At 42.2% G+C, this 57,671-nt stretch carries 58 protein-coding genes (2 of these 58 cut by a window edge); 42 read left to right on the top strand and 16 right to left on the bottom strand.

Annotation, left to right across the window (positions count from 1 at the left end):
• Positions 1–1,094: the 5' portion of an MFS transporter gene (locus tag VME0621_RS19520; protein WP_006070751.1), read on the bottom strand. The gene continues 115 nt to the left of window position 1, outside the view; the window shows 1,094 of its 1,209 coding nt (coding positions 1–1,094); it begins with the start codon at positions 1,092–1,094; its stop codon lies beyond the left edge, outside the window.
• Positions 1,095–1,267: 173 nt separating this feature from the next.
• Positions 1,268–1,798, bottom strand: coding sequence for a cytochrome b (locus VME0621_RS19515; protein WP_006070750.1), 531 nt, complete (start codon positions 1,796–1,798; stop codon positions 1,268–1,270).
• 252 nt (positions 1,799–2,050) lie between these two features.
• Between VME0621_RS19515 and VME0621_RS19510 the strand changes: the two genes are divergently transcribed.
• Together VME0621_RS19510 and VME0621_RS19505 are read left to right on the top strand one after the other, a co-directional pair.
• A complete protein-coding gene (locus VME0621_RS19510) occupies positions 2,051–3,073 on the top strand; it encodes a zinc-binding alcohol dehydrogenase family protein (RefSeq protein ID WP_062459492.1) in 1,023 nt (340 codons plus the stop codon).
• Between the two features lie 97 nt (positions 3,074–3,170).
• A complete protein-coding gene (locus tag VME0621_RS19505; protein ID WP_062459495.1) occupies positions 3,171–4,094 on the top strand; it encodes a LysR family transcriptional regulator in 924 nt (307 codons plus the stop codon).
• Positions 4,095–4,138: 44 nt separating this feature from the next.
• Here VME0621_RS19505 and nfsB read toward each other — a convergent pair whose 3' ends face one another.
• On the bottom strand, positions 4,139–4,792 hold the full coding sequence (gene nfsB / locus VME0621_RS19500) for an oxygen-insensitive NAD(P)H nitroreductase (RefSeq protein WP_062459498.1): 654 nt from the start codon (positions 4,790–4,792) through the stop codon (positions 4,139–4,141).
• Positions 4,793–4,987: 195 nt separating this feature from the next.
• Here nfsB and VME0621_RS19495 point away from each other — a divergent pair, with 195 nt between their 5' ends.
• The 6 genes from VME0621_RS19495 (at position 4,988) to VME0621_RS19475 (ending at position 10,397) form a co-directional block, all read left to right on the top strand.
• Positions 4,988–5,359: a DUF333 domain-containing protein gene (locus tag VME0621_RS19495; RefSeq protein ID WP_038230315.1), complete on the top strand. Its 372-nt coding sequence runs from the start codon at positions 4,988–4,990 to the stop codon at positions 5,357–5,359.
• 33 nt (positions 5,360–5,392) lie between these two features.
• Positions 5,393–6,571, top strand: coding sequence for an alpha/beta fold hydrolase (locus tag VME0621_RS19490; RefSeq protein WP_062459501.1), 1,179 nt, complete (start codon positions 5,393–5,395; stop codon positions 6,569–6,571).
• A 249-nt stretch (positions 6,572–6,820) separates the two neighbouring features.
• Complete coding sequence (gene tnaC, locus VME0621_RS27075; RefSeq protein WP_081411542.1) at positions 6,821–6,895, top strand: tryptophanase leader peptide; 75 nt, start codon at positions 6,821–6,823, stop codon at positions 6,893–6,895.
• Positions 6,896–7,135: 240 nt separating this feature from the next.
• Positions 7,136–8,596 (top strand): tryptophanase, encoded by a 1,461-nt coding sequence (tnaA, locus tag VME0621_RS19485; RefSeq protein WP_006070744.1) that lies wholly within the window; start codon positions 7,136–7,138, stop codon positions 8,594–8,596.
• A 118-nt stretch (positions 8,597–8,714) separates the two neighbouring features.
• Positions 8,715–9,929, top strand: coding sequence for an aromatic amino acid transporter (locus VME0621_RS19480; protein ID WP_006070743.1), 1,215 nt, complete (start codon positions 8,715–8,717; stop codon positions 9,927–9,929).
• 81 nt (positions 9,930–10,010) lie between these two features.
• The gene (locus VME0621_RS19475) at positions 10,011–10,397 is read left to right on the top strand and encodes a RidA family protein (RefSeq protein WP_031494818.1); all 387 of its coding nucleotides are present in this window, start codon (positions 10,011–10,013) and stop codon (positions 10,395–10,397) included.
• A gap of 118 nt (positions 10,398–10,515) precedes the next feature.
• Here VME0621_RS19475 and VME0621_RS19470 read toward each other — a convergent pair whose 3' ends face one another.
• Entirely contained in the window at positions 10,516–10,737 is a 222-nt protein-coding gene (locus tag VME0621_RS19470; protein WP_006070741.1) for a hypothetical protein, read from the bottom strand.
• A 241-nt stretch (positions 10,738–10,978) separates the two neighbouring features.
• On the opposite strand from VME0621_RS19470, the gene VME0621_RS19465 reads away from it, so the two are divergent.
• The gene (locus VME0621_RS19465) at positions 10,979–11,752 is read left to right on the top strand and encodes a siderophore-interacting protein (protein ID WP_172427887.1); all 774 of its coding nucleotides are present in this window, start codon (positions 10,979–10,981) and stop codon (positions 11,750–11,752) included.
• A gap of 328 nt (positions 11,753–12,080) precedes the next feature.
• A complete protein-coding gene (locus VME0621_RS19460; RefSeq protein WP_062459506.1) occupies positions 12,081–13,538 on the top strand; it encodes a glyceraldehyde-3-phosphate dehydrogenase in 1,458 nt (485 codons plus the stop codon).
• A 167-nt stretch (positions 13,539–13,705) separates the two neighbouring features.
• On the opposite strand, the gene VME0621_RS19455 is transcribed toward VME0621_RS19460, so the two are convergent.
• Positions 13,706–14,596 carry a LysR family transcriptional regulator gene (locus VME0621_RS19455; RefSeq protein WP_006070738.1) on the bottom strand — a complete coding sequence of 297 codons (891 nt, stop codon included), beginning with the start codon at positions 14,594–14,596 and terminating at the stop codon, positions 13,706–13,708.
• A 471-nt stretch (positions 14,597–15,067) separates the two neighbouring features.
• On the opposite strand from VME0621_RS19455, the gene VME0621_RS19450 reads away from it, so the two are divergent.
• From VME0621_RS19450 to VME0621_RS19380, 15 genes are all read left to right on the top strand, one after another.
• Positions 15,068–15,283, top strand: a complete 216-nt coding sequence (locus VME0621_RS19450) for a Flp family type IVb pilin (RefSeq protein ID WP_062459509.1) — start codon at positions 15,068–15,070, stop codon at positions 15,281–15,283.
• Between the two features lie 171 nt (positions 15,284–15,454).
• A complete protein-coding gene (locus VME0621_RS19445; RefSeq protein WP_062459512.1) occupies positions 15,455–15,880 on the top strand; it encodes an A24 family peptidase in 426 nt (141 codons plus the stop codon).
• Positions 15,881–15,901: 21 nt separating this feature from the next.
• Entirely contained in the window at positions 15,902–16,726 is an 825-nt protein-coding gene (cpaB, locus tag VME0621_RS19440) for a Flp pilus assembly protein CpaB (protein WP_062459515.1), read from the top strand.
• On the top strand, positions 16,726–18,096 hold the full coding sequence (locus tag VME0621_RS19435) for a type II and III secretion system protein family protein (protein WP_062459518.1): 1,371 nt from the start codon (positions 16,726–16,728) through the stop codon (positions 18,094–18,096). The genes cpaB (VME0621_RS19440) and VME0621_RS19435 overlap by 1 nt, the downstream gene beginning before the upstream one ends.
• The gene (locus VME0621_RS19430; protein ID WP_062459521.1) at positions 18,093–18,569 is read left to right on the top strand and encodes a hypothetical protein; all 477 of its coding nucleotides are present in this window, start codon (positions 18,093–18,095) and stop codon (positions 18,567–18,569) included. Before VME0621_RS19435 ends, VME0621_RS19430 begins: the two co-directional genes overlap by 4 nt.
• Position 18,570: 1 nt before the next feature.
• Positions 18,571–19,812: a CpaE/TadZ family protein gene (locus VME0621_RS19425; RefSeq protein WP_062459524.1), complete on the top strand. Its 1,242-nt coding sequence runs from the start codon at positions 18,571–18,573 to the stop codon at positions 19,810–19,812.
• Entirely contained in the window at positions 19,809–21,080 is a 1,272-nt protein-coding gene (locus VME0621_RS19420) for a TadA family conjugal transfer-associated ATPase (RefSeq protein WP_006070730.1), read from the top strand. The genes VME0621_RS19425 and VME0621_RS19420 overlap by 4 nt, the downstream gene beginning before the upstream one ends.
• A gap of 1 nt (position 21,081) precedes the next feature.
• Positions 21,082–21,984: a type II secretion system F family protein gene (locus VME0621_RS19415; protein WP_062459526.1), complete on the top strand. Its 903-nt coding sequence runs from the start codon at positions 21,082–21,084 to the stop codon at positions 21,982–21,984.
• Positions 21,981–22,829, top strand: coding sequence for a type II secretion system F family protein (locus tag VME0621_RS19410; RefSeq protein WP_062459528.1), 849 nt, complete (start codon positions 21,981–21,983; stop codon positions 22,827–22,829). Before VME0621_RS19415 ends, VME0621_RS19410 begins: the two co-directional genes overlap by 4 nt.
• Before the next feature lie 3 nt (positions 22,830–22,832).
• On the top strand, positions 22,833–23,555 hold the full coding sequence (locus tag VME0621_RS19405) for a tetratricopeptide repeat protein (protein WP_062459531.1): 723 nt from the start codon (positions 22,833–22,835) through the stop codon (positions 23,553–23,555).
• Positions 23,556–23,557: 2 nt separating this feature from the next.
• Positions 23,558–24,040: a TadE/TadG family type IV pilus assembly protein gene (locus VME0621_RS19400; RefSeq protein ID WP_062459534.1), complete on the top strand. Its 483-nt coding sequence runs from the start codon at positions 23,558–23,560 to the stop codon at positions 24,038–24,040.
• Entirely contained in the window at positions 24,027–24,587 is a 561-nt protein-coding gene (gene tadF / locus VME0621_RS19395) for a tight adherence pilus pseudopilin TadF (RefSeq protein ID WP_062459537.1), read from the top strand. The genes VME0621_RS19400 and tadF (VME0621_RS19395) overlap by 14 nt, the downstream gene beginning before the upstream one ends.
• Positions 24,588–24,591: 4 nt before the next feature.
• Positions 24,592–26,199, top strand: coding sequence for a pilus assembly protein (locus VME0621_RS19390; protein ID WP_062459540.1), 1,608 nt, complete (start codon positions 24,592–24,594; stop codon positions 26,197–26,199).
• Between the two features lie 8 nt (positions 26,200–26,207).
• Complete coding sequence (locus VME0621_RS19385; protein ID WP_062459543.1) at positions 26,208–26,861, top strand: OmpA family protein; 654 nt, start codon at positions 26,208–26,210, stop codon at positions 26,859–26,861.
• 105 nt (positions 26,862–26,966) lie between these two features.
• A complete protein-coding gene (locus VME0621_RS19380) occupies positions 26,967–28,361 on the top strand; it encodes a hypothetical protein (protein WP_082795519.1) in 1,395 nt (464 codons plus the stop codon).
• A 2-nt stretch (positions 28,362–28,363) separates the two neighbouring features.
• Here the strand turns inward: VME0621_RS19380 and VME0621_RS19375 are convergent, their stop codons facing one another.
• Together VME0621_RS19375 and VME0621_RS19370 are read right to left on the bottom strand one after the other, a co-directional pair.
• Entirely contained in the window at positions 28,364–29,083 is a 720-nt protein-coding gene (locus VME0621_RS19375; RefSeq protein WP_167542835.1) for a transglycosylase SLT domain-containing protein, read from the bottom strand.
• Positions 29,084–29,243: 160 nt separating this feature from the next.
• Positions 29,244–30,095, bottom strand: a complete 852-nt coding sequence (locus tag VME0621_RS19370; RefSeq protein WP_062459551.1) for a LysR family transcriptional regulator — start codon at positions 30,093–30,095, stop codon at positions 29,244–29,246.
• Between the two features lie 326 nt (positions 30,096–30,421).
• Between VME0621_RS19370 and VME0621_RS19365 the strand changes: the two genes are divergently transcribed.
• The 14 genes from VME0621_RS19365 to VME0621_RS19300 are packed head-to-tail and all read left to right on the top strand — an operon-like array spanning position 30,422 to position 42,040.
• Positions 30,422–30,646, top strand: a complete 225-nt coding sequence (locus VME0621_RS19365; RefSeq protein ID WP_062459554.1) for a Flp family type IVb pilin — start codon at positions 30,422–30,424, stop codon at positions 30,644–30,646.
• Between the two features lie 22 nt (positions 30,647–30,668).
• Positions 30,669–31,112, top strand: a complete 444-nt coding sequence (locus VME0621_RS19360; protein ID WP_062459557.1) for an A24 family peptidase — start codon at positions 30,669–30,671, stop codon at positions 31,110–31,112.
• 9 nt (positions 31,113–31,121) lie between these two features.
• Positions 31,122–31,964 carry a Flp pilus assembly protein CpaB gene (gene cpaB / locus VME0621_RS19355; protein WP_062459560.1) on the top strand — a complete coding sequence of 281 codons (843 nt, stop codon included), beginning with the start codon at positions 31,122–31,124 and terminating at the stop codon, positions 31,962–31,964.
• Positions 31,964–33,325: a type II and III secretion system protein family protein gene (locus VME0621_RS19350; RefSeq protein ID WP_062459563.1), complete on the top strand. Its 1,362-nt coding sequence runs from the start codon at positions 31,964–31,966 to the stop codon at positions 33,323–33,325. Before cpaB (VME0621_RS19355) ends, VME0621_RS19350 begins: the two co-directional genes overlap by 1 nt.
• Positions 33,322–33,807: a hypothetical protein gene (locus VME0621_RS19345; RefSeq protein ID WP_082795520.1), complete on the top strand. Its 486-nt coding sequence runs from the start codon at positions 33,322–33,324 to the stop codon at positions 33,805–33,807. Before VME0621_RS19350 ends, VME0621_RS19345 begins: the two co-directional genes overlap by 4 nt.
• Positions 33,807–35,042, top strand: coding sequence for a CpaE/TadZ family protein (locus tag VME0621_RS19340; protein ID WP_062459566.1), 1,236 nt, complete (start codon positions 33,807–33,809; stop codon positions 35,040–35,042). Before VME0621_RS19345 ends, VME0621_RS19340 begins: the two co-directional genes overlap by 1 nt.
• Positions 35,039–36,313: a TadA family conjugal transfer-associated ATPase gene (locus tag VME0621_RS19335; protein WP_062459569.1), complete on the top strand. Its 1,275-nt coding sequence runs from the start codon at positions 35,039–35,041 to the stop codon at positions 36,311–36,313. Before VME0621_RS19340 ends, VME0621_RS19335 begins: the two co-directional genes overlap by 4 nt.
• Positions 36,313–37,218: a type II secretion system F family protein gene (locus tag VME0621_RS19330; RefSeq protein ID WP_062459572.1), complete on the top strand. Its 906-nt coding sequence runs from the start codon at positions 36,313–36,315 to the stop codon at positions 37,216–37,218. The genes VME0621_RS19335 and VME0621_RS19330 overlap by 1 nt, the downstream gene beginning before the upstream one ends.
• Complete coding sequence (locus VME0621_RS19325) at positions 37,215–38,066, top strand: type II secretion system F family protein (RefSeq protein WP_062459575.1); 852 nt, start codon at positions 37,215–37,217, stop codon at positions 38,064–38,066. Before VME0621_RS19330 ends, VME0621_RS19325 begins: the two co-directional genes overlap by 4 nt.
• Before the next feature lies 1 nt (position 38,067).
• Positions 38,068–38,781, top strand: coding sequence for a tetratricopeptide repeat protein (locus VME0621_RS19320; protein WP_062459578.1), 714 nt, complete (start codon positions 38,068–38,070; stop codon positions 38,779–38,781).
• Between the two features lie 5 nt (positions 38,782–38,786).
• Positions 38,787–39,272, top strand: a complete 486-nt coding sequence (locus tag VME0621_RS19315; protein ID WP_062459581.1) for a TadE family protein — start codon at positions 38,787–38,789, stop codon at positions 39,270–39,272.
• Positions 39,272–39,796 carry a tight adherence pilus pseudopilin TadF gene (gene tadF, locus VME0621_RS19310; protein WP_062459584.1) on the top strand — a complete coding sequence of 175 codons (525 nt, stop codon included), beginning with the start codon at positions 39,272–39,274 and terminating at the stop codon, positions 39,794–39,796. Before VME0621_RS19315 ends, tadF (VME0621_RS19310) begins: the two co-directional genes overlap by 1 nt.
• Position 39,797: 1 nt before the next feature.
• Positions 39,798–41,369, top strand: coding sequence for a TadE/TadG family type IV pilus assembly protein (locus tag VME0621_RS19305; protein ID WP_062459586.1), 1,572 nt, complete (start codon positions 39,798–39,800; stop codon positions 41,367–41,369).
• Between the two features lie 5 nt (positions 41,370–41,374).
• Positions 41,375–42,040 carry an OmpA family protein gene (locus tag VME0621_RS19300; protein ID WP_062459588.1) on the top strand — a complete coding sequence of 222 codons (666 nt, stop codon included), beginning with the start codon at positions 41,375–41,377 and terminating at the stop codon, positions 42,038–42,040.
• Positions 42,041–42,074: 34 nt separating this feature from the next.
• Here the strand turns inward: VME0621_RS19300 and cobA are convergent, their stop codons facing one another.
• The 4 genes from cobA to nirB all read right to left on the bottom strand — a co-directional run bounded on the left by cobA (position 42,075) and on the right by nirB (position 46,796).
• The gene (gene cobA, locus VME0621_RS19295; protein WP_006070705.1) at positions 42,075–42,827 is read right to left on the bottom strand and encodes a uroporphyrinogen-III C-methyltransferase; all 753 of its coding nucleotides are present in this window, start codon (positions 42,825–42,827) and stop codon (positions 42,075–42,077) included.
• Positions 42,828–42,953: 126 nt separating this feature from the next.
• On the bottom strand, positions 42,954–43,814 hold the full coding sequence (locus tag VME0621_RS19290) for a formate/nitrite transporter family protein (protein ID WP_006070704.1): 861 nt from the start codon (positions 43,812–43,814) through the stop codon (positions 42,954–42,956).
• Positions 43,815–43,911: 97 nt separating this feature from the next.
• On the bottom strand, positions 43,912–44,235 hold the full coding sequence (nirD, locus tag VME0621_RS19285; protein WP_062459591.1) for a nitrite reductase small subunit NirD: 324 nt from the start codon (positions 44,233–44,235) through the stop codon (positions 43,912–43,914).
• Positions 44,236–44,237: 2 nt separating this feature from the next.
• Positions 44,238–46,796 (bottom strand): nitrite reductase large subunit NirB, encoded by a 2,559-nt coding sequence (nirB, locus tag VME0621_RS19280; protein WP_006070702.1) that lies wholly within the window; start codon positions 46,794–46,796, stop codon positions 44,238–44,240.
• A gap of 426 nt (positions 46,797–47,222) precedes the next feature.
• Here nirB and VME0621_RS26715 point away from each other — a divergent pair, with 426 nt between their 5' ends.
• A complete protein-coding gene (locus tag VME0621_RS26715) occupies positions 47,223–47,399 on the top strand; it encodes a hypothetical protein (RefSeq protein ID WP_156750284.1) in 177 nt (58 codons plus the stop codon).
• Entirely contained in the window at positions 47,386–49,596 is a 2,211-nt protein-coding gene (locus VME0621_RS19275) for a hypothetical protein (RefSeq protein ID WP_062459594.1), read from the top strand. The genes VME0621_RS26715 and VME0621_RS19275 overlap by 14 nt, the downstream gene beginning before the upstream one ends.
• Positions 49,597–49,625: 29 nt before the next feature.
• On the opposite strand, the gene VME0621_RS19270 is transcribed toward VME0621_RS19275, so the two are convergent.
• Positions 49,626–50,246: a LysE family translocator gene (locus VME0621_RS19270; RefSeq protein WP_062459596.1), complete on the bottom strand. Its 621-nt coding sequence runs from the start codon at positions 50,244–50,246 to the stop codon at positions 49,626–49,628.
• A 282-nt stretch (positions 50,247–50,528) separates the two neighbouring features.
• Between VME0621_RS19270 and VME0621_RS19265 the strand changes: the two genes are divergently transcribed.
• Positions 50,529–51,611 (top strand): TRAP transporter substrate-binding protein, encoded by a 1,083-nt coding sequence (locus VME0621_RS19265; protein WP_062459599.1) that lies wholly within the window; start codon positions 50,529–50,531, stop codon positions 51,609–51,611.
• A 51-nt stretch (positions 51,612–51,662) separates the two neighbouring features.
• On the opposite strand, the gene VME0621_RS19260 is transcribed toward VME0621_RS19265, so the two are convergent.
• From VME0621_RS19260 to VME0621_RS19245, 4 genes are all read right to left on the bottom strand, one after another.
• On the bottom strand, positions 51,663–52,211 hold the full coding sequence (locus VME0621_RS19260; RefSeq protein ID WP_062459601.1) for a DUF3124 domain-containing protein: 549 nt from the start codon (positions 52,209–52,211) through the stop codon (positions 51,663–51,665).
• 179 nt (positions 52,212–52,390) lie between these two features.
• Positions 52,391–54,475: a transporter substrate-binding domain-containing diguanylate cyclase gene (locus tag VME0621_RS19255; protein ID WP_156750283.1), complete on the bottom strand. Its 2,085-nt coding sequence runs from the start codon at positions 54,473–54,475 to the stop codon at positions 52,391–52,393.
• Between the two features lie 267 nt (positions 54,476–54,742).
• Positions 54,743–55,951: a multidrug efflux MFS transporter EmrD gene (gene emrD, locus VME0621_RS19250; RefSeq protein WP_062459607.1), complete on the bottom strand. Its 1,209-nt coding sequence runs from the start codon at positions 55,949–55,951 to the stop codon at positions 54,743–54,745.
• Positions 55,952–56,143: 192 nt separating this feature from the next.
• Positions 56,144–57,671: the 3' portion of a mechanosensitive ion channel domain-containing protein gene (locus VME0621_RS19245; RefSeq protein WP_062459610.1), read on the bottom strand. Its footprint extends 146 nt past the window's final position; only the last 1,528 of its 1,674 coding nucleotides appear in the window; its start codon lies beyond the right edge, outside the window — the gene reads right to left on this strand; the stop codon is at positions 56,144–56,146.

Below are 57,671 nucleotides of genomic sequence, written 5' to 3'. Positions count from 1 at the left end.
AATTTATCAATGGATAAGCCAGCAAGCATTGCGCCGACACCAAAACCGCCTGCCATACATAACATCAAAAGACCCTGAGTTAACGCTGGAGAATTGGGACTCAAACGACCTGCGATGGATGGAATGATCATGTCATTCCAAGACATTGCTTGCATGAGTAACACTAACAGTGCAATAGGCACGAAAGCCTGAACATCATTTCCAGCGGTTAACCAAAATAGAGTGCCGACTATTAAATAAATCACTTGAGCGGCATACCAAACTTTAAATGGCCCGCTTCTTTGCATCCATCTTCCGGCCGATTCGAGCATAAAAATGCTGATAATGGCAGAGATAGCCATACCAAGTGCGGAGTTGCCGATATTGACTTGATAAACTTCTTTGATTAGCAAAGGACCAAGTTCCATCAGGTTAGAAGAGAGAAACATTGAGAAGAAGACTGCCAACAAAAAGAGAAACCAAGGTGCTGCACCTTGTTGTGAAGTGGTTTCATTACCTAATTTCTTCTCAGCACCCTCAAAGTAGGATTTATCCGTTTCAATGGATGGAGGAGGGCAAACAGAAACCAAACAAAGCACGATGATGACCAAAGACATAAGTATAAGCAGCTGATCGTCACTTGGCACATTGTAGAAGTCAGCAATAGAAATAAGTAAACCAGTCACAACAACACCAAAGAACTGACATTGATATAAGCTGGCTAGACCCCGGCCTTCATCATTTTGGTTTTTGCTAGACGCGATTACAAAGGTCGGATTCAGTACTAACAATGCGACACTACCAATGCCTATCAGAATACCTACTGTCCAGTAGATCGCTGCGGTTGTCTCAGCGAAGTAAAGAATTAACAGAGCAATAAAATGAATAAACAAGGCCATTCGTTGTAGTAGACGATGACAACAATAACGATCGGCCATCCCACCAATCAACGGTGCTAATAAACCGGCACCTCCAATGAGTGCCATGACTTGGCCTAGTAGTGCGCCACTAGATGTTCTTTCAATGATGATTGGGTTGAGAAGAATCGCAATACCAACCCATTGGACGATACCAAGAGAAGCTTGTGCGAAATGCCACAGTCGAATGCCATTCATGAGTGAGAACCTCTATTAATAATTTACTCATGAATTTTCAAGGAATTGGAAAGAGAAACAAGTAACATACTCCCCGTTACCTTCTCACAATCGAATAATTACGCCCCGTCTTCTAATGACATCAAATGATGAAAGACCAAAAAGTGGTGCTTTCATCATTTGAAATTATGTTTTTAGCTTCTGCCTAACATACGTGAGAGTGTGCCATCTTTATCAACGAGTTGGTGTTTTAGGGCTGCCAGAACGTGCAATACAAGTATAGCGATTACAATGTTCACCGATGAGAAGTGAATGGTAGAGCTAATTTGTTGTAGCCATTCGATTTTCTCTCCTGCTGAGATAAGACTTATGCCAAAAAACTCGACCGAACGTCCTCCTCCGATACTCATAGTGATTCCAGATAGCGGCATCATTATTGTAGCTAAAAGCAAAAACCAGTGAACAAAGTGGGCAGATTTCTCTTGCCACGCAGGTAGCTGTTTGATGGAACCGATCATGCCTTCTTTCAGGCGCCAAACTAGCCTGATTGAAGCTGCAAACATCACAAGTACTCCGAGTGATTTATGAAGATTCCTTAGCTCATTTTTGTCTGGGCCATTGGCCATATCGCCGAGATAAAGTCCTATGGCAAGCGTCGCTATAAAGAAAACAGCAGTTAGCCAATGAAACACCATGGTAGGTTTACTAAGTTTGTTGTTGAGCATATTAGTCCATATTTTTGTTGTGGGCTTATGGCGATAATTATTCCTTATGCTCTTTTTTTGTTCTAGATGCATATGTGTAAAGTTAAGTAAAGATAAGAATACTTATCATCTGGAGTTTTGAGCTTGTTAGATACATCGGTTTTTATTTGAAAGTGTTTCAAGTCTTTGGTGGTTTTTAGCTTCCTTCTCTCAACCTATAGTTAAGTCATTGAGCAAGAACACTTGCAGCTAGACACTATAGAGGAACACGTTATGACAACAATGATGAAAGCAATCGGTTTTAGTGAATCAAAAACTATCGATGATGAAAACAGCTTGTATGAGTTTGAAATGGCTATGCCTGAAATCGGCGAATTTGACCTACTTGTAAAAGTTGCGGCCATTTCCGTTAACCCTGCAGATGCAAAAATACGTGTTCGTTCAGCAGTGAATAAAACATTAGAAAGTCCACGTGTTCTGGGTTTTGATGCTGTGGGAGAAGTGGTATCAGTGGGCAGTAAGGTTACCAGCTTCACTGAGGGCGATCGAGTGTACTATGCTGGTGATGTCACTCGCCCAGGCACCAATGCACAATATCATGCTGTTGATTCTAGAATTGTCGCGAGAGCTCCAAAAGGACTCACTGACGCAGAAGCGGCTGTAGTCCCGTTGACTGCATTAACGGGATGGGAGGCTCTGTTTGATCGTCTTCGTGTAGACCCGTCAGAGCGTAAAACGCTATTAATTATCGGTGGTGCTGGTGGTGTCGGCTCTATTACTACTCAAATTGCAAAACAGCTCACTAACCTAACGGTTATTGCGACAGCATCACGCCCAGAGACCGAAGCTTGGGTAAAAGAGATGGGCGCAGACTATGTGGCCAATCATAGAAACTTGGTCGAATCTGTTCATGACTTGGGGTTTGAGACGGTAGATTATATTTTCAATGTCGCTGACACGGTTGGTCATTGGGATGCGATGGCAGAACTTATTGCACCTCAAGGTATGATCGGTTCAATCGTTGAGTTTGATAGCGGTATTGATCTTAGTAAGCTTCAAGGTAAGTCAGTCGGTTTTGTTTGGGAGCTTATGTTCACACGCTCAATATACAAAACACAGGATATGTACAAACAAGGTGATATCTTAAAACAAGTCGCTAATCTTATTGACTCTGGACGAATTCAATCAACCTTGACCAAAGAGATCAATGGCTTCAATGCAGAGTCATTAAAGCAAGGGCACCGATTGATGGAAAGTGGCGCTATGATCGGTAAGCTTGCCATCAACTTTGATTAAACAATCAGCATGTTAGTTAAAAATACCTCTTCTTTTATGAGTCGAGGTATTTTTTGTATATGATGGAAAAGATTGTAGTGAATATGGTGAAAGTAACATGAAAGCACTGAACGAACTGACTTTGTTTGCCGAAACGGCCAAACAAGGTAGTTTTTCTAAAGTAGCGAATCAAATGGATATGACGCCTGCAGCCGTTAGTGCATCAATAAAGCGTTTAGAAGAGCAAGTTGGCTTCCCGCTGTTTGTTCGAACAACACGAAGATTGAGCTTAACTGGAGAGGGAGAACTATTCCTAGCCAAAGTTAATTGTGCTCTTGCAACTTTGAATGAAGGTGTCGAGGAGATCGCAAATGCTCGTGGCGCGCTAACAGGTAACATTTATGTGTCTGCACCGTCTGACTTTGGGCGAAACTTACTGCTTGATTGGATTAATGAGTTCACTGACTTACATGAAAACGTCACGGTTCGTCTTGAGTTATCTGATCAGTTGGTAGATATGTATAGCAAACCAATTGATGTTGCTATTCGATATGGCGAGCTTCCAGATTCAAATATGGTGGCAATACCGTTATGTCCACAGAATGTTCGAGTACTTTGTGCTAGCCCTGACTACATTCGTCATCACTCACCAGTGTTACACCCAAACGATTTGAATCAACATAACTGCATAAGCTTTATGGTCGCGGGTTCGGTACATAATCATTGGCCGTTATCCTACGATTCTCAACAAGTCGTTGTAGAAACCAAAGGAGCAATATCAGCTAATGATGGTGATGTCGTGAGGCGTTTAGGGTTAAAAGGCAGAGGAATCGTCAATAAGTCGTTAATCGACGCTAGTCAGGACATTATTGAGGGGAAGCTGAGAAAAGTTCTGCCTGACTGGCAAGGTGAGTCGGTGCCGCTGTATATGGTGTGTGCTGATAAAAGGCAGTTAAGACCAATTATTCGAGAGTTCCAAAAGTTCTTGAAAGAGAAGTGTCAAAGTCAGTTTGATAAGGTCAGTCACATTTTAAATAACTAGCCCTAATCGTATAAGGCTAGTTATTGTTTACCTCGTTTAAATAGCTAACATTCACTGAACAAGTAGTCTGAGCTGTGTCTCGACTTTGGCAGTTTTGCATTGAAATCCTGCTCACTATGTTTTCCGAGCGGTACGATAACTGAGCTACGGTATCCTTGCGCGGCTAAGTTGAACTCTTTATCAAGAACAGCACTGTCAAACCCTTCGATAGGCACGGCATCAATGCCTAGAGTCGAAGCGCCAAGTAGGAGCGTGCCTACATTCAGGTACACTTGCTTCTCCATCCAATGCTGAGCATCTTTCAAGTTGGAGCGGTGCATATCAACGAAGTAGTGTCGTCCATTCCGTTGTCCTTGTTTTGCATCTGGAGTAGCAAACCGGCCGTCCTTTTCTTCATTTTCTAGCAACAACTGTAAGTAGTTGTCATCAATTTCTGTTTTTGTACAGAATACGATGACATGAGAGGCGTTAAGCACTTTGGGAGCATTGAAACTGTAGCGGTCTTGTGTGGCAGTAGCAACACGCTGTTTGGCCTCGTCAGTACTGGCAATGATAAAGTGCCATGGTTGAGAGTTCACGCTGGATGGACTGAATCGAAGGAGTGTTTTAATCGCATCTATCTGCTGGAAAGATAGCTTAAAAGATGGGTCGAATGCTTTGGTTGAATAGCGGTTTTTAGCGTTGTCAGCAATGTTCATAAACGTGTCTCTACTTAACGGGTGTTACCCCGAGGATAGCGAAACCAGCCGCAAGTAAAAACACCGTGGAGTTTGATGCAGTTTCAAATATTCTTTGAAGATACTAGAACTTAGATTACCCATACAATGTGCGGAAAAGGTTGAAGTTTGATTAGATTCATCTAACTTTATCTAAGGTAAGTAAGAGGAAATAATATGAAAAAGAATAGCTTAAAATGCCTTGCTGGTCTTATTGCGGTATCTACGCTGGTATTAGCCGGATGTTCAAGCAGTGACCAGGTTAACAAAGAGCAACCTATCGGGATGGCCAATCCAGCCGCGGTCTATTGCGAAGAGCATGGTACTTATGACCTTCAAACTGGTCAATGTACGTTAAAGTCGGGTGAGGCTGTTGATGCTTGGGATTATTATCGAGAAAATCATAAGGAAATGCCAAACGAGGCGGCGAGATATTGTGAATCGACAGGTGGCGTCTATATGCAAGATTCGAGCAAATGTGCGCTCCCAGACGGTAAAGTTATGGATGCAGAAAGCTACTTCAGAGATCATCAATCTACGAGCAGCTAAGTTCGTATTGCTGCCAACAACAAGGACGGTATAGTGCAAAAGAGTAAAGTAACAGGTTTTTTCGTTTTCATTATTGCACTCGTCACGGTTGGTTGTAGTAATCAGATTATCCAACAAGAGCCCGAAATGTATACCAGTTCGGGCTCTATTGCTCCTTATACACAATCTAGTTTTGAACAATATGTCGATGAGACTAGAGCTTGGCTTGATGAGACTAGAGTATTTCATGGAGCCGGTTACCAAGTCGAAATGGATGTTGTTAGCCCTTACAGGTTGCTACCTGATAATCCTAATGGGGAAGGTATATTACTGGTCCATGGACTGGGAGACTCGCCTTACTCCTTTGTCGACATTGCACCTTACTTAGCAAAACATGGTTATTTAGTTCATGTCATGCTGTTACCGGGTCACGGTTCTCGACCGGCTGATCTAATGAATCCAACCAATGAAGACTGGCGTTTGGCGGTGGAACATCAAGTCAACTTGCTGCGTGATGATGTCGACAAAATATGGTTAGGCGGTTTTTCAACAGGCACCAATTTGGTGACTGAATACGCTTTAGCTCATCCTAAAGCAATTCAAGGGCTTGTGCTATTTTCGCCAGCGTTTGCGCCAAAAGACCCACTCGTTTCAATGGCGAGTTTTGCGCGTCATTTTGTCGATTGGGTAAGTCTCGAGAAAGAGCAGAACTTTACTCGCTATGATTCATTGGCAATGAATGGGGCAGCACTGTACTATCAAACTGCGGTTGATGTTCAAGACGCGCTAAAAGAAAAAACTTTTGAATTGCCAGCCCTACTGTTAGTGACGGAAACAGATGAGTTAATAAACTCTAAAGTTATATACGATCTCTTTAAAACCCGCTTTCGTAACGAAAATAGTTCACTTATTTGGTTTGGTGAACAGAACTACTCAGATTCGCGCTTCGTGCAATTTAGTATGAAACTGCCAGATTCTAACATACAGAGTGGTTCACACATTTCTGTCTTGTATCGTGATGATAATATCTTGTATGGACGTAGAGGGTGGATGAGACAATGCGGTGGTTCTCAAGAAGGAGAGGTCTATATGGTCGATTGCGCTAAGATGCCAACCTTGTCTTATTCAGCTTGGGGATTGTTTGATGAAGATACCATCAGTGCTAGATTGAGTTGGAATCCTTACTTTGAACCTATGATGGTGCGAGTTATCGAATTTATGGCTCAAAGATAGTGATATTTATAGATCTATTTTTATTAATGTCTCGAAGTGCTTTTATTAACTAGTACGCTGTGTTGATCGTCGTCAAAAATAATCTTTATTAAACAGCTGTATATCCTTCATAATCAACTTTTTTGTTAGCGACTTCTCAAATTATATTCTATAGTGATGACATGTACGGTTAATTATAGATAATTAACTTAGTTACTTTGGAATATACCTCACTCAGCAAGGTATTGAACATCTCAAGTAGGTAAACAAATGGAAAAGTTCAACATCACAAGTATCTGGATTACTCTAGATTACAAAATCGCTTTCTTCTTCCCTTCGAGATAACCCTGTCTCTCGCACTGTCCAGTGCGCATAGCCTATGTACAGCTATCCCTAATGAATCAATATGCAAGAACGTGCATTATTGTCGTAATGGTTTAAGTATGTTCATAGATTAAATATAGAAACAAAACTAAATCGTATCTGGATATATATTCTGGATAGGGTTCTCTTTAATTATATTTCTTATCTTTTTGATCGCTAATTAAATATTAGATAAGAAATGAATATATTAGGTAAATTAAAATGGAAAACTTCAAACATCTACCAGAACCGTTCCGTATTCGCGTTGTTGAGCCAGTAAAACGTACTACGCGTGAGTACCGTGAAGAAGCAATTATTAAAGCGGGTATGAACCCATTCCTACTAGATAGTGAAGATGTATTTATTGATCTACTAACAGACAGTGGTACAGGTTCAATTACTCAAGATATGCAAGCAGCAATGCTACGCGGTGATGAAGCATACAGTGGTAGCCGCAGCTATTACGCTTTAGCTAACGCAGTAAAAGACATCTTTGGTTATGAACTGACCATTCCGACTCACCAAGGTCGTGGTGCTGAACAGATCTACATCCCTGTACTAATTAAAAAGCGTGAAAAAGAGAAAGGTTTGGACCGTTCAAAGATGGTAGCACTGTCTAACTACTTCTTTGATACTACACAAGGTCACACTCAAGTGAACTGCTGCGTAGCTAAGAACGTTTATACAAAAGACGCGTTTGATACAGCAGTAAATGCAGACTTTAAAGGTAACTTTGACTTAGAGAAGTTAGAAGAAGCTATCATTGAAGCTGGCCCAGCTAACGTGCCTTACATCGTAAGTACAATCACGTGTAACTCTGCGGGTGGTCAGCCAGTCTCTATCGCGAACTTAAAAGCGGTATATGAAATCGCACAAAAATACGATATTCCGGTCATTATGGACTCTGCTCGCTATGCTGAAAACGCATACTTTGTCCAGCAACGTGAACCTGGATATAAAGATTGGACTATTGAAGAGATCACTCGTGAGTCTTACAAGTATGCTGATGGCCTAGCAATGTCTGCGAAGAAAGACGCAATGGTTCAAATGGGCGGCTTATTGTGCTTCAAAGATGAATCTTTCATGGATGTATATACTGACTGTCGTACTCTATGTGTGGTTCAAGAAGGTTTCCCTACATACGGTGGCCTAGAAGGTGGCGCAATGGAGCGTCTAGCAGTAGGTCTGTACGACGGTATGCGTCAAGACTGGTTAGAGTACCGCATTAACCAAATCCAATACCTAGTCGATGGCCTAGAAGCTATAGGCGTCGTCTGTCAGCAAGCGGGTGGTCACGCAGCGTTCGTTGATGCAGGTAAATTGCTACCTCATATTCCAGCAGACCAATTCCCTGCACACGCTCTTGCTTGTGAGCTTTATAAAGTAGCTGGCATTCGTGCAGTGGAAATCGGTTCACTACTTCTAGGTCGCGATCCTGCAACTGGCAAACAGCATCCATGTCCAGCTGAATTGCTTCGCTTAACAATTCCACGTGCTACTTATACTCAAACGCATATGGATTACGTTATTGAAGCATTTGAGAAAGTGAAAGAGAACGCGCATAAAGTGAAAGGATTGGATTTCACTTATGAGCCCGAAGTTTTACGTCACTTTACTGCTCGATTAAAAGAAGTTGAACCCGTAGTTAATCCAGCAGAAGCGAAAGTGCTCGAAGAAGCATAACCACTTCAGAGCGCAGTCATTTGGCTGCGCTCTTTTTCTCTAGCAATACAAAAAATAAAAGCAGAGAAGTAGGGGAGTCTCCCTAATCTAATAACGTGAATTTGATGAGAACAGAATGATGAAAAAGAATCCGTCTCTGATAGGTGGTGCCTGTATTATAGCGAGTGTCTGTGTAGGCGCTGGTATGTTGGGCCTACCAAGTGCAGGTGCTGGCGCCTGGACTATTTGGTCGATGTTGGCCATCGCAATAACTATGGTGGTCATGACAATTTCTGGTTGGATGCTATTGGAAGCATTCAAACACTACGAATTAAAAGTGTCTTTTGACACAGTTACAAAGGACTTATTAGGCGATAAGATTAATCTTATTAACAACATTACAGTGTATTTCGTGGGTGGTATTTTACTCTACGCCTACATTACTTCTTCAGGACTTATATTACAGGATGTACTCGGTCTTAATGCTAAAATCGCATCCGTTCTTTTTGTCTTGATTTTTTCTGCGTTTGTTTGGCATTCAACCCGTGCGGTAGACCGAATTTCGGTTGTGCTAATTGCTTTCATGATTCTAAGCTTTGTGTTTGGTGTATCGGGCTTGGCTGTGAAAGTAAATATGGCGGTACTTTTCGATACCATTAGTGAAGAGAATGCTTATGCGCCATACGCCATGGCAATGTTGCCTGTAGCACTGACCTCATTTGGATACCATCACTCAGTGTCTTCAATGCGCGCTTATTACGGTGAAGAGACAAAAGCCAAATACGCCATTCTAGGCGGTACTGTTATCGCACTTAGTCTTTATTTCCTATGGCTATTTAGTATTTTCGGCAATCTTCCTAGAGCAAACTTCGGCCCAGTTATCGAGCAGGGTGGTAATGTAGATGCATTGCTAAAAGCTCTTGGCTCAGTAATTGAGTCAGATAAAGTCGCGAACGCAATCAATACTTTCTCAATGGCAGCAATTTTGTCTTCATTTATTGGTGTTGGTCTGGGTGTTTTTGATTTCCTTGCAGATTTCTTTAAGTTCGAAGATACAAAACAAGGTCGCACCAAAACATGGCTCGTTACCTTCCTACCGCCACTTGTTATGTCTCTGCTATTCCCATTTGGTTTCGTGATCGCTATTGGCTACGCGGGTGCTGCGGCAACGGTATGGGCATGTATCATCCCGGCATTATTGGCGAAGAAAACACGCGAAGTGCATGCAGGCGCTGATGGATTTAAAGCACCTGGCGGTCAGGTGATGATTACTCTAGTGATTACTTTTGGTGTCCTGACTGCGGTGTTCCACATCCTTTCTATGATGGGTCTGTTGCCGACATTTGTTGGCTAAACCTTAAACAACTATTCGCAGCTAGCTTGTGCTTGCAAAAGACGAGCTAGCTTAACCAGATAAAAACAAGAGGAGACAACTATGACTGCAATAGCTACAAATAACGCACCAGCTGCTATTGGCCCTTATGTTCAAGGCGTTACATTTGGTGATATGGTTATTACTTCAGGGCAGTTGCCAATTGACCCCGAAACTAAGGCAATGGTTGAAGATGTGGCGGAGCAGGCAACTCAGTCGTTAACCAATGCATTGGCTATCGTCAAGGAAGCTGGCTTGGAAGCAAGTAATATTGTAAAAACGACAGTGTTTGTCAAAGACCTCAACGATTTTGCTTTAGTCAATGCTGCTTATGAAGCGTTCTTTAATGCTCACAATGCTCCTTTCCCCGCAAGGTCTTGTGTAGAAGTCGCGCGTCTTCCTATGGATGCAAAAGTAGAGATCGAGGTAATAGCGGTTAGAAAAGGCTAGTGATATAAGAAATAAGTTCTGGGGGCGCCGCTAGATTATGGCGCCTCATAGTGAGCTTTTCTGCTCAGTCCCAAGTTTTCAGATTAAATTAATCATGTGGTTGAGTGAAGCGAATATGTTATTTGCTCTGCCAAGTTTTACTGATCCATCCCCCTATGCTCTCATCAAAGTAATTTCCACTGAATTCTTGTTTATATTCAACGACATTATCCGCTTGTGGCCTTTCATCTAATAGATGGTTTATGTAGACCGCCATAGGATCATCGAACTGGTCGCGGCGTTTTTTCTCAGCTACTTCCTTGATGATTTGCATGCGATATGCCTTGCTCATTTTCTTCATGTTTTACCTCCTTTGCCGTGAGCGGTTTATCAAACATAGGAGTAAATTTGAAGCTGGTCAAATAATGAGCGGTGTTTTATAGCATTCCATATGAAATGATGTTAGCCGCGAGATTTGAGAGGTGTTTGAGTCGATGAAACTCGTTCGTTAAAGAATGTGAAGTGTAAAGCAATGAAAATAGAGCGTAACAATTGGAATTGTTATGATAGACTTAAATGAAAACAATAATCATTAAGAGAAAATCATGAAAAAGCCACGTCCTAAGACTCTCAAAGTCACTAAAGTGCATCCACTTTCTCCTAACATGCTACGTATTTCTTTTTATTCAGAAGAACTGAAGGCCTTTCCATCGGATAGTGTCGGTGGCTATATTAAGTTCTTGTTTAATGAACATGGCGGTACAGATATCACCGGGCTTTCGGAAGATAATCGCCCCAAATTGCGTACCTATACCATAAGAAGCCTTAATGTCGACTCAGGTGAAATGGATGTCGATTTCGTTACTCATATTACTGAAGACAAGTTGTGCGGATTTGGTGCACGCTGGGCGAGTTCTGCGAAAGAGGGCGATATGATATCCATCATGGGGCCAGGAACTCTTCAAGATGTTGATACTAGTAAAGACTGGTTTTTCTTCAATGCAGACATGACTTCTTTACCAGCGTTAGCGGTTAAGCTAAAAATGCTCCCAAGCGATGCAAAAGGATATGCTGTGATTCAAATAGAAGACAGCGCTGATGAACAAATATTGGACATCCCAGAGGGCATCAGACTGATTTGGACCACTGACTCTTTGTCTAAAACATCAGAGGACTTAGATTGGTTAACAGGCTCACCTTTCGTTTGGTGTGCTTGTGAATTTGATGAAATGAGAGCACTTCGCCGTTATTTCCGCAACGAAAAAGAGATTCCACGTCAAGACATCTATATCAGTAGCTATTGGAAGCGAGGGGTGGCAGAAGATGGTCACAAAGTGATTAAAAAGCAAGATCACGAAGAGTTTGAGTCCAACTAGCCACTATATTCCCTAGTAATGCATTAATGAGAGGGATGGTGTTGAGTTAACCATTCCTTTTCTTGATTGAATGCGAAAAATAAGCTCGACCTTAGTCAGGTTCTTTTACGACTAAGGTTGGCATCATACCTTGTATTAATTCTACTTAAGTCACACTTTTCCTTATATATTCTGTCAATTATTTTTCCTAGCAGATTAAGTCTCTGTTTGTTACACTTCTGCGCATAAAAAATAACAACACAATTACATCCCCAAAACAGCTCCTTATCTCTTGTACCCTACATTCAAGAGTAACGAGCCTTTAACTTATAGAGGTCCCCCAGTTACTATGAGTAATAGCAACATCTCGCAAACTGAAATTCACCAGAATCAGTGGCAACTAAACCAAACACTCGCTGAGTCCATGCTACCTATCTTAGGTCGACTGTATAGAGAGAAGGGCGTTGAAATACTGTTGTTCGGCAAAACTCTCGTCAACGCAACGACTATCGACATTATTAAAACTCATCGCGTATCACGCCACTATTCCCCTCAAGCCATCAACATTGTTCAAACTGCTCCTCTCATCGAAAAACTATCTCAATTAAATCTGTCTCCATGCTGCATCGATATCGGCCAACTAGCTCAACAGTATTGGGCGAATAACGATAATGAACAAAACATCGATGATTTCTTAATGACAGCATTAGTTGAGAGCATTGAGAGCAATGCTGCTCTTGAGTCTCGTGATGTCGTCTTATATGGCTTTGGTCGTATTGGTCGTCTACTAACTCGTATCTTGGTCGAGAAGAGTGGCCCAGGTTACCCACTGACTCTTAGAGCGATTGTAGTTCGTGGTGGGCGTGACGGTGACTTACAAAAACGTGCGAGCCTTTTGCGTCGTGACTCTGTGCACGGCCAGTTCAATGGCAGCATAGTAGTTGATGAAGAGAATAAAGCGCTGATTGTCAACGGTAATTATATTCAAATTATCTATGCCAACAGCCCTGCTGACGTGGACTATACCGAATACGGAATCAACAATGCACTGGTTGTCGATAATACTGGCGTGTGGCGTGATGCTGAAGGTTTAGGTCAGCACGTAGCGTGCAATGGCGCAAACAAAGTGTTACTGACTGCTCCGGGTAAGGGTGACATTAAAAATATCGTATTTGGTGTGAACCATGAGTCGATTCTCGAGGGGGATACTATTGTATCGGCAGCGAGCTGTACGACCAACGCGATTACTCCGACTTTAAAAGCGGTCAATGATAAGTATGGCATTATTTCGGGCCACATTGAGACGGTTCACTCATACACGAATGATCAAAACCTTATTGATAACTATCATAAAGGTGACCGTCGCGGACGTTCTGCTTCTTTGAATATGGTTTTAACATCAACGGGTGCAGCAAAAGCTGTTGCCAAAGCGCTTCCGGAGTTGGCAGGCAAACTAAGTGGTAACGCTATTCGTGTCCCAACACCTAATGTCTCGATGGCGGTGGCGAACTTAAATCTTGAAAAAGAAACCTCAAAAGATGAGCTTAATGCGTACTTGCGTGAAATCTCTCTTACCTCATCTCTATCGGCACAAATAGACTATACCGATTCAACAGAGATTGTTTCGACTGATTTAGTTGGTGCTCGTCATCCAGGTATCGTAGACGGCCAAGCGACAATCGCACAAGATAATCGCTGCGTATTGTACATCTGGTACGACAATGAATTTGGCTACAGTTGCCAAGTTGTACATTGCATGGAACAGATGATGGGCGTGAAATACAAAACCTACCCAGCTGTTGTGTAAATCCGACATTCACTGCTAGATATTGCCGTCATCGCTAGGTGACGGCTTTTTTATGCCTAAAGTTTTATCTTTGCCTGACTCTATGGCTTGAGGGAACAAAGCGTAATTATCTCACTCTGGGAACGCAACGCTGCTGACTTGAGTGTGGTGTATACTGAGCGCAGGAGCTATTGTGCTAAATCTGCAATGAATGATTGTTTTCTACTTACACTAGTTTGCAGTTTTCCTTTGATCCATTGATTAAACAAACTGAAGTCAGAATGTACCGGCCAGAAAAGGGAGGCAACGACTTTTTTGCCAAAGAAATCGGGGTGGTCGGTAATTACTTTTAGTTTGCTGTCTTTCATGTTTTTGTCGATAAGGAACTCAGGCAAAAACGCAATGCCACGTTGAGCTTTGCACAGATCGATAATAGTTCCTAAGTCATCAAGCCTCCATAAGTTGTATGAGGCTATGTTTGAGAGATTGAGTAACTCCTCAATGCCATCCATTAACAGCACTCGTTGGGAGGGATGACTTTTAACGGATTTTAAGTCTTCATGAGCGACCCACCAACAGTTAACGTGAAATAGTTCGTCTATGTTAAAGTCATTATCAGTCTTGTGATAAGGATTCCCTAACGCAAGATCTATTTTCCCCTCGTTAATGTAGTTACCCAAAACGAAACTTGGTTTAGTAACAACGACCAAATCGACGTTGGGAAATGCTTCAGAGAAGTCCAACAGAGTTTTCTTCACTTCTTTATTGAACACCAAAGGGTCAATACCCACACGGTAGACAATTTGCTCTGATATATTCATTTGCTTCGCGGTTGTAATCAACTCACGATACTTCGACACAACCGGTGTCGATAAATGGAACAAGCGTTTCCCTTTTTCAGTCAACCAGACTTTAGAGTGTTGTCTGTTAAATAAATTGAAGCCTAAGTCTGACTCTAGATTCTGAACAGCAGTGCTAACAGTAGATTGGGATTTACCAAGCTTACGAGCAGCGGAGCTAAATGAACCTTCGTCAACTACAGCTACGAACGAAACAATATTTTCGAATTGTAGTTTCATGATTCAACCAACCTTTATAAAGCAAGCAGATTATAATTATGTAAATTGTATATTTGCAACACAATAGCGTGATGATACTAGTATTTCAACTCGTTTTATAAAGCATTAGTAATTAATAATATTAACGTATGGGTGGATATATTCCTATATTGCATAAATTATCATCGCATCTATCTCTTTTTGTGCTAAGAATAATTATATCCAACAATAAAGTAATGGCTCTATTAATGATCTATATCTCACAGTACGAAATATGTTATCTGTACTTAAGTATGTAATAAAAGTATAACAATTCTTCTTAAGTGTATGTTATATAAGTGTTTGTATGTTTTTTGTGTTGTTGTTTGATTTCTCATTTTGAACATTGTTTGTTAAGCCTATCGACTGCATCGATAGGGGGTATTTTTCGTTGAATGTAACTATTAATTAGAATGAGCAAGCTTTTGTAAATCGACCTTAAAGGAAGTTAAAATGATTACCAAACTATATGTAAAAACAGGCTTGTTTTTATCACAATTTAAAAATGATCAACGCGGTGTAACTGCAATTGAGTATGGATTGATTGGTGTAGCTATGGCTGTAGCGTTGAGCGTCGCGCTAAGCACTTCGGGCTCTGACGGATTTATCAATGAGCTAAAACTGGCTTTTACTAAGATTGGTGACACGATCGAAACGTCTACAAAGTAATCATCAATACTTGCATTATCCTTAAGTGGATTATTGTAGACAATATCTCTAGATATCTACGCCAGACCTATGAGCTTCATTGGTCTGGCGCAAGTTATTAAGTATATCTAGTGTGTATCGGTTGATGTAAAACTTACTAAATCAAACAAAAATAATAGTTCGAGTAATATAATGTATTTATTGGTATTGGCAATAATGTGTTTAGTTGTCACTATTACTGACTTTCGTTACAGAACAATACACAACTCCATATTGTTTATATTACTCTTAGTACAGTTGTTTTTGTCGCCGATAGATATTCATATAACGACCTTTTTGTTGGTTTTAACTATGGGGCTGTTAATTTATGCACTTATATGGATTGGCGCCGGTGATATTAAATACGCTGCTATTTTGTCACTGACGATTCCGCTTAATCTTCTACCTTGGGCATATGTTATTACGGGCTTTGTTGGGGGGATTATTGCTGTAATCTACTGGTTAAGCCAAAAATTATTAAGCAACTCATGTCATAACCAAGAAGGTATCCCTTATGGGATAGCAATTAGTGTCGGATTTTATTTAGTCATTTTTACACAAAGTGCGCTGCATATTTAAATCTCGAAGAGTGGGAAAATTATGAGATCTCGACTGGTATTACTTGTCGCTGTTGTAGCGTTGGTAGTAGGGGCGTTAGGCGTTGTCGACTTATTCAAAAGTAAACCTCAACCGACTACTGTCACTGAAGTGACGGAAAACAAAGATGAAGAGCATGTTGCTGTTTGGATGACCACAGAAGCATTCGAAAAGGGTCATGCAATCACTGCTCAAGGGGCGGTAAAAAAGCAGTTACCTCTAAGTGAGGCGCTAAGCCTTGGCGTTCGAGAAGACGCGAAAATTAGTTTTTCACCATCTGTGCTATTAAACCGAAGTCTCACACCGGGGGAGATCGTTCTACCTGAATATCAAGTTTCCCCAGGTCAATCGGGGTATATCGACTTGCTGGTCACTGAGGGAATGACGTTATATCCACTCGAAGTGAGTGATAAAAACCTTATCAATGATTACATTCGCCCCGGTTCGTTCATTGATGTTCTAACCGTGAGTTCGCCTAACGATAATTTAGCTGGAAATGTTGATAAGCCAAAACGCTTCAGAGGAGTGAAAGCCTCAATGTTTCTCAAACATGTCAAAGTACTTAACGTGGGTGATGACAAAGGCGATAACAGCTCCGTTACCGCTCGGTCTCCCACCAAGGAAGATGGGCTTACTACCGTGGTGATCGAAGTAAAGCCTGATGACTTAGCAAAGCTTGCGTTAGCGCAACGAACCATGCATATCGAAATCTATCGAAGCCAAACCTATAAGCAGCCGGAATACGCGGAAGTACGTAACATTATTGACAATTATACAGGGATTGAAGAGTTACGTGGTAACGAGATAAATCCTAGAGAGGCCTTGTAATGATCATGCAACATCGACTCAAGCAAGCACTGTGGGTTTACATTACATCCTTGCTCATAGGCTTACTTTGGGTGAAACACGCTTACGCAGCGGATCGCTCAATTACTCTTAACGATGGCCAGCATATTCAATTGAAAATGCCTATTGGTAAGGTTTTTATAAGTAATCCTGCCATCGCAGACTACAAAATTATCAATGACAACACGCTTGTGGTGTTTGCCAATAGTGTCGGGCAATCAAGGCTTATTGTATATGGGACAAACAATGATGTTCTGCTTTCAGACCGCATTATTGTTGATCTAGATTTAACCGAGGTACGCCGCCAGCTTAAGTTCCATTTTCCCGACGCGAAGGTCAAGGTTCAGTCGGTAGGTGAGCAGGTTGCTGTTAGTGGTGTAGTGGACTCGGAGCAAACTCGAGACGATATCTACCGTTTGGTGGCGACGCTTCTGGGACGTAAAAAAACTGAGAAGTGGGATAAAACACAGAAAATGAAATTCAAATCTGACTCGTTGGAGCTTGAAGAGCCAGAAAGCATGGTTTTTGCCCGCAATATGACTTGGGACGGGATTCTTGAACGTATTGAGGTCGCTACTACCCAACAGGTTAACGTCAAAATATCCGTTGCTCAGGTAACTGAATCGTTTGGGAAAACGGTCGGTGTAGACTGGAGCTCAGTGGGATCAAGTGTGGGAGAGTTTGTCTTTGACCAATTTGATGCCGCAAATCTTAGTACGCTTATCACTGCATTAGGTAATGACAGCATTGCTGAAGTGCTCGCTGAACCGAATCTAACCGTGTTATCTGGAGAATCGGCGAGTTTCCTCGTCGGTGGAGAAGTTCCCGTAATAGTGTCAACAAGCAACAATGTGAACATTACGTTTAAAGAGTTTGGTATCAAGCTCGACCTAACCGCAAAGGTGCTCAGCCAAGACAAAATTCGTATGCAGCTTTCTCCGGAAGTTAGTGAAGTGGAAAGTTATGTTGAAGCGGCTGGCGTCAAGGTACCTCAGTTAGCGTCCAGACGAGCTATGACAACGGTTGAGTTAGCGGATGGTGACAGCTTCATTTTAGGTGGGCTGATGAGTAGTAGTGACCTAGAAAAAATGCAGAAAATCCCATTTATCGGTGATGTGCCCGTACTCGGTGCTGCGTTTCGAAAAGCAACCACTCAACGAAAACGAACCGAACTCATCATTGTTGCTACCGTGAACTTGGTAGAGCCTATGAAGCCAAAAGATATCCAACTGCCATACATTAAGAAAACGTCGACCTTGGCGCGTTGGCTAAATGTTGACTCAGATGGAAAGCATGTAGCGTCTTCAGATGCCACTATTCGTCTGTTATCGCAAGGAGGATTCATTCAATGAAGAAGCTAATCATAATTGTTTTCCTTGTTTCAACTTTATTAGGCTGTGCTTCCGAACGCTACTTTGGTGGGAATGGTGCAGAGGCTATTACCTATCAAGAACATCATAGTTTCGACTTTGCAATTAAGAATTATGATGAAACGGCTAAACAAATCAGCGCATTGGTAAAGGACATTGAGTCGACCGATAAAGAGGCGACTTACGTTGTCGATTATAGAAACACTCGCAGCAAAAAGATGTTAGAGAAGATCTTTGACCAGTATCCGTCTCACAAAGTGGCACCGCAACGAGTGGAGTTCAAACACGTTCACACCATGCGTAATGATCTCAATATTCAAGTCACGTTAACTCGACTGAAAACGCAACAATGCGCACCCGCGCAGATACAACACCAGATTGGACAGCCTGACTGTTTTGTTGAGTCAATGCGTTTGAAGCAAGTGTCCTACAAGTCTCGATTGGTAGGAGAATAAGATGTTTGACCTTACTAAAGCACTAACCACAAAGGCAAAGCCGGTTCCGAAAACACCAACAGGGGTTGCGGGTTGTACATTGTTTTATCAATCGCAGGAGTGTTTGAATCTTGTACAGGAAGTGTTCCGATTTGAAGGCTGGAATGATCCAGCATGTGTGAAAACCACGGCTGGACTGACGAAGCTAACTGAACAGCAAAGTAGTCACATCGTTATTCTTGAGCTTAATGAATCGAACAATGTCGTAGAAGATGCTAAAGCGTTTGCTAGCAAGTTGCCTACTCATAAAGGTGTGATAGTTATTGGTAAAGAAGATGCTATCTCTACTTTACGTTCACTTAAAGACATGGGCTTTTACTATGTTTTTTGGCCAGTGAACAAGCAAGAATTTGCTGATTTCTTAACTCACGTGAGCAAGAACCTCAAGACCTTTTCTGGGGTTAGCCAAAAGCGAAAAGCTAAGCGCGTGGCTGTAGTCGGCTCCAAAGGTGGTGTAGGTGCATCATTTTTGGCGACAGAACTGAGTTCTCTACTTTCTACTCATGGGACCGACACCATCCTTGTGGATCACCAATACTCCGGTACCAATATAGATGTTTTGCTCGCTCTCAAGGATTTTAAGCCTCGAGCGATTGACGAGTTCACTGCACCTTTGCATGAGATGGATGAAGAGGGGGCGCTAAGTTATCTGTTTAGCGCTAGAAAAAACCTTCGCTTGTTGGCCATTGATGGTGATATGAATCAAAACGATATTCTCACCTACAACCAGACGCTTTGTGAGTTACTAGCACGAAATACCAACTTTATTATTGAAGACTTCTCCGGAAGCGTCGATTTTAAAGTGGAACCTCAGTTGCTCGTTGAAAACTTCGACGTCGTCGTATTGGTACTAGACGCCTCGGTATCATCGGTCCGTAGTGCAAAGCGACTGTTTGAGAAAGTCGCTAACTTACAACTCACGCTATCTTCGCGTACGCGCGTTATTACGGTGGTGAACTATCATCGACCTGAAAATGCATATGTGCTGCAAAGGCCAGATCTTAAGAAGTATTTAGGTGCGGATATCGACTTGGAAGTGGCCTACTGTAAGTCATTGTCTCATATCATTATTGACGGCAAACGTGGACACAAACACGACCGCCACATCAGTCGTTCTATAGAGCAACTGGTGAAACTAATTAATGGTCAGCCAGTGGATACTAAAGGCATGGGTTCTTGGTTAAAGAAGGTGCGCGCTAAATGAGTTCTAACAAAGACTTATATCTCGCATTTCGTGGTCAGATTTTTGAAGCCTTGGACGCAGAAGCGGTTCAGAAAATGAGTCGTCGAGACCTAGAGTCTCAAATACAAAGTGCGGTGGATCTTCTTGCTAATAGCTATCAAAGACCTATCACATCTATGATGAAGTCAGGCTTAGTAAAGAGCCTAATGGATGAGTTGTTTGGTCTAGGTCCTTTGCAGCCTTTGGTAGAGGATCAGTCGATTACCGACATTATGGTGAACGGTCCTAACAACATCTTTTTTGAAAGACACGGTAAAGTGCAAAAGTCTGAGGTGACGTTTGTTAACGAAGAGCAGGTGTTGGCGATTGCAAAACGTATTGCATCGCGTGTCGGGCGTCGCGTTGATGAACTTTCTCCTACGGTTGATGCCAGGCTAGAAGATGGCAGTCGTGTAAATATTGTTATTCCTCCGATAGCACTAGATGGCACGTCTATTTCAATACGTAAATTCCGCGAGCAGAACATTGGTTTTGAGGATTTGATTGGTTTTGGCTCTATGTCTTTAGACATGGCGCGTGTGCTGATGATTGCTTCTCGTTGTCGAATCAACGTGTTGATTTCTGGTGGTACGGGCTCAGGTAAAACCACCTTACTCAATGCCTTGTCTCAGTACATTGCTGAAGATGAACGCATCATCACCATAGAAGACGCCGCTGAACTGCGCCTTCAACAGCCTAACTTAGTTCGATTGGAAACAAGAACTTCGAGTATTGAGCAAACCGGAGCCGTCACGCAACGCGACTTGGTGATCAACGCACTTCGTATGAGACCAGATCGTATTATTCTCGGTGAGTGTCGTGGCTCGGAAGCGTTTGAAATGCTACAAGCGATGAACACGGGACACGACGGTTCGATGTCAACGTTGCACGCCAACACACCACGCGATGCTATTGCTCGTGTTGAATCCATGGTTATGATGGCGAACTTAAATCAGCCTTTGGATGCTATTAGGAGAACCATAGTCAGTGCGGTTCAAATGGTGGTACAGGTTAACCGTTTACGTGACGGTTCTCGTAAAGTTACCAGCATTTCAGAGATTGTCGGGCTTGAAGGCGACAGCGTGGTGATGGAAGAAATTTACCGCTTTCGCTATGACGATGCGCATTACGGCGAGGCAGTGAAGGGTGATTTCGTCACTAACGGTATTATGCAGCGTTCGGAACTGGTGAAAAAAGCACAGTTTTTCGGGCTATATGATGACTTAATGGCATCGTTTAAGGGGCTATAACATGCTTTGGTTGTCGTTAGTCCTTTTTGCCTTAGTCGTTATTCTTTTGAGAGACTCTAAAGTCAAAAAAGTCGATCAGTTTTTCAATATAGAAGAAGCTGAAGCGGAGAACTTAAATGCTATTAACGTTAAATCTTTGGTGAGAAAGCAGAATTGGCAGAAATTTAAGGAGTCGATTTCACCGACGCTTACCATCTTGGGACCACGTTCTTCGCTGTATATAGCTCTTTATATTACAGGCAGCATTATCGCGTCGTGGTATATCGTTATTGAATTATTATCCATGACCAATTCTTGGTTGGTGCTCAGTCTTTCTCTCATTTTCACTGTTTTCGGTTATCGCTTTTTGGTGGGAAGACGGCGACGTGATTTTGAAAATACCTTTCCTGATGCTCTGAATATTCTGATGAGCGCAGTAACGGCGGGTGATAGCTTGATGCAAGCAATTAGTTATGTCGGTGAAGCAATGAACAATCCGATAGGCCGTGAATTTAAGTTAATGGGCGATCGGTTGAAGTTGGGCGAATCACCGGAAGTCGTCTTGCAGCGTTCTTGTAAAAATTACCCTTATCCAGAGTTTTTATTTTTCACAGTGACCATTAGGGCAAACATTGCTCGTGGAGGACAACTCAAAGGAGTATTAGCTCGCCTTATAAGAGTATTGGTTGATTCTAGGACGCTAGAGAAAAAGAAAATGGCCATGACTTCAGAAGCGAGGATTTCTGCGAAAATCGTCGCGGCTATTCCGCTTATCTTTACCGTTATTCTAAACTACGTAAACCCAGCGAATGTCGACTTTGTGTTAAATGATCCTCAAGGTCAGTACGTCCTGTTTTACGTCCTTGGTAGCGAACTCATCGGCTTGTCTATTGTTTGGCTACTGGTAAGGGGAGTGCGCGCATGATGTTATTGATGGCGCTTATCGTCCTATTTGTTTCCCTGTTATTTCTGATTTTTGAGTCTTTGCGAGCGGAGCAGAGGCGCAAGAAGGTAGAGGACTATATTGGCGGGCAGACTTTAAATTCTTCTTCTCGTGTTAATCGCTTTTTTGTTCGGTTTGGTAAAGAGCACCGACATGAGCTTGAGCAGAAGCTTATCGAAGCAGGTTATTACAACACTGAGTGGGCAAGATTTTACTTCCCAGCCAAGTTAGCGGTACTCGCCGTGTTGTCGGTTTTAGTTTTAGTGACAGATATGACGGCCAGCAACAAGTTATTAGCTGTGGTGATGTCTCTTGTCGCGGTAATTGTCGTTCCTGACATGCTTTTGCAGATGCGACGGAAGATGCTCATTGGAAAAACATCCGCTCAGCTCCCTTATTTACTGGACATGATGTCAGTGTGTGTTCAAACCGGTATGACCATCGAAGCAGCATTGATCTATTTAGGTAAAGAGCTTGCAGAATTTGATTCTGATCTCTGCTATCAGGTTAAGCGCACTTCGGATTCCGCCAAAATACATGGTTTAGAAAAAGCACTGAATGACCTCAGTGATCGCATACCTACGCCTGCAGTGCGAAGTTTTGTACTGACTATTATTCAAAATCTGCAATACGGCACTTCCGTGGCGCAGGTACTGAGTGATTTGGCAGAAGATATGCGAAAAGTACAAATTCTAACTGTGGAAGAGAAAGTGGGTAAATTGTCCGCAAAAATGAGTATCCCATTGATTTTGTTCATTATGTTTCCCATCGTGATTCTTATTCTCGCACCGGGAATTATGCAAATGTCCATAAATATAGGAGGGTAACGGGTGATCAGAAAACCGTTCTATATCGTCTTAGTTTTACTGATTTCATTAGTCGGATGTCAGTCAGCTCCATCTCCAGAGAGTGACCAACAAGACGAAATTGCCAGTATGGAGAAGGTGAAAAACTATGATGGTTTGATTAGTTACTACAAGTCTGAGTTAGAAAAAGGATCGAAAGATCCTCAAATCAAAGAAAAGTTGGCTTGGGCCTACTTTCATAAAGGTGACCTAGAATCTGCCGATTTTTACGTCCAGCACTTACAGAAAGAAGGTGTCAAAAATCCAAGTTTGTACCAGTTAGAGGGGCAGGTTTTTGACGCTAAAAACGACACTGATAATGCAATTGGTGCCTATTTAGACTCTATTAAATCGGGTAATCAATCTGGTCAAGTTCATGTCTTGTTGGGCGTATCGTATACCAAGGCTGGGAGCTACAAACAAGCCTACAAGCAGTTGAATGAAGCAAGGTTACGTGGTTATGACGACGTTGTCATTAAGAACAATCTAGCGATGATTCATATGGCAACTGGTGATTACCAAAAGGCGGTAGAAATGCTCACTCCAATTCTCAAAGAAAACCCGAGTAATAAGATCGTAAAAGCAAACTTAGCCATTGCACTTATGAAAGTGCAGCAGGTGGATGCTGCGAGAAAACTGTTAAAAGGTGAGTTTTCTGCCCAAGAATTGCGTGATATTAGCGCCGAACTCACTCAGTACCGGAGTTAACAATGAATCGCCTGTACAAGCAAAAAGGAGTTACAACGGTTGAATTTGCTTTGGGAGCCATCGTACTCATCTTCGCTACATTTGCTATTTTCGAATCGAGTTACCAGATCTACGTCGTCAATATGACCGAGTATTCGCTGAGAGAAACGATTAGGAACACCAAAATCTATGAAGGAAAGAGCATCAATCAGCAATACGAAGCGAAGTTTAAGGCACTTATCGAAGACGATAAAAACTTATGGCACTTCTTAATCGATAGCTCGAGATTTTCTATAGATGGCAAGTACTTCAAAACCTATGACGATTTCATTGCTAACCGAGGGCATTCGAGCCAAGGGTTGAATTTCAACTATGATTTGGCAGAAATCACAGTCACTTATCATTACTCTCCAATGCTCAAGTTTTGGGGAACGTCTGATAGCACCATCTCTCGTACTATGGTACTCAATTTAGAACATGAGGGGTGGAAAGATGACGCTCCATAACCACGGTATATGTTCCAGACATCGCCAAAAAGGAGCTTTCGCAATCGAATTGGCGTTCGTCATGATGGCTCTGTGTGCTGTCTATCTCTTTTCAACAGACTTGAGTCATCAGCTTCTTGTTCGAGCCAAGTTGGATCGCTCGAGCTTCGCGCTCGCCAACGTAATCAAAGAACGTACTCGCTATTTTGATGCCGATGTTGCTGCTGGAAAGAATCTAGCAGTAACCAGCTCTGATCTAGTCAACCTTACTCAAGTTGCGAGTCGGATGCTAAATACAGCGCCCGAAAACGTAGCACTTAAAATTGAATCGCTGACCAATAAAACGACCGTGGTTGGGTTTACTAGTAACAAATTTAATAGCTTAAATTGTCAGACTGACTTACTCCAAGATCACGCTGATTTAGCTCCTGTGGAAAAAGGGGTTATCTATCCGCTGTATCGAGTGAGCATATGTCAGCAACAACATTCTTGGTTTGAACCCTTTATAAATGGCGGTACCAGTACCACCGTCAAAATTGTTTCATCCTCAATACTGCCCGGGAGATAGTGTAATGAGAATGCAGCGTTATCAGCATCGAAGTCTCCGTCGTCAGAAAGGGGTCGCCGCGATCTGGATGGGACTGATGCTTGTACCTATTATGGGCTTTACGTTTTGGGCAGTTGAAGGGACACGTTATGTTCAAGAAACTAGTCGTCTGAGGGATGCTGCTGAAGCAGCCGCTTTAGCCGTAACAATTGAAGATCAACCGACGCTCGCTAACAATCTTGCGACTAAATATATTGAAAACTATGTACGCGATATCAAGTCAACGGCGCTGACCGCGCAGCGATTTCATCAGGCAGAGAACCCAAATGTAGGTGTTCTGGAGTATATCCAGTATACGGTTAATGCTAAAACGACGCATGACTCTTGGTTTGCGAGCAGCTTTATTCCATCATTCGGTGACCAGCAAGATCTAGCGGGACGCTCCTTAGCGAGAAAATACCCAGTCTATCTGGGGGATAATAATATCGATATCGTGTTTGTTTCCGACTTTTCTGGTTCAATGAATAGCCGATGGGGTACTAATCGAAATAGAAAGATCGATGACCTAAAAACAGCAATTAATCAGATATCAGACAAAATTCTTTGTACATCAATTCACCGTGAGCAAGTAAACGGTAATGTGGAAGATGTATGCGATGAACAAGGACAAGACTCGACAGCAAATAAACTGCTTAACCGTGTAGGTTTCGTTCCGTTCAATATTCGCACTAGAGAAGTCATATCTTCTCAAAATGCTAGGTCAACGAGTCAACTTAGCTACAGAAACGATACTCACGCTAATCGTTCTACATACACCTACAACCAAGTACCATGGGATGCCTGGCGCGGTGAGTCGTGGAATCAAGTATCAAGCTGTGCCAATAATCCGGGGAACTGTAAACCTGTAAGAAACTGGAGTTGGAATCGTCGTCAAAATTGCTACTACAATGCCCGTTATTGCCCGCAAGACGCGCTGAATAACCAGCAATATGCAAAACGAATAAATGATGTTCTGTCGAGAAGTTACTACTATCCAGATGATTACAATTATGTTGACTTCAATCAGACAGTATCCACTATGTTTAGCGACAAATCAGGGTTGTCATCTAACTATTATCGAATTAACGGCGTCCAATTGTACGCGGGTTTTGGTGACCAAAGCTCCACACAGTTTCACAATATCGCGTTAACTAACAAACTATCGGATCTAAATGCCATTTCACCAATGTGGGCGAACGGAAGCACCGCTGCATTCCAAGGAATATTGAGGGGAGCGCAAATTCTTAAGCAAGGTGATCCCAATAGTTCCGATCAAGATGAGCAGCAAGCCTATACAAAGAAAATAAAAATGCTGCTCATACTAAGCGATGGTCAAGAGAGCCCTAACAACGGCATTTTGAGGGGACTGGTGAATGCTGGCATGTGTAATAAAGCAAGACAGCAAATACCCGGCTTATACATAGGTGTAATAGGTATTAACTTTCAAGCGTCTCAACAAAGTGGTTTTCAAGACTGTGTAGTTGACCCCAACGAAGACATTATCGACGTATCCAACCTCGATGAATTGATTAAGAAGATAGAAGAACTCATCCGCAAGGGCTCTAAAACAAGCGGAATAACTAAGTTGTACTAGAGGAAAATATGAAGAAGTTAGTGATTGGTGCACTTGTCATGTCGACGTTGCCATACAGTTTGGCCGCAAATGCAGGAGAGGGGCAAACCGTTTATTGCGATAACACTTTTAATGAATATCAGCACAGTGTCACAGTCGGGAATATCACAGGTATTGCGCAGCATCGAAAAGGTTTTTTACAAATCGAACAAAAGTCAGATGACAGTGACTTAAAAAAGCTTTTGGCCGGGGAATCTAGCCTTGCTTTAAGTCAGTCAGGCTGCACAACTTGGATAGGTGATGAGCAAGGAAAGGAAGAACAAGGAGGCTTAGTGGCACGTCTTCATTTTGGTTTTGACCAAGCCAATCTCACTCCCATGGGCGATGAAGCATTAAATCGTTTAGCAGATACGCTAGGGAAACAGGCTAGTAATATCACTATAGACGGGCACACCGACAGTACTGGACCCGAAGGGTATAACCAAGCACTTGGGCTGAAAAGAGCGTTAACAACCTCAGATGGCCTAATCTCAAAAGGCGTGGATAAGAATCATATTGTTGTGCGTTCCTTTGGCGAAACCAAGCCGATTGCGACCAACTCGACGACAGAAGGGCGAGCGCAAAATCGACGTTCGGAGATATGGGTTTCTTCCGGTAGCACGGTTAAATCAGTGAACAAATGATTCAATAACTAAGTGGTCATCTTGTCTGTTTAGGGAAGTTGCCACATCAAACTGAATGGAGTCATGGTGGATAGCAATAGAGTGGCAGTGGATAGATACAAAAGAATGATCGCCATTATGGTTGTGATGACTTGGAGTAGTGTCGTTGCAGCGTCGGAGCTTATTGATTTTGAAGAACGAGACAAGTTAAACAACATTAACTCTTCGTATGAGCAGCAATACAGTGAGTTGAGAATCGATAAGAATATAGCTCGATTTAATAAGTTGAATGCAGACATTGAATCAACCAAGATCAAGCTCGACAACAATATAGAAATGATAAAATCAGAGACGTCTAGGCTTAAGGATAAACTGGTGGAAGGCGTCTACGACGAATCGTTGATTCTGACTCTTCGTAACTTATCAGCGAAAGTCAACTCAATGCAGCATCAGGTAGAGATTGCAGCAAAGCAACTTGCTGAAACTAAAAAAGAACTGTCTCATGGCCAGCAACAAGCCGCTCAGGTTGAAAGGGTTAAGAATGATGCAATTCTTGCTCTATATGAGCAAATAAAGAGCCGTCATATGAACGAAGCTAAGCAAGTAGTTAAAGATACATATGAGGGTAGTTTGCAATGTAATGTGGCGGAGAGCCTATCGACTTGTGTAAACCGAAATCTACCGTCGATAAAAAATGCATTTGTAATTAGCAAAGGTGGTTTATCTCGTATTAAACTCACTGGATTCAGAGTGGTCGATGCAACACAAAGGTTAAATGGTGATTTAAGCTTCATTGCTGATGCGAGTTATAAACACAGTTACAGCACTAACACTGAAGTTGAGCTTAGGAAAGCACTGAACTTGGATAATGTGCGTTTTGTGTTTCGATCTAACTCCTCTAAAACAAGTTTTTATATTAACGACCAGAAGGTCGGTTCTGGTGAACGTGTTGATGTAACTGGTAATTATGTCGGAGTCTACAGCGTGCGTGCTGTAAATAATGGAAAAGCACAGTCGTTAAAACTTAACTTAAAGAATGGTGGAGATTATTTCTTCCCATTTGCTAGCAAAACAAGCTCGGACAAGCTTGTTTTAAAAGAAACGAGCAATGCGATCAGTCGTACCATACCCAGCAGTCATAAAACAAAGTTTACTAAAAGCGTTCTAAATCCAAGCAAGATTAAGGAAGCGACATCAGCTAGTTCAAAAAATGAAACGCATTATACTAATAAGGTAATTTATAAAGATCAGGCATTTACCTATTTATCACCTAGATTTCAGGGGAACAAAAAGTCTCATGATCTATTCCTAAATCGTGAAGACGCTATTCAATATTGTGAGCAACGTTTGTCTTCTAAACTACCAACGCAAGCCGCTTATCAGTATTTAGAGCTATATGCGGACCTTGCACCTGGAGATTATTGGACTCAAAAAGGTAAGGTGTATTCTTCGGAAAAACATGAAGAACTTGACAAAGCTTTTGATACTAATCGGTTTATTTGCATGGTAAGTATGAATTAACCTTATCGGTTTAAATATCGATTTTGCATTTCTACGACACGCGCAACATAGTTGCGCGTTTCTTTTATTGGAAACTCTTTAGTAAGCTTAACATAAAGTTGCTCAGTAGTGAGTTGACTGACTCTAAAAGTAAGGTGTGATAAAGATTGGGTATCGAATCCATATTTCATCAGATTGCTAAGGCCGCAGTTGTAAGCTGCTATGACGAGTAGCTTTCTAGAGCTTCGATCTCTTATATTGCGAAGGTACACGGTATCAAGAATACTAAGGTAAGCAGTTCCGATATCGATGTTAGTTGTAGGGTCAAAGATTTGTTGAATGGAATAGCTCACACCCCCTCTGTATCTTTTTGCGACTTCTTGCGCCGCTCCATCTTCTGTTATCTGCATTAGTCCGTACGCATAAGCAGGGCTTTGTGCTGTAGGATTAAAATAACTTTCGACATGGATTACAGCATAAATCAAACTAGCATCAACGTTCCATTTTTCTGAAGAAGCGCGGATAATTGGTTGATATAAAGTGCTGTTAACACTACCCGCTGTGATATTGGGCGAGGAGAGAGGTTGATTTTGACTCCTGCCTCCACGAAGTTGGATAATATTATGATTAGACTGAGATGGATTAATTGTAGTCAATCTTGATTTAGCCGAGCTTTGACTCTTGAGTTTCTCTGAAGAAGAACTGTTGTCCGAGACAACCTCTATGTATTGCTTTCCATACACATTATTTTGATATAGTAGAAAAACTACCGTTAACAATAGGTATAGGATACTACGTGAAATTATTAGCATAAGAGAATAGCAAGCAAGAAACCTAAAATTTAAGCTTAGCGTTCTTTTGAAAAATGGAGTGTATTGGTTTTGATACTATTAAGGAAACATGTTATTTCTTCCTTAATCGATCATGTAGCCATTGATGGTGAATGCTGTAATCACCATGTTGAGACCAAATTAGTGATGCATATATCTGTCGGCCAAATAGTAATGTTTGATCGTTAATCATCATAATTGAATCTCTTTTTATATGATTTTCAACAAGGTGCTGAGGAAGAAACGCTATTCCTTTTTTTGCTAAACATAGCTCTAGAATTGTAGATGTATCATCCAGAACCCAAATATTGTGCCGAGCAATACTGGAGATATCAATGATGTCTTCGCTACCGTCGATGAGCAAAAGCCTTGCGGATATATAGCTATCGGTTTCAGAGAAATCCTTATGTGCAATCCAATGACAATTAACCAAGAATAACTCATCGACGTTGAAGTCAAACTCTGTCTTATGGTAAGGGTTTCCTATGGCGATATCTATTTGATGGTTGTTAATATATTGCCCAAGGATATAGCTCGGTTTTGTGACAACTGTAAGTTCCGTATCAGGATATATTTCAGAAAATTCCATCAGTGTGTGCTTGACATTATGGTCAAACACGAGTGGGTCGATACCTATCCTTAATTTACTTTCATCTTTAAAGCTCAGTGCTTCTGCAACATTAATAAGCTCCATATATTTTGACACAATCGGTGTTGCTAATTGAAAGATTTTCTTTCCTCGAGAAGTCAATTCAATAGAGTTGTTTTTTCTCTCTAATAAGTCATAACCAAGCTCATTCTCTAGGTTTTTGACGGCGCCACTAATAGTTGACTGAGATTTAGCAAGTTTTCTGGCGGCCTTGCTAAATGAACCATTAGTAACAACGGAGTGAAACGATAGCAAATTGTCGAAAGGTAGCTTCATACATACGCTCTACGATAAGGTAAAGTAACGATTTAAGCGTAACATTCTATTTGCAAATAGAATGTCATATTGAGAATAGTGTGATATATATCACACTACAGATGGGCGATTTGAGATTTTAATTTTCAATGAGAATTAAGAAATTGAAAAGTAAGATATTGAAAATTGCGAAGGTTTAGTTATTCCTAATTATAAATTACTAAAAATAGTTTATTTATGTTTCTCAAACGCTATCGGTAATTCCGATAGCGTTCACTTTTGAGACGGTGATCCAATGCCTACCTTTACTAATGCCAAGGGCAAACAGTCATAAAAGGAATAGGATTATGTTTACGACTCTATATGTGAAAGCTATGTCATTTTTGACCACGCTTAAGAAAGATCAACGCGGTGTAACCGCCATTGAGTATGGTTTGATAGCAGTGGCTATGGCTGTACTCTTGTCAGCAGTGTTAGTGTTCTCGGACAATAGTATGTTAGGAGAGTTGAAAGGCGCTTTTGATGATATAGGCACAGATATCAAAAACACCGCTGGTCTTACAGCTAGTTAATCTACGCTTACTTAATAGTATCATGGTATATAATATTGTTCTGCTAGCATCAATAGTGATAGTTTTGGTATTGATTTCAGTTTCTGATATTAGAAAAAGAATTATTCCGAATACTCACCTTGCGATGCTAGCAGTATTGTCAATATTAATTGGAAGTCAGTATTATACGGCACCGTTCCTCCATAACTACATTTTTCTCATTATCATTTTGCTAGTGATTTATCACTTTCGTTGGTTGGCTGGTGGTGACGTTAAGTTGATTGCCGTACTTGCGCTGGCATTACCTAACTTTGTTACTGTATTAGCACTTTGGTTAACGATGATTTTGGGTGGTGTGTTAGCAGTCATTCGATTATCCAAATATCGTTTCAATCTAATTTCAGCGAAGAATGATCAACGCGGATTACCCTATGGAGTTGCAATATCTATAGGGTTCTGCCTACCACTGATATATATATCTATATAGGTAAACATTATGAAGTCGAAGATAATATTTGCTGTGGCATTTCTAGCAATATTAATTGGGGTTCTTGGCATTTATTCAACGATGAATAAACCGCTACAAAATCCAGTGGTGGAAGAAAAACAAGTTGTAACTCCTACCGTCGAATCTAAAGCGGAATATGTTACGGTCTGGAGATCTACTGAGCCCATTTCTAGGGGTGAACCAATTGATACGACCAAAGTAAAGCGCGAACAATTATTGCTTACAGCTGCTCTTGATGAGGGTATCCGCTCTGATGTTGAGCTAGATTTCGACCCTACCACATTATTCAATTCACCTGTTTCAGCCGGACAGCTGATTCTTCCCGAGATGCTCACAAAAAAGGATGCTCCGGGATACATTGATCTTCTTGTTACTGAGGGCATGACACTTTATCCCCTAGTTGTCAGCAGTAAAAACCTTATCAGTGATTTTATTCGCCCAGGAGAACATATCGATATTTTAACGGTAAGTTCGCCTAGTGATAACTTATCCGGAAAACGAGAGAAGCCAATTAAATTTAGAGGCGTAACAGCTACCTTATTTTTGCAGAATGTCAAAGTCTTAAATATGGGTGGCTCCGAAGAACAAAGTGTTAAGCCAGTATCAGAAAACAAAGAAGATGGCTTTACAACGATTATAATCGAAATTCCACCGGAGGAAGTGGCGCGATTAGCTCTGGCGCAACGAACTATGCATCTTGAGGTTTATCGAAGTCGTGAATACCAAGAGCCTGTATACGCTGATGTTAGAAATGTTATGGACAATTATGTTGGCGTAGAAGAGTTAAGAGGTTCGCCTTCAGAAAATAGTCGCTTTGGAGGGGATTTGTAATGGACTGCAAAATACTGAGATATGGATATAGTCTCTCCGTCTTTTTCCTAAGTTTGTTTTTGTCATCATTCAGTTACTCAGGTGAAACCTACATAACAGTAAACGATGCTAAAAACATAGAGCTTAGTGAAAGGATAACAAAGGTATTTGTCAGTGATCCTGATGTTGTGGATTACAACGTTATTAATGAAAACTCCATAGTTATTTTCTCAAAAGCTGTCGGTCAAGCTAGGTTGATGATTTATGGTGAATCAGAGAAGTTGCTCTACTCTGAACGTATCATAGCTGACATAGACTTGAGTCAAGTGCGTCGCCAAGTCGCACTATTATTCCCTGATACTAGTGTGAAAATCGAGTCCGTAGGAAACCAAGTTGCTGTGAGTGGTATCGTAAACTCAGAGAGAGAAAGAGACGATATCTATCGACTTGTTGCAACTTTACTCGGTCGAGAAAAACTAGAGAAATGGGATAAAATCCAGAAGCTTAAGTTCCAGAATGACAATATTTCTATCGAAGAACCAGAGAGTATGATCTTTGAGAGAAATATGACGTGGGATGGAATAATAGAACGACTTGAAGTGGCGACTGTGCAACAAGTCAATGTGAAAATATCCGTTGCGCAAGTGACAGAGCGTTTCGCCGAGACGGTTGGTGTCGATTGGTCTTCATTTGGTGCTAACGTTGGCCAGTTCTTGTTCCAGCAATTTGAAGCTGCTGATTTAACCACTCTCATCACAGCGCTTGGTAATGAAAATGTCGCACAAGTACTTGCTGAACCCAATCTCACGGTGATCTCTGGCGAATCAGCAAGTTTTCTCGTAGGTGGGGAAGTCCCGGTTATTGTCTCTACCAATAACAATGTAAATATCACCTTTAAAGAGTTTGGTATTAAACTCGACCTTACTGCAAAAGTACTAACTGAAGAAAAGATACGCATGCAGCTTTTTCCAGAAGTAAGTGAAATCGAGCGTTATATAAGAGCTGCAGGTATTGAGGTGCCTCAATTAGCGACACGCAGAGCGATGACCACCATAGAGCTTGGTGATGGTGATAGCTTTGTACTCGGCGGCCTTATGAGTAGCGCGGACTTTGAAGAGATCCAAAAAACTCCCCTTATTGGCGACATACCCGTGCTTGGCGCTGCTTTCAGAAAGTCTTCAACCGACAGACGTCGAACAGAGCTGATTATTGTCGCAACGGTGAACTTGGTTAAACCGACGAAAAGAAAGGATATCCAGCTTCCATACATCACCAAAACCAATACTTTGCGCCGCTGGTTGAATATCTCCGAGCCAGAAAAAACGAATGAAGGTTCCAGCCCTACCATTGAGCTCTTATCTAAAGGAGGGTTCATGCAATGAATATCTCAATAAAAACCTCAATTTGGTTACTGCCTTTGTTGTTACTCATAGGATGCAGTGAACGATACTACAACGGTAAAGGGGCGGAGTATCTAGTTTATCCGGAGACTCATGTGTATGAGTTTTCTGCCAAAGATAAGACCGAAGCCACGAAGAAATTAGCGCAAATATTCGACACTATTGATGGTATTGATACCGGGCCAACCTACATCATCGAGTACAAAAACAACACTGCAAAATCAATGTTGAACGATTCAATGAAAGAGCTCAAATTCTTACCTAATCGAGCGGATGCGTTTTCAATGACTAAAAATAGCGCCCTTAGCTCAGATGTTAAGGTAACCATAACATTTCATAACTTAGCGAAAGCCAAATGCAAACCCGTAGAAATCGAAACTCAAAATAGCAGCAGAAATTGTTTTTCAGAAGCGGCAAGAGTTCAGCAAGTGGCTCATAAAGAACGTCTGGTGGAGGGAATCTAATGTTCGATATTACTAAAAAGTTACCGGAATCCAAAAAGCCGAAATCGAGCTCTACTAGCTCTAACATAACTTGTTCATTAGTTTATCAGACAGAGGAATGTCGTAATTTGGTTGAAGAGCTTTTTGAGTTCGAAGGATGGGATTGTCCGATAGGAGTTCAGCAGCACAAGGCAGACAGTGAGTTTTACTCGAAACAAGAAAGCAACCTTATTCTTTTAGAGCTAAATGAATCTTCGAATGTTGTGGCAGATGCGCAGGCAGTGGCGGCGAAACTTCCGACGCATAAAGGTGTGATCGTTATCGGTAAAGAAGATGCAATTTCAACACTACGTAGCTTGAAAGAAATGGGTTTTTACTATCTTTTTTGGCCAATTAACAAATACGAATTTGCTGAGTTTGTTATGCACGTCAACAATGACCTAAAAGCACAAAGGGGTGTGAGTAAGGAAAGACGAGCGAAACGAGTCGCTGTTGTAGGTAGTAAAGGGGGGGTAGGAACATCGTTTATTGCAACAGAACTTGGTACAAAACTAGCAGGTGAAGGTGTAGATACTATCTTGGTTGACCATCAGTACAGCGGTAGCGGGACCGATGTACTATTAGGGCTCACGGAGTTTTCAGCACGGCAATTAGACGAATTATCTGTGCCGTTACATGAACTTGATATGGAAGGAGCGCTTAGTTACTTAACATCCGTCTCCTCTGAACTTCGATTATTGTCGATACAGGGCAATGCAGAACAACAAGACTTACTAAACTACAATCAAACGCTTTGTGAATTGTTGGTTCATAATACCAATTTTATCGTCGAAGATTATTCAGGCAGCGTCGACTTTCCCCTAGATTGTGACATGTTAGTCAGAAATTACGATGTCATAGCTATTGTCATAGAACCTACTGTTACAGCGGTAAGAAAAGCGAAAGCACTTATCTCTGAGATCGACACATCGAGAGACCTTACTAAGAAACGGACTCGAATCGTTACCGTCGTTAACCACCATAGGCCCAATAATAACTTCCCCATTGCACACGATGATGTCACGAAGTTCTTAGGTGCGAGTGTCGATTTAGATTTTGAATACTGTAAGCAACTTGCTCACCTGCAGATCGATGGTAAGCGAGTGTATAAGCATGACCGTTCAGTGAACCGATCCATCGATCAATTGGCGCGTTTGGTTAATGGTCAACCCATCAACGCTAACAAAAGCATTCTACAAAGGTTGGGTTGGAGATGAGTTCAAACAAGGAAGTATATGTCGCATTCAGGTCGCAGATATTCGAAGCACTCGACCCTGAAGCAATACAAACACTTAGCCAAAAAGAAGTCGAAAACCAAATTCGTAATGCCGTAGACGTGCTCGCGAACAATTTCGAACGACCGATTACTGCGATGATGAAAAGTGGTCTTGTAAAGAGCATGATGGATGAACTGTTTGGGTTAGGCCCAATTCAATCGCTTGTCGACGACCCCACAGTTACCGATATTTTGGTAAACAGCGCAACGGATGTCTTTTTTGAGAAAAACGGTAAGCTTCACCGCTCAGATATTTCGTTCGTAAGTGAAGAACAGGTCCTGGCTATTGCCAAGTTGATCGCTGCGCGTGTTGGTAGACGTGTGGATGAATTATCGCCAACAGTCGATGCCCGTTTGGAAGATGGGAGTCGTGTGAACATTGTTATTCCACCAATTGCCCTCGATGGCACTTCAATTTCAATTCGTAAATTTAGAGAGCAAAACTTCGGAGTAGAAGAGCTTGTTGAGATAGGCTCAATGTCTTTAGACATGGCTAGAGTCTTGTCTATTGCCTCTCGCTGTCGGATGAACATCCTTATATCTGGCGGTACCGGCTCCGGCAAAACAACGTTACTTAATGCGTTATCTAACTATGTTGAGGATGATGAGCGTATTGTCACAATTGAAGACGCGGCGGAGTTAAGGCTACAACAACCAAATCTAGTTCGCCTTGAAACTCGATCTGCCAGTATAGAAGAAACGGGAGCCGTGACTCAACGAGACCTCGTTATCAACGCGCTGAGGATGAGGCCAGACAGAATTATCTTAGGGGAGTGTCGCGGACCTGAAGCTTTTGAGATGCTTCAAGCTATGAACACAGGTCATGATGGTTCTATGTCAACGCTTCATGCCAACTCACCTCGTGATGCCATTAGCCGTGTTGAATCTATGATCATGATGGCTAACCTTAATCAGCCTCTAGATGCCATTAGGCGTTCGATAGTCAGTGCAGTTCAGCTTATTGTGCAAGTGAATCGATTAAGAGATGGCTCTCGGAAAGTGACCAGTATTTCAGAGGTGGTGGGACTTGAGGGTGAAAATGTGGTGATGGAAGAAATTTATCGCTTTAAGTATGAAGAATCAGGATATGGGGAAAATGTTAAAGGGTCGTTTCTCACTCAAGGGATCATGCAGCGATCAGAGTTAGTTAAAAAGTCTCAGTTTTACGGTTTATACGAAGAACTGATGATGTCATTTAATGGAGCAAGGTAATGCTTATTTGGATCTCGTTCATATTACTCGGTGTCGTAGCAATGCTTTTGGCCATGGGCAAGAAGGACAAGGTCGCGCAGTATTTCCCTGACAGCGGCGTACAAGAGGAACTAACCTCTGCAATTAACTTAGGAACGTTAGTACCTAAAAAGGGGATTAAGCAAGCTCAAGAGTCGTTTAAGTTTTCTGTTCAAACTCTTGGCCCACGTGCCAATATCATGGTCGGTTTGTTCGTCATAGTTAGTATTGCTGCTGCTTGGTACATTGCGTTCGAGATGCTTAGTTCCAATCAAGTCATTGTATTTGTCGTTACCCTGCTTGTATTTGGTTTTTTAGGGTATCAATGGTTGTCAAACCGCCGTAGAGCTCAGTTTCAACAAACATTTCCTGATGCATTAAATGTGTTAATGAGTGCTGTTACGGCTGGCGAAAGTTTGATGCAAGCGGTGAGTTTCGTTGGTCAAAACCTTGATAATGAGGTAGGCCGAGAGTTTAAGAACATGGGAGATAGGCTCAAACTCGGAGAGTCACCAGATCAAGTTTTACAGCGTGCTGCGAAGAGGTTTCCTTATCCGGAGTTTATCTTCTTCACTATTGCAATTAGAGCCAATATGAGCCGAGGTGGACAGCTAAGAGGAGTCTTGGCCCGTTTGATCCGCGTATTAGTGGATTCAAGAACGATGGAAACCAAAAAAATGGCAATGACCTCGGAGGCTAGGATATCAGCGAAAGTTGTTGCGGCTATACCCGTTATTTTTGCAGTCATTTTGTACAACGTTAACCCGGATAATATTAATTACATACTTCATGACCCTAAAGGTATTTGGGTATTTTATTATGTTGTTGGTAGTGAGTTGATTGGTTTGTTTATCGTTTGGCTATTGGTTAAAGCGGTGAAGTTATGATTGTTCTTATATGCTTGTTTACCATTACCTTTGCCATTGCATTTCTTGTTTTTGAAATGGTAAAAACTAATGGTAGGCAGAGAAAGATCAAAGCATTTATTTCTAAGTCTCACACAATTAGCCCTGTAAAAAATAATAGAATTATTATTGGTTTTGCAAAGGAACAACGTAAAGAGTTGGAACAAAAGTTACTTGACGCGGGCTACTACAATAAAAACCTTGCTAAATACTATCTACCTACCAAGTTCTTTCTAGCACTGTGCTTGTCACTGGCAATATTGTTTATGGACATAGAAGTGCTATCTAAAGTCATTGTTGTTGTCGTAGTTATGATAACTGTGATTATTGTTCCTGACTTTATCCTTGATGTTAAAAAGAAGCTAATGGTGAGAAAGATCTCTCGAAACTTACCTTATGTATTAGACATTATGTCAGTGTGTGTTCAAACAGGTATGACTATCGAAGCATCTTTCGATTATTTGCATAAAGAACTCGCTGCATTTGACAGCGATTTAAGTTATCAAATTAAGAAAACCTCGGATTCAGGAAAAATCCACGGCATTGAGAAAGCACTGAGTGATTTAAATAACCGATTACCTGCACCAGAAGTGCAAAGCTTCGTATTAACAATAATTCAAAACCTCCAATACGGAACATCGGTAGCCAACATATTGAGTGATTTAGCCGAAGATATGCGTCGTATCCAATTACTCAAAGTGGAAGAAAAGGTGGGCAAACTGTCTGCAAAGATGAGTGTACCATTGATACTTCTCATTATGTTCCCAATCGTAATTTTGATTCTTGCGCCCGGAGTGATGCAACTCGATTTCACGAGTTTAAGGAAATAATATGGATATTCAAAGTTTACTGATTTGTTCATTAACCATTGTTTTATTTGGCTGTGTTTCAAGTTCGGCCCCAAGTAATCAAGATATTGTAAACAGCATGGAGCGAGTGGACAATCATGATGGACTTATTCGGCACTATAAAGGGCATTTGCAAAATCAACCTGAAGACAATGAAATTACACAAGAGCTTGCAACAGTCTATTTTGACAAAGGTGATATAGAGTCAGCGCAGTTTTATGCAGATCATTTATTAAATGATGGCGTTTTAAACTGGCAACTTGCACAGTTGCGTGGTCAGATTCACGACAAAATGAACGAAAATAGCTACGCAGAAACTCGCTACAAACAGTCATTGAAGCTAGGCAATACATCGAGTCATATTCATGTGCTATTGGGCATTACTTATAGCAAGCAAGATAAATTTAGCCAAGCAGAACAAGAGTTCAATACAGCAAGGCTCAAAGGTCATAATGACCTGATAATTAAAAATAATTTAGCAGTAGTCTACTTAGCAAAAGGTGATTATTTCCGAGTAACCCAGTTGCTCACGCCAGTTTTTAAAGAAAACCCCGGTAATCAGGTGGTTAAGGCGAACTTAGCAATAGCGTTTTTTAAACTAGGAAGAATCGATCAAGCCAGAGAGTTGTTAAATGATGAATATAGCGATAGCCAAGTGTCGAAAATATCACGTCAACTCTATAAATCTGATGGGTAGTAGTTATGTTTATTCGGATTTCTCGTTGTAAAGGGGTGACAACTGTTGAATTTGCAGTAGGAGCGATCGCACTAATATTAACGACGTTGTTAATATTTGAAGCCGGCTACCAAATATATGTAACTAACTTGGTTGAGTATTCACTTCGAGAAACAGTGAGAAATGCCAAGGTGTATGAAGGTGGTAGTGTTCATGATAACTATAAAAATAGATTTGATGAGCTTATTACATCGGATGGAAAACTATGGAGCTTTTTAGCACCTCAAGAGAATTTTCAGATAACAGGCAAGTACTTTAATTCATATCAAGATTTTGTCGACAATGTGGGTTATTCAGAAGACGATGCTGGCTTTCAGCAAGGTTACGCTTTGGCGGAAATAACTTTGGATTATCAATATATCCCAATTCTCAACGTACTTGGTGCATCTGAAAAGACAATTACCAGAACAACAGTGCTAACACTAGAACATGAAGGGTGGGAGGGAGAATAATGAAGTACTCTCGAAAACACCAGCGTGGCACGTTCATTATTGAACTCTTTTTTGTCGTTATTGTTCTTATAGGCATTTTTCTGTTTATGACGGATCTCAGTCATAAGTTGCTTGTTAGAGCCCAGTTAGATAGAGCGAGCTTTGCTCTAGTGAATATCTTGAAAGAACGTGCAAGGTTTTACAACGATCGTCTCGTGCTTAACGATGGAGATCGAGACGACATGCATACTTTGGCGTCAAGAATGTTAAATACGTCAGAAGAAGATATTGCAATTAAAATAGAAGCGCTGCATAACACCACGACTGTCGATAGCTATACCAGTGTTCAATACGGTGCATTAGGGTGTCAGTCAACATCAATTGACCAAAAGCCGGAGTTAGTTCCCACCGAAGACGAAACGGTTTACTCCCTATATCAAGTTTCACTGTGTGAGCAGAGACGTTCGTGGTTTGCACGATTTTGGGGAAACAATGGTTCGCCTACAATGACCATCACATCTAGCTCAGTAGTAGCGGGGAGGTAGTATGAGTTATATGTATAGAAGATGTGCACGGCGGCAACGAGGAATTGCAGCCGTTTGGTTAGCATTTACGCTTATTCCAGTGTTAGGAATGACGTTTTTTGCTGTCGAAGGTACGCGATACATCCAAGAAACGAATCGCTTACGAGATGCAGCACAAGCCGCTGCTTCAGCAGTAACAATAGAGGACCAATCTGCTAACGCGAATGAAATGGCAAAAGACTATATCCGAGATTACGTCAGAGACATTAACAGTGAAACAGTAGTAGCTACGCGTTTTTATCAAGCCCCTGACCCAGAAAATGATGTGGATGAGTTTATCCAATATACGGTTGAAGCAACGACTAATCATAATTCTTGGTTTGCTAGCAACCTGATACCAGTGTTTGGAGAAACCCAAGATCTAAAAGGGGTCGCTGTTGCCAAAAAATACCCGTTCAACCTAGGCGATAAGAATATAGATATCGTTTTTGTTTCAGACTTTTCAGGCTCTATGAGTTGGCAATGGGGCGGGAATTCAAGTGACCCGTGTACCGCGACGAACTGCAAGATCGCTGACTTAAAAGTCGCGGTTAAAGAGATTGCTGATAAGTTGCTCTGTAGTGACATACAAACTGATCCAGCAACTAACGAAGACTATTGCGCTGACGATGACCAGCCTGAACTCACAAGTAAGTTGGATAATCGTGTAGCGGTTGTGCCGTTTAATATTAGAACTAGAGAGTCTAATGGCAGCAATGTGTTTACTGTGACTCAATTGCGCTACCGAGACGATGTCGATGAAGACGATTCTCCTCGGACGTATGAAGACGTTAACTGGAACAAATGGCGAGAGTATACATCTGGCGAAGTATACGATTGCTCTCAGGATCGAGATGATTGTCCCAATGGCCGGAATGGTGAAAGGCGACAAGCACAAAGGCTAGTTAGTGTTTTTGATATTGATGAAGATGATAATGACCGGTCGTATCATGTTGAAGTTTATGACTATGTTGACTTTGATTTGAGTGTGGCTGAAATGTTCATCAACAAATTTCCAGATGCGCGTACCGAGTATCGTCTAGACAGTTTAGAGCTTTATAGAGGTTATGGAAGTTCTAACGAGAATCAGTTTTATTCTATTGACCTTACCAGCGATCGAACAGAAATTGATGTCATAGATGATATGTGGGCTGATGGGAGTACTGCCTCATTTCAAGGTATGCTACGCGGTTTTCAACATATGCTTGCCGGTAAACCTGATACTTCGGATGAAGACGAGTTGGCTGAGTACAATGACAAAATCAAAATGGTTTTGGTGCTTAGCGATGGGGTAGAAAGTCCAAACAACGGTATTCTAAAAGGGCTTGTTGATGCAGGTATGTGTGACAAAGCTCGAGAAGAAATACCAGGGTTGTATATTGCGGTGATCGGCATCGACTTTGCGGCGTCGGAGCAAAGTGGATTCCAAGATTGTGTGTTAAATCCGGATGAAGACATCACAGATGTAACGGATACCGAAGAGTTTATAGAAAAAATCGAAGAGCTAATTCAAAAAGGCTCACAAGGAACAGGCGAGACACGTTTATATGGGTGATTAGGATGTCGAAATTACAAGCTATACTAGCAATCGCAGTCGTTAGCAGTTTCAATGCCGTCGCTAATGAAGAAAGTGCTCACATTACAGAGTATTGTGGAGCTAAGCACTATGAGTATTCACATAATATAACCATTGGTGATATCGAAGGTGTGGGAACACATCGACAAGGTTATATGCAGGTAACGGAAACCAGCACGGATGATGAGCTTAAATGGCAGTTACTTAAGATGTCTGCACTCATTACCAATCCCGAGGAATGTTTGACTTACATATCGAATTTGGGCATTGCTAAGTTTGGTGAACCGACTGAAAAGGGATACTTGGTTGCGCGGGTACATTTTGCCTTTGATAAATACAATCTCACGCCTTTGGCTCACAAAACCTTAACTGGAGTCGCCAAGCAGTTAGCGGCTAACAATTTTGAGGTGACTGTAGAAGGGCATACAGACTGGGTAGGTTCTGATGAGTACAACCAAGCATTGGGAATGAGACGTGCAACGGCAACGGCTAATGAACTAGCCAGTAACGGGGTGAGGAAAGAGAATACAACGTTAAAAACATTTGGTGAATCTGAGCCATTAGCTTCGAATAAAACAGCGGATGGGCGATCTCAAAATCGACGTTCTGATGTTTATATACCGTTGGACTCGAAAGTAGATAATCAATAAATAAAGCCCAGCGAGATAGCTGGGCTTTTTTATATCAGAACCATTTCAACTTATCATGCAGTTGCGTAACACTTCCAACCACGATCAATGCAGGACTTTCAGCCTCACTTGCCATTGTAGGCAGCGTGTTAAGTGGCCCTTGGAAAACGCGCTGTTCTTTGCGTGTACCGTTTTCAATCACTGCGCACGGCGTATTTTCGTCAAGACCATGGGTAATTAGTTTATCAGTGATACGGCCGCTTTGCTTCAGACCCATGTAGAACACAAGTGTATTGTTTGATTGAGCCAGTGAACTCCACTCAATTTCTCGACCGTCCTTTTGAACATGTCCGGTAATAAACTGTACGCTTTGAGCGTGGTCGCGGTGGGTGAGAGGGATGCCAGCATAGGCTGTGGCACCAGCCGCTGCGGTAATTCCTGGAACCACTTCAAAACTAATGCCATTTTCTGCCAGTGTTTCCAGCTCCTCGCCGCCACGACCAAATATGAAGGAGTCGCCGCCTTTGAGGCGCACCACTTTGAGCCCTAACTGTGCTTGTTCAACTAATATCTGGTTGATTTGATCTTGAGGCACACAGTGGTAATCGAGCTTTTTGCCCACATAAATCATCTCAGCATCAGGTTTGGCAAGTGCAAGAATTTCTTTAGAGACTAAACGGTCGAAAACGACAACATCAGCCGATTGAATTACGCGATATCCTTTCACTGTCAACAAATCAGGGTCTCCTGGCCCTGCACCGACTAGAGAAACGAAGCCAGTGTTTAAAGATGTTTGATGAGTGGTCATAGTTATGCCTATCAATTTCAAATTTTGGATATAAAAAGTAAAACTCAGATAATGGCAAAGTTAATACTGTTTATAGCCAAAGAAGCTATCAACAAGGCCTCGCACATAGTACGAGGCCCAATAAGCTTATTTGCTCAGTGCTGGTTCAGCGTTCACTGACACTTCTGCGTCTGCTTGTGCATCTAGAGATGGTGCAGTTTTAGCGTGAGTTAGGTAAAGCGGGAGACAAGTCATGATAAGACCGCCAACGATGTTACCAAGAATGGTAGGGATTAGGTTGAAGTTCAACCAAGTTGCAATACCAAAATCAGCACCAAGAATCATACCTAGTGGGAATAGGAACATGTTTACCACAGTATGCTCAAATACTAGTGCGAAGAAGATGAAGATAGGGAACCACATCATCGCCACACGACCTGATACAGAACGTGCTGTCATGTTGCCGATAACGCCAAGACATACCATAAGGTTACAGAAGATACCGCGTACGAAACAGGTGATCCATCCGTCCATGCCCATGTTCTCAAAACCAAGGCTACGAGCTGTCGATACCGCTACAAACTTTTTAGCAACCGCATTAAGTTCCAGAGAGAAGTTACCAGTTAGTGAAACTGCTACAAGGTAAGCAACGATAAGAGAACCAATTAGGTTGCCCAAACCTACGAGGCCCCAACAACGGAAAATACGGTTCCAAGTAATACCCGGACGGTTAGCAAATTTAGCCAATGGCGCAAGACCGAATACACCCGTTACAAGGTCATAGCCCATCACACTTAGAATAACGAAGCCAACAGGGAAGACGAGTGCGCCTACGATACCGATACCCGTTTGGACGATTGTTGTGATTGCAACAACTACCGCTAAAGACAGGATGATACCGGCCATTGTGCCACGAAGGAGGAGGTCGCGAGTGCTTGTTTTTGTTTTCGCTTCGCCAACGTCGATCATGGTTTGCACAAACTGCGCAGGTTTAAAATCAGCAGACATAGAATTGTACCTATTAAAAGTTAAAGTTAAAAAGTTAAGATTGAATAGTGATAGGGGCTAAGGTTTCTAACCCCTATAGGCTATTCAGTCTCTTGGCTTACGCCGAAACTTCTACTGCACCTTTGGCAATACGAGTTTTGTATGCTTTCACGCTAAAGCGCTCATCTTCCATACAAGTACCTGTTGCTAGGTTAAAGCGTTGTTTCTTAAGAGGGCTTGCTACCCAAAGCTCGCCTTGGTGCTCAACAATTAATCCACGTGATAGCACGTTAGATTGGTAGAACGGGTCCATGTTGCTGATCGCCATCACTTCTTCAGCGGCCGTTGGGCGGAAAATAGCAACCTGTTTGCCATCCACCAATGCACATACGCCAGTGCCAGGGATGATGTCTTGGATATCACATACTTTTTGAAATGCCATGATTACTTCTCCAACTCAACGTGTAGGATGTCACCTTTAGCTTCTGGGTGTTTCTCTGTAAATGTCGCTGGACGGTGTTGCTCACGCTCTTGAACGAAAACAACATTGTCATCGCGAAGATCGCTGTTGATGAAGTGAGAGAAGCGTTTAAGCTGAGACTCATCTTCAATTGTGTTCTTCCATTCGCAGCTGTAGTCACCCACTAGACGCTGTACATCGGCTTCTAACTGTTCGTTGATGCCAAGTTTGTTATCAACGATCACCTCACGTAGATAGTCGACGCCGCCTTCCATGTTTTCCATCCAAACTGAAGTACGTTGTAGCGGTGCAGCAGTACGGATATAGAACATCATGAAACGGTCGATATATTGAATTAGCGTTGCTTCATCTAAGTCAGAAGCCAGTAGGTCTGCGTGACGTGGCTTCATACCACCGTTACCACATACATACATGTTCCAGCCAGCATCCGTCGCGATAATACCCAAGTCTTTACCTTGAGCCTCAGCACACTCACGAGTACAGCCAGAAACGCCAAACTTCATCTTATGAGGAGTACGAATACCTTTGTAACGGTTCTCGATGCGTGACCCCAGGCCAACAGAATCTTGAACACCATAACGACACCATGTTGAACCCACGCAAGTCTTGGCCATGCGAAGTGCTTTGGCATACGCTTGACCAGTCTCGTAGCCAGCCGCAATCAGTTTTTTCCAGATAGCAGGAAGGTCGTCTTTTTGCGCACCAAATAGACCAATACGTTGAGCACCCGTGACTTTGGTATATAAGCTGTACTCTGCTGCCACTTCAGCAAGCACTTTCAGTGCTTCAGGAGTAACTTCACCACCCGCCATACGAGGAATGACAGAGTAAGTACCGTCTTTTTGAATGTTACCTAGGAAGTTGTCGTTGGTATCGTGCAGTTTCACAAGCTCAGGCTTAAGAATATGCTCGCCCCAGCAAGACGCTAAAATAGAGCCTGCAAGAGGTTTACACACTTCACAGCCGTAACCTTTACCGTGTTTCTCAAGTAGTTCTTCGAACGTCTTGATTTCTTCGATACGAATTAAGTGGAACAGCTCTTGGCGAGAGTAAGCAAAGTGTTCACAAACGTCGTTTTTAACTTCGATGCCTGATTTTGCTAGTTCAGCATTAAGGACCGAGGTAACAAGAGGGATACAACCGCCACAGCCCGTACCTGCGCCAGTCACTGCTTTAATATCGCCAATCGTGTGGTGACCGTCAGCAACAGCTTGTGCAATCTTGCCTTTAGTGACATCAAAACAAGAACAGATAACGGCTGATTCAGGTAGAGAATCTGCACCTAGTGTCGGCTTTTCAGCACCAGCATGCGCAGGTAGAATCAAAGTATCAGGGTGCTCTGGAAGTTCGATTTCATTGAGCTTAAGCTGAAGTAGATCGCCGTAATCAGAAGTATCGCCAACCATTACAGCACCAAGCAACTTCTTGCCATCTTCAGAAACAATCAAACGCTTGTAAACTTCCTGTTCTTCGTTTTGGTATACGAAGCTCTTACAACCAGGAGTACGGCCATTTGCATCGCCAATAGAGCCCACTTTTACGCCAAGTAGCTTTAACTTAGCGCTCATATCTGCGCCTTCAAACTGACTGTCGTTACCTACCAAGTGGTCAACAGCAACTGTCGCCATTTTATAACCAGGAGCAACTAACCCGTAGAAAGTACGGTTCCACGAAGCGCACTCACCAATCGCATAAATATCTTGGTCAGTAGTTTGAGCGAAGTTGTTAATTTCGATACCGCCACGAGGTGCAACACCTAAGCCCATCTGACGAGCAAGTTTGTCTTGTGGACGGATACCCGCAGAGAACACGATGAAATCTACTTCAAGATCAGTACCGTCAGCAAACACCATAGTGTTGCGGGCTTCATTACCCTCGGCTTTGATTTCAAGTGTATTTTTGCTTGTGTGAACCTGAACGCCCATACGTTCAATCTTGTTGCGAAGTTGCAAACCACCTTGAAGGTCTAACTGTTCCGCCATTAATACTGGAGCGAATTCCACAACGTGTGTCTCGACGCCCAGTGCTTTAAGTGCTCCGGCTGCTTCTAAACCAAGTAGACCGCCACCAACAACAACGCCGCGTTTACTCTTTTTCGCCGTTGCTTCAATAGCTTTTAGGTCTTCGATAGTACGATAAACAAAACAGTCTTTGCTCTCGTTACCTTTAATAGGTGGTACAAATGGGTAGGAGCCTGTTGCGAGAATAAGCTTGTCGTACTTAATTTCACGACCAGTACTTGAATAAACGATTTTGTTTTCGCGGTTAACGTTGATTGCGCGTTCACCAATAAGGACATTGATGCCGTGCTTTTCGTAGAAACCTTCTTTAACTAGGGAAAGTTCGTCTGCAGTGTGGTGTGAAAAGTAAGAGGAGAGGTGGACGCGGTCATAAGCGACGCGTGGTTCTTCGCAGAAAACGGTGACGTCATAGTTAGCCATATCGGTTTTCTCGACTAAGTCCTCGAGATAACGATGACCAACCATGCCGTTTCCTATCACGACAAGCTTCATCTTGCTCATATTAATACCTAAGTGTTAGTTCTTCGAATCTTCGAGCATTGTTAAATGTGAAAGAAAATTAAAACATGATGTAAATCAATTACACTTTTAAACTACTCTAAAGTGGTAGGTGGGGTGATTAACTAATCAACAAGTTAATAGTAGAAGAAGCTATTTATAGGGGAAAAGCATAGCAATCGTTTTGCCTCAAGGGTGAACGCAGATTAGCATAGATATATTTGTCATACAATAGTGCTGTTTTTACATATATTGTAATTTACCTACATAAACCATGTAAATTGTATGGTTTATAAGCAAATGCCATATGTATATGGGATTTTGTTCTATAAACTTATGTTTTCATTATCCTAGGGTATTTATAACCACATTATAAATAAGGTTAGTTGGCGCGAATTACGTTCGTAAGTTGAATTACAAGGAGGAGATATGAAACGACTTCATATCCAAGCAGTAATCGCTACCTTTGTCCTAGGACTACTCTTCGGTTGTAATGGAAGTGGGGGAGACTCCAGCTCAGGTAATCAGACACAGACTCAAACCATTCCGACATCTCAGCTTTCGCTGCCTGAACAATTGGAGGTAGTGACCAATGAAAACGACTAAACTAATTCCACTTGCCTTGGCGCTAGCTCCTGTCACTATTCAAGCCGCATACAACGACGCGGGTACAGACTATACGCTCGCAGAGCAGCGTACACATGTCTGGAACGAAGCATTAGAACCTATTGAACTCGTGAACAGCATTCTGTGTTTTACGGCGCAGTTCAACAGTGTCGAGTTCGCTAACCAAGGGCCTTACTTGGTGTTAGCTGATGAATCGGTGTGCTTTGACGAAGATAAATCCGGTGATAGCGGACAATCATCAGGCGCGAGTAATCAAACACAATTAATGAAGGCGGTAAGTACGGTTGTTCGAGAGTCTGACTCAGACCCGCTACTCGTCAGTGTATGGCTTCCAGATATGGGACAAAGTGACGAAGGGGAACAAGCGATTAAGTTCAAAGCGGAAATCCGCAATGGCTCTACTGATGCTAATCCATTTGGTGACTTCACCTTTAACTTCGACTTCTTTGATAATTTTGACCAAAACAATCAATCAGGAGGAGGTGAAGTCCAAACTATCTCCGATCTTGATGGCCAAATTGGTTTCACACTTTATGAGCAGGGTAGCCACGGTGGTAACGAAAGCTATAAACAATGTGCCAGTGTGGTCATGTCAGAAGATAAAACTACGGGTGTTGCGTTAACGGGGATGGAATACTCCGGTCAATATGGTAGTGGAGGTCAGACGTTTGCACTCGCGTTTAATGAAAATCGCGTATTAGTTCAGAGCACCAATGGTAGTTTTGATGATTTGCCTTACAAGTCAGGAGACTTTGCAACTGGCACTCAATGCTTGAGTCGTACTGAGTTTACATCACACGTTCATCGTTACGACTTATTTGGCGCAACGACAGGAGCTGCGGTCGAACTCAATAGCGGTTTTCCTATTCGTTATGACTCTACGGATAATGGTAATAACGATAGCTATGGTTTTATAGGTTACTGGGGGCTTTGGACCGAAAGCGGCCATCAGTTCAGTAATGGTGACACCGTAGTGAAAGATAACGACGAACAGCAGGAAACTCTGACTATCGTGACAGCACCGGGTCGTCTAATAAAGAACACAGTGAACTCGTTAGCGCTCACTGAATTAGCTGGGATCGACTTTAACTATTGGGATGATGATGTCTATCAAGACAGCTCTTTCGATCAATGGGTCGTGAACTATAGCAATCAACAATTCGTGAAAGTTGGTAAGCTGTCTTGGACGGATAATGGTCCGAGTGTGACTCAGCTAGAAACACCAATCGTAATATCGCTTAGCGATTACGACAGTCTATATATGTATTCTGAGCAGCTCGGCGGAGAGGTGAAGTATCTTAATGGAGAGGATAGTATAACTTACTATGTCCAAACCTTTATTGATGGGTCACAAAGCGGTGATGCTGCACTTCCTAACAACGGTACCATTACGCTAACTTGTTACGATAATTGCCCTATAGGTACCATTGATGACCAACATATCACCCAATATTGGGGAGAGAATAGCCCATTTGAAACTGAGCATGGCACCGCGTATCAGTTTACGTTCTCGATTGATGGTGTTAATGCACTGACGCTCGTTAGCGTAGCCAGCGGCGAAGCGGTTCACTTCGACTCGTCTATCACCTCATCAAGCCTTGAATCTACACCACACCATTGGGGGTTGAGAACAGGGCCAATGGTTCTATCGTCACAGTCTATTTCTAATCCATGGGAAATCTACGATCCTAACGTTGTGCAAGAATTTTATGTGTGGGAAACAGGGGTCAATGAGTGGAATCGATTGACTACAGTACGTAATGAATCGGGGGATATTGTCAGTTTCGACCGCCCAATTCAGTTTAGTTATGTTCATACCACTAACAATGACCGAAATGGTGATGCTGGTGATTATGCAAACCAAACCTTTATGCTTAACTATGGAGGGAATGGTGATCTATGGGGCATTCCAAGTATCAAAAATGACGAGGACGACCATTATCGTGCTGCCTTTTCAATCGGCGATGGCGTAGTTATGGGAGGAAGCAGTCAATACGTTATAAAAGCTCGTGAAATTGAAGAGTTGATGAAACCTTTGGCAACGTCTGAGTGCAACGCATTAACCTTGCAAGACCCTGCCGTAGCGGTACCAACTTCTGTCACGGGTAGTGCCGATATCGGTAGTATGCCTGAGGTGACAGGAGAGCCTTCAGTGATTGCAGGTGTAACACAATAAAATAAAGGGCTCCAAATCGGAGCCCATTTTTATCCAATAAACAACCAAACCCCAACGCCACACATGAGTGTTCCCGCAATCCGGTTCATGGTCCGTACGTTGTTTGCATTACCCAATGTTCGTTTCAATCCTTTTCCGCCAGTCGCGTAGATAGTCATACAAACAAACTCACTGACCAAAATAATTCCGAGCATGATCGATACTTGTCCAAACATTGGCTTTGACTGGTCGATAAATGGGGGAAGCAGCGAAATCATAAATGCCCAACCTTTGGGATTGGCAATAGCGGTAACAAAGCCTTGAACGACTAGATCCCAATCTTTGTGCTCGGTTTGTTGTTCAACGTCAGAAGTGATGGCTAGTTTGCCGCGTGAACGCCACATTTGGATACCAAGGTAGAACAGATAAGTCGCGCCTACGGCTTTAAAGACAGTGAATACTTCTGGGTATTTCAACATGACGGCAGCGATACCTAAGAGAGCGGCAAGAGAGACGGCGGCAACACCGAGCAACTCACCGACCATCATCCACAGCGTACGTCGGTAGCCAATACTCATACCCATTGTAAGAGCCAGTGTCATGCACATACCTGGCGTAATGGAAACAAAGAAAAAAGTGGGGATGAATATTGAGAGCGTTGCCCAGTCCATAGTGATGCTTTTTAGAATATTTAACAATTTAGCTATTAATATCAGAGATTTCGTGACAGAACTATCAATTTGTTAAACAGAATGGAATATTTTGGGCTAGAGAAAGGTTGGAGTTAAATAGAGTCGTTAGGTAACGTGAAGGATAAAATATGGATATATGGTTAAATATTAGACGCATTGACCACTAAAGCCAAAGTTACCTAAATCATAACACTTTGACATACACAATGTTTACATCCATTGTTGTTGAGCTATCCAATAACGTACATAGGAATCTAAGAAATGGAATTCAAAAAAACCATTCGTCGACTGAGTACTATCGTCATTGCATCTCTCACTGCTGTGGCAACCTTTCAAGTGCAAGCTGACGATAAAGTTTACCGCTTAAAACTGGCAGAAACCTGGGGGCCTAATACGCCAATTCTGGGTGATGCGAGTAAGAATATGGCGAAGTTAGCCAAAGAAATGTCGAATGGACGCTTGATCATTCGAATCGACTCAGCCAACAAACACAAAGCACCTTTAGGTGTGTTTGATATGGTTAAGTCGGGTCAATATGACCTTGGTCACTCAAGTTCATACTACTGGAAAGGTAAGGTACCTAATACGCTGTATTTCTCATCGATGCCATTTGGTATGACAACGATGGAGCAGTATTCGTGGTTCTATCATGGTGGGGGTCTAGAGCTCATGCAGCAAGTCTATTCACCTCATAATTTGTTGTCGTTCCCTGGCGGAAACTCAGACATACAAATGGGTGGTTGGTTTAAAAAAGAGATCAACACCGTTGAGGATCTGCAAGGTTTGAAGATGCGTATCCCTGGCTTTGCTGGTGAGGTGTTAGCGAAAGTTGGCGCGAAACCAACCAACATCGCGCCGGGCGAACTGTATACCTCATTAGAGCGAGGAACAATTGACGCATTAGAATGGGTAGGACCTGCCTTTGATCTACGAATGGGTTTTCAAAAAATCGCACCTTATTACTACACAGCATGGCATGAACCAGGCTCTGAAACACAATTCTTAGTCAACAAGAAAGTGTGGGAGTCTCTGCCAGCTGATCTACAAATCATCTTAGAAACCTCATTCCGCGTTGCCGCGTTTGATATGTACACCCAAGCTTTGCATGAGAATGCGAACAGTTGGTCTAAGATGAGTTCAGAGTATCCGAATATTAAAGTCCGTTCTTTCCCACCAGAAGTGATCAATGCTCTAAAAGCAGCAAATGAAGAACTGCTTCAGCAGCAGGCGGCTAACGATAAGCTGGCGAAAGAGATTCTTGATTCACAAGCTAATTATCTAGTGAAGATGCGTGAATGGACGAACATCTCACTTCAAGCTTACCTAAACGAACAGGCCAACTAACTACAGTGGTTAGATTGAAAGAAAACACCCCGCATTATGCGGGGTGTTTTTTTATAGCGGTGCTCGACTAGTGAATGAAATATCCTTTCCATGGCCAGAGCCAATCATGACCGCTTCAAAAATAGGGGCTGACGCTTGGTTTGGATTTGACCATTCGATTAAGAAATTGGCCCCAGCACCTCCACTGACTTCACGCTTCTCAACCAAGTATTCAGAACTGGACATTGCCTCAAGTTTGTAGCCTTCTGAGACAAACTGACGAATAAGTTGGCCGTTGGTGTCATAGTAATTGATGCTATGGATATTAATACTTGAGTTAGGGTCAGTGTTACGCACGACTAAGGTGCTTTCCAGCAATACGGCTTTACCACCATCGGTATAAATATGTGAATAGACAGGAACATAGGAACGCGCGGTATCACCAAGACTGCCATTGGTTACTTTTAGAGAAGTTCTTTCTATTTGTTGTGCCTGGTGGCTAAGCTTCTCTTCTATCGTATCAACAGATTTCACTAGTGTACCAAGATAGATAGCGAGTCCGATGACAAGTATGGTGGAGATAATGGACACGAATTGGCTAGCATTTTGTTTTGCAGTCATAAAGTCTCCTGTTATTGTTTAGTTCACTAAAACTATTATATTCGTAATCTCGAGATAGGTGTCATAAATTGCTTCAAATCAGAGGGTTATGAGTTAAGTTTTCTGTTAGCAATTGTGTTTTTTGAGGTGTTTGAGCCTTTTCTAAGAAGCATGTTGGAATAAAAGTTAAGAAGTTTTACTTATCCTTTGGGAACATCACGATGTGAGCGTTTTTTGGGGTCATGAACGATAGCAAGATCTCTGAGTTTGGTTTCATCAATAATGACACTACGAACCTTGTCATTGCGCTTGGCTTCATACATAGCGAAGTCTGTATAGATAAGTAACTGCTTGATACTCAACTCACTAGTGTCTGGTAAGAAGACTCCAACAGAGGCATACAGCGTTAATACAACCCCGGAGCCGCGCACTATAAACGGATAGCTTTCTAGTTGGTCTAATATTGTTCTGAGTTCATTAGGGTCGAATTCTGTGATAGCAACGAACTCGTCACCACCGAACCGGTAAATTTGACCATCAATGGTTTCTTTCAAACGTTTGGCGTAGCAACGTAATACTTGGTCACCGACCGTATGACCATAAGTGTCGTTAATGTGTTTAAAGCGATTAAGGTCGATGTAAATGAGTCCGTGGCCTTTTTCTAGAGCCTGTTTACGGATACGGTTTAAAGCATGACGATTTTTAAGTTTAGTCAGTGCATCATGATTGGCACGATGATTGGTGATGTAACCGAAGAAAAAGGTCACTAGCACTAGCAGCGCTAACAGTGTATTGATGATATTTAATCGACGTTTGTCACTCTCTTTTTCATTCAGTTCACGCCAGTTTGCTGGTGGCTGATAACGGCGGTTGATTGAGTTGGCGTCGATAAAGTCTAAGGTTCTATTAAACAACTGAGCGAGAAACTCGCCACGTTCAGTTTTAGGAAACCCAAAACTCAACTCAGATTGATAAAAAGGACGAAAGTAACGGTCTTGAGTCACGTTGGTTATATTGTGTTCGTATAATAGTGTGTCTAACGTGACTTGACTGGTAATAGCGTAATCGACTTCCCCGGTAGTAAGTCCGTTAATGAGCTTTTTAGTATCACCGTAGTAAACCAGAGTTTTATTGGGCAATGAACGGCGAGTGATGGAGGCAAACACATCGTTTTCCACTACGCCGACTTTTTCCGCGAACAGTTCGGAAATATGTCGGTAGACTTCCTCTTTATAACCTATGCGCTTGGCGATGGCACCATGAATAGACGCGTAGGGACGGCTGAAGTTAAGTATACGCTGACGGTGTTTTATGTCAGCAATAGGGGTCGTCACGTCACGTTCACCCAAGGTGAGCTTTTGCAAAGATACTGACCACGATTCAGTAGGGTCGTAGACCATTCGGCATTTTAGTTGGTTGAGTTTGCAAATTTGCTTTGCAAACTCAACAGAAATGCCCTCTGGTTGTCCATTCGCTCCTGAAAACACATACGGTGGGCGAGGGTTAAGATAAATCTCAATAACAGAGTCGAGGTCTAAGCCACTGGATTTAACTTTGTGTCTCAGTTGTTTAATAGCAATTTCGGTAATGTAACTGTCGATGTAACGACGGATTTCTTTTTGAACAGAGTCTTTTGCAATAATGTCACTAAAAGCCGCTAATAGTGGTTTATTTTCTTGCTTGTTGGTAATAATCGATACAGGTGGAATGGAGACTTGGTCATTGATCGATGTTGCTTTAAACCCCGCAGATAAAAAGCTCTCTAATTGTAGGAAAGTGCCAATATAGCCATCTATATTACCTGCCAATAAGCTCTCAAATGCAACGCCATTGTCATTGAACCCCAATACACGTTTGTCGGGATAGTATCTCTGAATTATGTCGTTAAACGCCGTTCCCATTGTTGTTCCAATGACATGCATTTCATCAAACGACTCGCCACCTCTGTTAAATAAATAGGTTGGTTCAATGTTGATGGGCTCAGAGAAGATGAATCGTGAAGCTCGACTCTTGGTATAGGTTATATTAGCGACAAAGTCTATTTTACCGTCTTCAACTGCATCTAATCGCTCACCAAATATAGGATAGTCTGCGTACTGAAAAGAGATATTGGATTGTTTTTCAATAGTAGAAAAAATAAAACGAGCGATAAAGTCTCGTTCATGAGCCGCGACAATATAGGTATCCGACTGAGCTAGAGTTGTGTGCGTGGTTCCTAGTAAAACGATCAAAACAACCATGCGAGTGAGCATGGTTTTAAAAGTGAGCACACATTTAAGTTTCAACTCCAATAACTCCTTCCTTGGGGTGAATCAGAGGTACAGACATAGTTTAATAATAGATATGAAGAATACAACGTTAACTGGCTGAATTAAAAATAAAAGCTGGTTTATTTTCGAAAACTGAGAAGGGCGTGTTGCTCCTTGAATGAATAGCGCATGATTATAAGAAAGTTGAAGTTTGAGTAAGTGTTCTTATGAGGGGCAAAGCGACGGACGAAGGATCTTAAAAAGGCTACCTAAGACTGAGGTAGCCTTTGTTTCTTTTCTAATTTAAACCATTACCGCATCGTCGGCGTTATCTGGACCATTGTCGCGCTTGGCGATATGCAAACCCCACATAGCTAACAACGCCATGATCAACATGATTACGCCCAGTGGTAGCTGGCTAGTAGCAGGTATAACAGATGCGCCTAAGGTTGCTAAACCGGCACCGAGATTTTGCATACCTCCTAACACAGCACCACCTGTTCCCGCGTGGTTTGGGAAAGGGGTTAAGGCACCTGTAGTCGCTGCAGGGAACAAAACACCTGCGCCAAGAAAGTAAACCGTAGAGCCGATAGTAAGTGTCCAAGCGTCGGTCGAGCCTTGTAACCCAGGCACAAGGACGACCGCTGAGCCTACAAGTATCGAAACCAAACCAAACTTAAATGCTGCGTTGTTACCATGCCGTTTTGCGATAATGGAAGAGAACCCAGCACCAAGTAAATAACCTGGAATTGGTAATACAAACAGGATGCTTACCATCAGTGCCGAAAGCTTTAAAACACCACCAAACAACACACCAGCAGCGGCTTCAAACACGGCAACGCCTGCAAAGGTAGCAACTAAGCAAATGACATAGCCCTGAAAACGCTTGTCAGAAAGCACAAATCGGTAGTTATCCATCGCCGAACTTTGGCTACGTCTCTCAACTGGAAGAGTTTCGACCAATTTAGAAGCCATAACTATGACAACTGCTACGGCAAACAGAGTCAAAAAAAGGTAGCTAGAGCGCCAACCCATAGTTTCAGTTAACACACCACCAAGCACGGGCGCGAGCAATGGCGAAAAAATTACGCACATGCTAATGATGCTGTTGGCTCTGTGTAGTTCTTCGCCTGAAAAGCAGTCTCGAGAAAGAGTTCGTGACATTGCGCCGCCGCTACCAATTCCCGCACCTTGAATGAAGCTGCCCAGTAGAAAGAGTTCAAAAGAATGTGCGAACAAGCTTATAAGCGCTCCGATTAGATAGATAACAAGGCCAACGATAATAATTGGCTTGCGACCTAATCGATCAGACAGTGGGCCGTAGATGAACTGAGACAAACCATAAGGAATCAAATAGCACGCCATTACTGCCTGGAGCATCGCTGGATTAACGCGGAACTCTAGCGCCATTTGCCCAATTGACGGTACATACATTGTCTGCGTCATTTGGCCAACGGCTGTCAAAATTGCGATTAAAAAGGTCAGCTTTGCTAATGGATATTTAGATGCCATTTCGTTTCTGTCTCGTCTCTGCGTGGTTCGTGCTTTTTGTTGTTCAAATTCGCCACTATGGGCGGTAGGGCGCAGATATTAGAGTTTGAAATAGAATCAATCAATAGAAAAGTGTGATGACAGTCACGATAAATATTTTGATTTTCCATAACTAAAACTAATGCGAACTTCGGGTGAAGTTCGCATTGGTGGTTATTTGCTTGCGACTTGAGTGACCAGGTCTAGTGTTGTGTTTTGAGCGAGGTCATGTTGATATACGTGAACGTCTCTTTGTGGGAAAGGAATACTGATCCCATTGCGGTCCAGTTGTTTCTTCACCTCTTCGGTCACTTCCCAATATACATCCCAATAGTCTTCTGTTCGTACCCACGGTCGAACAATAAAATCGACAGAGCTTTCATTAAGTGTATGTACATAGATCATCGGCTCTGGAGATTTAAGTACTTTCGGGTGCTGCTGCAAGATGTCAGAAAAGACCTGTTTCGCTTGATCTATATCGTCGCCGTAGCCAATACCAAAGGTCATATCAACACGTCGAGTTTTCTCTGCGGTAATATTATTGATAGTATCGCCCCAAATCTTATTATTCGGAATGACTAATCTTTGATTATCAACAGTCCGTATGGTCGTTGATACTAAGCTCATATGGCTCACTGTTCCTGATATGCCGGCAACCTTGACCAGATCTCCTACATCAAAAGGACGATAGATGAGTATCATCATGCCAGACGCAAAGTTAGACAAGGTATCTTGTAATGCAAAACCAATAATTACACCCGCCACTCCAAAACCAGTCAATAGCGGTCCTAACTCTATACCAAGCTGTGATAAGGCTATAAGCAGCCCTAGAGCCGTTACTCCTTTTTGTGCCATTGAAACAAAGAAATCTTGCATCAAAACACTGAATTTCATTGTTGAATGGCTAACGCTCTTCCTAACCGCCTTACCAACAATTTTAGCGAACGAACGTGACAACCAGAGTATGACGCCAAAGACGAATATCTTCACAATTAGTGACGGAGTATGCTCCATCGCCCAATCTTTAAATGCGCCTAACCACTCTTTCATGAGCCCGACAATTACGCTGAAATCGAGAACGTCCGTGCTAATATCCCCCGTTACAGTGAATAACAGCTGTTTATACTCTGTAGTGTCAACACCGTAGTTTTCCAACAGGGTAATACTGGACTCTAAGCTAAGAATAAGTAAATTAATCTGACCAGAAATTCGGATCCCATCTTCTTGCAATCCTGCTTTACCGTCTTCTGGTACGTAAGCAAGTCGGTCATTAATGTCACTTAGTTGGCTATCTAAGAAAAGAACAGAGTTATATAAAAAGTCAGCACGTTTCTGTAAGTCTTGCTCTAATTGAGTTTCCGCTTTTGAAATGTCTACCCCTAATTCAGCGGCCCAAGATAACGTGGTGGACAGATCAGCATAATACTCATCCATCGCGGTAATACGTTTTTGCATTGCAAACTGAACGGTATCTTTTTCAGTGTCGCTCGCAATTTTGGATGCGTCGGAAAGTCGTTTAAGGTCTTGGTCGTTTGCCGCGAGTAATGTTTGTAAGAGGTGAATTTGTTGTGTAACAAGCTGCTTGTTCTCATCTACTTGGTTTTTATGTTGCAACTGTTCCGCAAGTGATTGTCTCAACGCGTCGTTTTTTCTGTCGATAATACTCTCTTCGAAACGGTTAAGTTCAGCCTGCTTTTGTAAT

Origin of the sequence: Vibrio mediterranei (assembly GCF_900088415.1) — a bacterium.
Lineage (GTDB): Bacteria > Pseudomonadota > Gammaproteobacteria > Enterobacterales > Vibrionaceae > Vibrio > Vibrio mediterranei.
Note: the sequence above shows the minus strand (reverse complement) of the source record. Positions and strands in the feature narration are given on the sequence as shown.

Bases quoted from the DNA above. Each gene is read 5' to 3' on its own strand.
- VME0621_RS19515 (WP_006070750.1), bottom strand. From the start codon at position 1,798: ATGCTCAACAACAAACTTAGTAAACCTACCATGGTGTTTCATTGGCTA.
- VME0621_RS19510 (WP_062459492.1), top strand. From the start codon at position 2,051: ATGACAACAATGATGAAAGCAATCGGTTTTAGTGAATCAAAAACTATC.
- VME0621_RS19505 (WP_062459495.1), top strand. From the start codon at position 3,171: ATGAAAGCACTGAACGAACTGACTTTGTTTGCCGAAACGGCCAAACAA.
- nfsB (WP_062459498.1), bottom strand. From the start codon at position 4,792: ATGAACATTGCTGACAACGCTAAAAACCGCTATTCAACCAAAGCATTC.
- VME0621_RS19495 (WP_038230315.1), top strand. From the start codon at position 4,988: ATGAAAAAGAATAGCTTAAAATGCCTTGCTGGTCTTATTGCGGTATCT.
- tnaA (WP_006070744.1), top strand. From the start codon at position 7,136: ATGGAAAACTTCAAACATCTACCAGAACCGTTCCGTATTCGCGTTGTT.
- VME0621_RS19480 (WP_006070743.1), top strand. From the start codon at position 8,715: ATGAAAAAGAATCCGTCTCTGATAGGTGGTGCCTGTATTATAGCGAGT.
- VME0621_RS19475 (WP_031494818.1), top strand. From the start codon at position 10,011: ATGACTGCAATAGCTACAAATAACGCACCAGCTGCTATTGGCCCTTAT.
- VME0621_RS19470 (WP_006070741.1), bottom strand. From the start codon at position 10,737: ATGAAGAAAATGAGCAAGGCATATCGCATGCAAATCATCAAGGAAGTA.
- VME0621_RS19460 (WP_062459506.1), top strand. From the start codon at position 12,081: ATGAGTAATAGCAACATCTCGCAAACTGAAATTCACCAGAATCAGTGG.
- VME0621_RS19455 (WP_006070738.1), bottom strand. From the start codon at position 14,596: ATGAAACTACAATTCGAAAATATTGTTTCGTTCGTAGCTGTAGTTGAC.
- VME0621_RS19450 (WP_062459509.1), top strand. From the start codon at position 15,068: ATGATTACCAAACTATATGTAAAAACAGGCTTGTTTTTATCACAATTT.
- VME0621_RS19445 (WP_062459512.1), top strand. From the start codon at position 15,455: ATGTATTTATTGGTATTGGCAATAATGTGTTTAGTTGTCACTATTACT.
- cpaB (WP_062459515.1), top strand. From the start codon at position 15,902: ATGAGATCTCGACTGGTATTACTTGTCGCTGTTGTAGCGTTGGTAGTA.
- VME0621_RS19435 (WP_062459518.1), top strand. From the start codon at position 16,726: ATGATCATGCAACATCGACTCAAGCAAGCACTGTGGGTTTACATTACA.
- VME0621_RS19430 (WP_062459521.1), top strand. From the start codon at position 18,093: ATGAAGAAGCTAATCATAATTGTTTTCCTTGTTTCAACTTTATTAGGC.
- VME0621_RS19425 (WP_062459524.1), top strand. From the start codon at position 18,571: ATGTTTGACCTTACTAAAGCACTAACCACAAAGGCAAAGCCGGTTCCG.
- VME0621_RS19420 (WP_006070730.1), top strand. From the start codon at position 19,809: ATGAGTTCTAACAAAGACTTATATCTCGCATTTCGTGGTCAGATTTTT.
- VME0621_RS19415 (WP_062459526.1), top strand. From the start codon at position 21,082: ATGCTTTGGTTGTCGTTAGTCCTTTTTGCCTTAGTCGTTATTCTTTTG.
- VME0621_RS19410 (WP_062459528.1), top strand. From the start codon at position 21,981: ATGATGTTATTGATGGCGCTTATCGTCCTATTTGTTTCCCTGTTATTT.
- VME0621_RS19400 (WP_062459534.1), top strand. From the start codon at position 23,558: ATGAATCGCCTGTACAAGCAAAAAGGAGTTACAACGGTTGAATTTGCT.
- tadF (WP_062459537.1), top strand. From the start codon at position 24,027: ATGACGCTCCATAACCACGGTATATGTTCCAGACATCGCCAAAAAGGA.
- VME0621_RS19390 (WP_062459540.1), top strand. From the start codon at position 24,592: ATGAGAATGCAGCGTTATCAGCATCGAAGTCTCCGTCGTCAGAAAGGG.
- VME0621_RS19385 (WP_062459543.1), top strand. From the start codon at position 26,208: ATGAAGAAGTTAGTGATTGGTGCACTTGTCATGTCGACGTTGCCATAC.
- VME0621_RS19380 (WP_082795519.1), top strand. From the start codon at position 26,967: ATGATCGCCATTATGGTTGTGATGACTTGGAGTAGTGTCGTTGCAGCG.
- VME0621_RS19370 (WP_062459551.1), bottom strand. From the start codon at position 30,095: ATGAAGCTACCTTTCGACAATTTGCTATCGTTTCACTCCGTTGTTACT.
- VME0621_RS19365 (WP_062459554.1), top strand. From the start codon at position 30,422: ATGTTTACGACTCTATATGTGAAAGCTATGTCATTTTTGACCACGCTT.
- VME0621_RS19360 (WP_062459557.1), top strand. From the start codon at position 30,669: ATGGTATATAATATTGTTCTGCTAGCATCAATAGTGATAGTTTTGGTA.
- cpaB (WP_062459560.1), top strand. From the start codon at position 31,122: ATGAAGTCGAAGATAATATTTGCTGTGGCATTTCTAGCAATATTAATT.
- VME0621_RS19350 (WP_062459563.1), top strand. From the start codon at position 31,964: ATGGACTGCAAAATACTGAGATATGGATATAGTCTCTCCGTCTTTTTC.
- VME0621_RS19345 (WP_082795520.1), top strand. From the start codon at position 33,322: ATGAATATCTCAATAAAAACCTCAATTTGGTTACTGCCTTTGTTGTTA.
- VME0621_RS19340 (WP_062459566.1), top strand. From the start codon at position 33,807: ATGTTCGATATTACTAAAAAGTTACCGGAATCCAAAAAGCCGAAATCG.
- VME0621_RS19335 (WP_062459569.1), top strand. From the start codon at position 35,039: ATGAGTTCAAACAAGGAAGTATATGTCGCATTCAGGTCGCAGATATTC.
- VME0621_RS19330 (WP_062459572.1), top strand. From the start codon at position 36,313: ATGCTTATTTGGATCTCGTTCATATTACTCGGTGTCGTAGCAATGCTT.
- VME0621_RS19325 (WP_062459575.1), top strand. From the start codon at position 37,215: ATGATTGTTCTTATATGCTTGTTTACCATTACCTTTGCCATTGCATTT.
- VME0621_RS19320 (WP_062459578.1), top strand. From the start codon at position 38,068: ATGGATATTCAAAGTTTACTGATTTGTTCATTAACCATTGTTTTATTT.
- VME0621_RS19315 (WP_062459581.1), top strand. From the start codon at position 38,787: ATGTTTATTCGGATTTCTCGTTGTAAAGGGGTGACAACTGTTGAATTT.
- tadF (WP_062459584.1), top strand. From the start codon at position 39,272: ATGAAGTACTCTCGAAAACACCAGCGTGGCACGTTCATTATTGAACTC.
- VME0621_RS19305 (WP_062459586.1), top strand. From the start codon at position 39,798: ATGAGTTATATGTATAGAAGATGTGCACGGCGGCAACGAGGAATTGCA.
- VME0621_RS19300 (WP_062459588.1), top strand. From the start codon at position 41,375: ATGTCGAAATTACAAGCTATACTAGCAATCGCAGTCGTTAGCAGTTTC.
- cobA (WP_006070705.1), bottom strand. From the start codon at position 42,827: ATGACCACTCATCAAACATCTTTAAACACTGGCTTCGTTTCTCTAGTC.
- VME0621_RS19290 (WP_006070704.1), bottom strand. From the start codon at position 43,814: ATGTCTGCTGATTTTAAACCTGCGCAGTTTGTGCAAACCATGATCGAC.
- nirD (WP_062459591.1), bottom strand. From the start codon at position 44,235: ATGGCATTTCAAAAAGTATGTGATATCCAAGACATCATCCCTGGCACT.
- nirB (WP_006070702.1), bottom strand. From the start codon at position 46,796: ATGAGCAAGATGAAGCTTGTCGTGATAGGAAACGGCATGGTTGGTCAT.
- VME0621_RS26715 (WP_156750284.1), top strand. From the start codon at position 47,223: ATGAAACGACTTCATATCCAAGCAGTAATCGCTACCTTTGTCCTAGGA.
- VME0621_RS19275 (WP_062459594.1), top strand. From the start codon at position 47,386: ATGAAAACGACTAAACTAATTCCACTTGCCTTGGCGCTAGCTCCTGTC.
- VME0621_RS19270 (WP_062459596.1), bottom strand. From the start codon at position 50,246: ATGGACTGGGCAACGCTCTCAATATTCATCCCCACTTTTTTCTTTGTT.
- VME0621_RS19265 (WP_062459599.1), top strand. From the start codon at position 50,529: ATGGAATTCAAAAAAACCATTCGTCGACTGAGTACTATCGTCATTGCA.
- VME0621_RS19260 (WP_062459601.1), bottom strand. From the start codon at position 52,211: ATGACTGCAAAACAAAATGCTAGCCAATTCGTGTCCATTATCTCCACC.
- emrD (WP_062459607.1), bottom strand. From the start codon at position 55,951: ATGGCATCTAAATATCCATTAGCAAAGCTGACCTTTTTAATCGCAATT.